55 protein-coding genes and 2 pseudogenes (2 of these 57 cut by a window edge) are annotated in these 57,671 nt (G+C 63.0%); 34 read left to right on the top strand and 23 right to left on the bottom strand.

What is annotated here, in order from left to right; translation table 11 throughout:
* A protein-coding gene (locus GLR48_RS23815) for a right-handed parallel beta-helix repeat-containing protein (protein ID WP_237066474.1) crosses the window boundary here: on the bottom strand, positions 1-102 show its start. 1,329 nt of this gene lie to the left of the window's left edge; only the first 102 of its 1,431 coding nucleotides appear in the window; it begins with the start codon at positions 100-102; the stop codon falls past the left edge of the window.
* 25 nt (positions 103-127) lie between these two features.
* Here GLR48_RS23815 and GLR48_RS23810 point away from each other — a divergent pair, with 25 nt between their 5' ends.
* Both GLR48_RS23810 and GLR48_RS23805 read left to right on the top strand, forming a co-directional pair.
* Positions 128-394 (top strand): spike base protein, RCAP_Rcc01079 family, encoded by a 267-nt coding sequence (locus GLR48_RS23810; RefSeq protein ID WP_237066472.1) that lies wholly within the window; start codon positions 128-130, stop codon positions 392-394.
* Positions 394-1,845 (top strand): hypothetical protein, encoded by a 1,452-nt coding sequence (locus tag GLR48_RS23805; protein WP_237066470.1) that lies wholly within the window; start codon positions 394-396, stop codon positions 1,843-1,845. The genes GLR48_RS23810 and GLR48_RS23805 overlap by 1 nt, the downstream gene beginning before the upstream one ends.
* 4 nt (positions 1,846-1,849) lie before the next feature.
* On the opposite strand, the gene GLR48_RS23800 is transcribed toward GLR48_RS23805, so the two are convergent.
* Positions 1,850-3,253, bottom strand: coding sequence for an oligosaccharide flippase family protein (locus GLR48_RS23800; protein ID WP_272911710.1), 1,404 nt, complete (start codon positions 3,251-3,253; stop codon positions 1,850-1,852).
* 182 nt (positions 3,254-3,435) lie between these two features.
* A complete protein-coding gene (locus GLR48_RS25875) occupies positions 3,436-3,972 on the bottom strand; it encodes a calcium-binding protein (RefSeq protein ID WP_272911709.1) in 537 nt (178 codons plus the stop codon).
* A gap of 705 nt (positions 3,973-4,677) precedes the next feature.
* Between GLR48_RS25875 and GLR48_RS23790 the strand changes: the two genes are divergently transcribed.
* A complete protein-coding gene (locus GLR48_RS23790) occupies positions 4,678-5,763 on the top strand; it encodes a Coenzyme F420 hydrogenase/dehydrogenase, beta subunit C-terminal domain (protein ID WP_237066466.1) in 1,086 nt (361 codons plus the stop codon).
* 18 nt (positions 5,764-5,781) lie between these two features.
* The gene (locus GLR48_RS23785; protein WP_237066464.1) at positions 5,782-6,963 is read left to right on the top strand and encodes a polysaccharide pyruvyl transferase family protein; all 1,182 of its coding nucleotides are present in this window, start codon (positions 5,782-5,784) and stop codon (positions 6,961-6,963) included.
* Positions 6,964-6,973: 10 nt separating this feature from the next.
* On the opposite strand, the gene GLR48_RS25870 is transcribed toward GLR48_RS23785, so the two are convergent.
* Positions 6,974-7,546 (bottom strand): acyltransferase, encoded by a 573-nt coding sequence (locus GLR48_RS25870; RefSeq protein WP_272911708.1) that lies wholly within the window; start codon positions 7,544-7,546, stop codon positions 6,974-6,976.
* A gap of 153 nt (positions 7,547-7,699) precedes the next feature.
* On the opposite strand from GLR48_RS25870, the gene GLR48_RS23775 reads away from it, so the two are divergent.
* The 3 genes from GLR48_RS23775 (at position 7,700) to GLR48_RS23765 (ending at position 9,730) form a co-directional block, all read left to right on the top strand.
* The gene (locus GLR48_RS23775) at positions 7,700-8,560 is read left to right on the top strand and encodes a glycosyltransferase family 2 protein (RefSeq protein WP_237066462.1); all 861 of its coding nucleotides are present in this window, start codon (positions 7,700-7,702) and stop codon (positions 8,558-8,560) included.
* A gap of 70 nt (positions 8,561-8,630) precedes the next feature.
* Positions 8,631-9,140, top strand: coding sequence for an acyltransferase (locus tag GLR48_RS23770; protein ID WP_237066460.1), 510 nt, complete (start codon positions 8,631-8,633; stop codon positions 9,138-9,140).
* 41 nt (positions 9,141-9,181) lie between these two features.
* A complete protein-coding gene (locus GLR48_RS23765; RefSeq protein WP_336886673.1) occupies positions 9,182-9,730 on the top strand; it encodes a VanZ family protein in 549 nt (182 codons plus the stop codon).
* Between the two features lie 109 nt (positions 9,731-9,839).
* Here GLR48_RS23765 and GLR48_RS23760 read toward each other — a convergent pair whose 3' ends face one another.
* The gene (locus tag GLR48_RS23760) at positions 9,840-10,448 is read right to left on the bottom strand and encodes a hypothetical protein (RefSeq protein ID WP_237066457.1); all 609 of its coding nucleotides are present in this window, start codon (positions 10,446-10,448) and stop codon (positions 9,840-9,842) included.
* A 336-nt stretch (positions 10,449-10,784) separates the two neighbouring features.
* On the opposite strand from GLR48_RS23760, the gene GLR48_RS23755 reads away from it, so the two are divergent.
* The 6 genes from GLR48_RS23755 (at position 10,785) to GLR48_RS23730 (ending at position 16,994) form a co-directional block, all read left to right on the top strand.
* Positions 10,785-11,741: an acyltransferase family protein gene (locus GLR48_RS23755; RefSeq protein WP_237066455.1), complete on the top strand. Its 957-nt coding sequence runs from the start codon at positions 10,785-10,787 to the stop codon at positions 11,739-11,741.
* 102 nt (positions 11,742-11,843) lie between these two features.
* Positions 11,844-13,421 (top strand): VPLPA-CTERM-specific exosortase XrtD, encoded by a 1,578-nt coding sequence (gene xrtD / locus GLR48_RS23750; protein ID WP_237066453.1) that lies wholly within the window; start codon positions 11,844-11,846, stop codon positions 13,419-13,421.
* Between the two features lie 150 nt (positions 13,422-13,571).
* Entirely contained in the window at positions 13,572-14,111 is a 540-nt protein-coding gene (locus tag GLR48_RS23745) for a rhomboid family intramembrane serine protease (protein ID WP_237066451.1), read from the top strand.
* 110 nt (positions 14,112-14,221) lie between these two features.
* Positions 14,222-14,431, top strand: a complete 210-nt coding sequence (locus GLR48_RS23740) for a hypothetical protein (RefSeq protein WP_237066449.1) — start codon at positions 14,222-14,224, stop codon at positions 14,429-14,431.
* A 273-nt stretch (positions 14,432-14,704) separates the two neighbouring features.
* Positions 14,705-15,682, top strand: a complete 978-nt coding sequence (locus GLR48_RS23735; RefSeq protein WP_237066446.1) for a ParA family protein — start codon at positions 14,705-14,707, stop codon at positions 15,680-15,682.
* 100 nt (positions 15,683-15,782) lie between these two features.
* Positions 15,783-16,994, top strand: coding sequence for a glycosyltransferase family 4 protein (locus GLR48_RS23730; protein ID WP_237066445.1), 1,212 nt, complete (start codon positions 15,783-15,785; stop codon positions 16,992-16,994).
* A gap of 6 nt (positions 16,995-17,000) precedes the next feature.
* Here GLR48_RS23730 and GLR48_RS23725 read toward each other — a convergent pair whose 3' ends face one another.
* The 5 genes from GLR48_RS23725 to GLR48_RS23705 all read right to left on the bottom strand — a co-directional run bounded on the left by GLR48_RS23725 (position 17,001) and on the right by GLR48_RS23705 (position 22,479).
* The gene (locus GLR48_RS23725) at positions 17,001-18,269 is read right to left on the bottom strand and encodes a hypothetical protein (protein WP_237066443.1); all 1,269 of its coding nucleotides are present in this window, start codon (positions 18,267-18,269) and stop codon (positions 17,001-17,003) included.
* 75 nt (positions 18,270-18,344) lie between these two features.
* Positions 18,345-19,016, bottom strand: a complete 672-nt coding sequence (locus tag GLR48_RS23720) for a polysaccharide biosynthesis/export family protein (protein ID WP_237066441.1) — start codon at positions 19,014-19,016, stop codon at positions 18,345-18,347.
* 163 nt (positions 19,017-19,179) lie between these two features.
* Positions 19,180-20,799 carry a tetratricopeptide repeat protein gene (locus GLR48_RS23715; protein ID WP_237066439.1) on the bottom strand — a complete coding sequence of 540 codons (1,620 nt, stop codon included), beginning with the start codon at positions 20,797-20,799 and terminating at the stop codon, positions 19,180-19,182.
* Between the two features lie 5 nt (positions 20,800-20,804).
* Positions 20,805-21,623, bottom strand: coding sequence for a tetratricopeptide repeat protein (locus GLR48_RS23710; RefSeq protein ID WP_237066437.1), 819 nt, complete (start codon positions 21,621-21,623; stop codon positions 20,805-20,807).
* Between the two features lie 166 nt (positions 21,624-21,789).
* The gene (locus GLR48_RS23705; protein ID WP_237066435.1) at positions 21,790-22,479 is read right to left on the bottom strand and encodes a sugar transferase; all 690 of its coding nucleotides are present in this window, start codon (positions 22,477-22,479) and stop codon (positions 21,790-21,792) included.
* A gap of 425 nt (positions 22,480-22,904) precedes the next feature.
* Between GLR48_RS23705 and GLR48_RS23700 the strand changes: the two genes are divergently transcribed.
* The 3 genes from GLR48_RS23700 (at position 22,905) to GLR48_RS23690 (ending at position 26,291) form a co-directional block, all read left to right on the top strand.
* Positions 22,905-23,786, top strand: a complete 882-nt coding sequence (locus GLR48_RS23700; RefSeq protein ID WP_237066433.1) for an ExeA family protein — start codon at positions 22,905-22,907, stop codon at positions 23,784-23,786.
* Between the two features lie 140 nt (positions 23,787-23,926).
* A complete protein-coding gene (locus GLR48_RS23695) occupies positions 23,927-25,390 on the top strand; it encodes a lipopolysaccharide biosynthesis protein (protein ID WP_237066516.1) in 1,464 nt (487 codons plus the stop codon).
* Positions 25,391-25,400: 10 nt separating this feature from the next.
* A complete protein-coding gene (locus tag GLR48_RS23690; RefSeq protein ID WP_237066431.1) occupies positions 25,401-26,291 on the top strand; it encodes a CpsD/CapB family tyrosine-protein kinase in 891 nt (296 codons plus the stop codon).
* Between the two features lie 212 nt (positions 26,292-26,503).
* On the opposite strand, the pseudogene tnpC reads toward GLR48_RS23690, so the two are convergent.
* The 3 genes and pseudogenes from tnpC to GLR48_RS23675 all read right to left on the bottom strand — a co-directional run.
* Positions 26,504-27,325: pseudogene (gene tnpC / locus GLR48_RS23685) on the bottom strand (IS66 family transposase); the annotation flags it as partial.
* Entirely contained in the window at positions 27,288-27,506 is a 219-nt protein-coding gene (locus GLR48_RS23680) for a hypothetical protein (RefSeq protein WP_237066429.1), read from the bottom strand. The pseudogene tnpC and the gene GLR48_RS23680, both read right to left, overlap by 38 nt.
* Complete coding sequence (locus GLR48_RS23675; RefSeq protein WP_237066427.1) at positions 27,496-27,783, bottom strand: helix-turn-helix transcriptional regulator; 288 nt, start codon at positions 27,781-27,783, stop codon at positions 27,496-27,498. The genes GLR48_RS23680 and GLR48_RS23675 overlap by 11 nt, the downstream gene beginning before the upstream one ends.
* A gap of 412 nt (positions 27,784-28,195) precedes the next feature.
* Between GLR48_RS23675 and GLR48_RS23670 the strand changes: the two genes are divergently transcribed.
* The 9 genes from GLR48_RS23670 (at position 28,196) to GLR48_RS23630 (ending at position 34,929) form a co-directional block, all read left to right on the top strand.
* Positions 28,196-28,357 (top strand): hypothetical protein, encoded by a 162-nt coding sequence (locus GLR48_RS23670; protein ID WP_237066425.1) that lies wholly within the window; start codon positions 28,196-28,198, stop codon positions 28,355-28,357.
* Between the two features lie 35 nt (positions 28,358-28,392).
* On the top strand, positions 28,393-29,373 hold the full coding sequence (locus GLR48_RS23665; protein WP_237066514.1) for a glycosyltransferase family 4 protein: 981 nt from the start codon (positions 28,393-28,395) through the stop codon (positions 29,371-29,373).
* Positions 29,370-30,755: an O-antigen polymerase gene (locus GLR48_RS23660; protein ID WP_237066423.1), complete on the top strand. Its 1,386-nt coding sequence runs from the start codon at positions 29,370-29,372 to the stop codon at positions 30,753-30,755. Before GLR48_RS23665 ends, GLR48_RS23660 begins: the two co-directional genes overlap by 4 nt.
* A 14-nt stretch (positions 30,756-30,769) precedes the next feature.
* Entirely contained in the window at positions 30,770-31,207 is a 438-nt protein-coding gene (locus GLR48_RS23655) for a YjbH domain-containing protein (RefSeq protein ID WP_237066421.1), read from the top strand.
* Positions 31,208-31,293: 86 nt separating this feature from the next.
* Positions 31,294-32,268 (top strand): KpsF/GutQ family sugar-phosphate isomerase, encoded by a 975-nt coding sequence (locus GLR48_RS23650; protein ID WP_237066419.1) that lies wholly within the window; start codon positions 31,294-31,296, stop codon positions 32,266-32,268.
* Between the two features lie 64 nt (positions 32,269-32,332).
* On the top strand, positions 32,333-33,154 hold the full coding sequence (kdsA, locus tag GLR48_RS23645; protein ID WP_237066417.1) for a 3-deoxy-8-phosphooctulonate synthase: 822 nt from the start codon (positions 32,333-32,335) through the stop codon (positions 33,152-33,154).
* A 97-nt stretch (positions 33,155-33,251) separates the two neighbouring features.
* Positions 33,252-33,452 (top strand): hypothetical protein, encoded by a 201-nt coding sequence (locus GLR48_RS23640; protein WP_237066415.1) that lies wholly within the window; start codon positions 33,252-33,254, stop codon positions 33,450-33,452.
* A complete protein-coding gene (locus GLR48_RS23635) occupies positions 33,453-33,953 on the top strand; it encodes a YjbF family lipoprotein (RefSeq protein WP_237066413.1) in 501 nt (166 codons plus the stop codon). It abuts the gene before it with no gap.
* Positions 33,954-34,260: 307 nt separating this feature from the next.
* A complete protein-coding gene (locus tag GLR48_RS23630) occupies positions 34,261-34,929 on the top strand; it encodes a sugar transferase (protein ID WP_237066411.1) in 669 nt (222 codons plus the stop codon).
* A 73-nt stretch (positions 34,930-35,002) separates the two neighbouring features.
* Here the strand turns inward: GLR48_RS23630 and GLR48_RS23625 are convergent, their stop codons facing one another.
* The 7 genes and pseudogenes from GLR48_RS23625 to GLR48_RS23595 form a co-directional block, all read right to left on the bottom strand.
* Positions 35,003-35,707, bottom strand: a complete 705-nt coding sequence (locus tag GLR48_RS23625) for a metallophosphoesterase (RefSeq protein WP_237066409.1) — start codon at positions 35,705-35,707, stop codon at positions 35,003-35,005.
* A 120-nt stretch (positions 35,708-35,827) separates the two neighbouring features.
* A pseudogene (locus tag GLR48_RS23620) lies at positions 35,828-36,049 on the bottom strand (dTDP-glucose 4,6-dehydratase); the annotation flags it as partial.
* Positions 36,050-36,221: 172 nt separating this feature from the next.
* Positions 36,222-37,091, bottom strand: a complete 870-nt coding sequence (gene rfbA / locus GLR48_RS23615) for a glucose-1-phosphate thymidylyltransferase RfbA (RefSeq protein WP_237066407.1) — start codon at positions 37,089-37,091, stop codon at positions 36,222-36,224.
* Positions 37,088-37,885, bottom strand: coding sequence for a dTDP-4-dehydrorhamnose reductase (gene rfbD, locus GLR48_RS23610; protein ID WP_237066405.1), 798 nt, complete (start codon positions 37,883-37,885; stop codon positions 37,088-37,090). Before rfbD ends, rfbA begins: the two co-directional genes overlap by 4 nt.
* A 73-nt stretch (positions 37,886-37,958) precedes the next feature.
* Positions 37,959-39,038: a dTDP-glucose 4,6-dehydratase gene (gene rfbB, locus GLR48_RS23605; protein ID WP_237066403.1), complete on the bottom strand. Its 1,080-nt coding sequence runs from the start codon at positions 39,036-39,038 to the stop codon at positions 37,959-37,961.
* On the bottom strand, positions 39,035-39,601 hold the full coding sequence (rfbC, locus tag GLR48_RS23600) for a dTDP-4-dehydrorhamnose 3,5-epimerase (protein WP_237066401.1): 567 nt from the start codon (positions 39,599-39,601) through the stop codon (positions 39,035-39,037). The genes rfbB and rfbC overlap by 4 nt, the downstream gene beginning before the upstream one ends.
* 130 nt (positions 39,602-39,731) lie before the next feature.
* Complete coding sequence (locus GLR48_RS23595; protein ID WP_237066399.1) at positions 39,732-40,832, bottom strand: hypothetical protein; 1,101 nt, start codon at positions 40,830-40,832, stop codon at positions 39,732-39,734.
* A gap of 136 nt (positions 40,833-40,968) precedes the next feature.
* On the opposite strand from GLR48_RS23595, the gene GLR48_RS23590 reads away from it, so the two are divergent.
* The 7 genes from GLR48_RS23590 (at position 40,969) to GLR48_RS23560 (ending at position 50,098) form a co-directional block, all read left to right on the top strand.
* A complete protein-coding gene (locus GLR48_RS23590) occupies positions 40,969-41,364 on the top strand; it encodes an adenylyltransferase/cytidyltransferase family protein (RefSeq protein ID WP_237066397.1) in 396 nt (131 codons plus the stop codon).
* A 7-nt stretch (positions 41,365-41,371) separates the two neighbouring features.
* On the top strand, positions 41,372-42,613 hold the full coding sequence (locus GLR48_RS23585) for a LicD family protein (protein ID WP_237066395.1): 1,242 nt from the start codon (positions 41,372-41,374) through the stop codon (positions 42,611-42,613).
* A 49-nt stretch (positions 42,614-42,662) separates the two neighbouring features.
* Positions 42,663-45,146 carry a CDP-glycerol glycerophosphotransferase family protein gene (locus tag GLR48_RS23580; RefSeq protein WP_237066394.1) on the top strand — a complete coding sequence of 828 codons (2,484 nt, stop codon included), beginning with the start codon at positions 42,663-42,665 and terminating at the stop codon, positions 45,144-45,146.
* Complete coding sequence (locus tag GLR48_RS23575) at positions 45,143-45,763, top strand: sulfotransferase family 2 domain-containing protein (RefSeq protein ID WP_237066391.1); 621 nt, start codon at positions 45,143-45,145, stop codon at positions 45,761-45,763. The genes GLR48_RS23580 and GLR48_RS23575 overlap by 4 nt, the downstream gene beginning before the upstream one ends.
* A 195-nt stretch (positions 45,764-45,958) precedes the next feature.
* Complete coding sequence (locus GLR48_RS23570) at positions 45,959-46,792, top strand: ABC transporter permease (RefSeq protein ID WP_237066389.1); 834 nt, start codon at positions 45,959-45,961, stop codon at positions 46,790-46,792.
* A gap of 8 nt (positions 46,793-46,800) precedes the next feature.
* Complete coding sequence (locus GLR48_RS23565; RefSeq protein ID WP_237066387.1) at positions 46,801-49,815, top strand: rhamnan synthesis F family protein; 3,015 nt, start codon at positions 46,801-46,803, stop codon at positions 49,813-49,815.
* On the top strand, positions 49,805-50,098 hold the full coding sequence (locus GLR48_RS23560; protein ID WP_237066386.1) for a hypothetical protein: 294 nt from the start codon (positions 49,805-49,807) through the stop codon (positions 50,096-50,098). Before GLR48_RS23565 ends, GLR48_RS23560 begins: the two co-directional genes overlap by 11 nt.
* Positions 50,099-50,112: 14 nt before the next feature.
* On the opposite strand, the gene GLR48_RS23555 is transcribed toward GLR48_RS23560, so the two are convergent.
* Entirely contained in the window at positions 50,113-50,817 is a 705-nt protein-coding gene (locus tag GLR48_RS23555) for an NAD-dependent epimerase/dehydratase family protein (RefSeq protein ID WP_237066510.1), read from the bottom strand.
* A gap of 475 nt (positions 50,818-51,292) precedes the next feature.
* Here GLR48_RS23555 and GLR48_RS23550 point away from each other — a divergent pair, with 475 nt between their 5' ends.
* Both GLR48_RS23550 and GLR48_RS23545 read left to right on the top strand, forming a co-directional pair.
* A complete protein-coding gene (locus tag GLR48_RS23550) occupies positions 51,293-52,486 on the top strand; it encodes a sugar transporter (RefSeq protein ID WP_237066384.1) in 1,194 nt (397 codons plus the stop codon).
* A 3-nt stretch (positions 52,487-52,489) separates the two neighbouring features.
* On the top strand, positions 52,490-53,158 hold the full coding sequence (locus GLR48_RS23545; protein ID WP_237066383.1) for an ABC transporter ATP-binding protein: 669 nt from the start codon (positions 52,490-52,492) through the stop codon (positions 53,156-53,158).
* 33 nt (positions 53,159-53,191) lie between these two features.
* On the opposite strand, the gene GLR48_RS23540 is transcribed toward GLR48_RS23545, so the two are convergent.
* Together GLR48_RS23540 and GLR48_RS23535 are read right to left on the bottom strand one after the other, a co-directional pair.
* Positions 53,192-54,124, bottom strand: coding sequence for a hypothetical protein (locus GLR48_RS23540; RefSeq protein ID WP_237066381.1), 933 nt, complete (start codon positions 54,122-54,124; stop codon positions 53,192-53,194).
* Positions 54,121-57,671, bottom strand: partial view of a glycosyltransferase gene (locus GLR48_RS23535; RefSeq protein ID WP_237066379.1) — the 3' portion only. Its footprint extends 439 nt past the window's final position; only the last 3,551 of its 3,990 coding nucleotides appear in the window; its start codon lies beyond the right edge, outside the window — the gene reads right to left on this strand; its stop codon occupies positions 54,121-54,123. Before GLR48_RS23535 ends, GLR48_RS23540 begins: the two co-directional genes overlap by 4 nt.

The following is a 57,671-nucleotide window of genomic DNA, read 5'->3' as shown; positions in this document are numbered from 1 at the left end:
GTGAACCGTCTGAACCCGAAGCAACGCAACGCCCGGTGTCGGGGTACTTGCAGCAACGCGGGACCGGGCTGTGTTAGGGTGTCGCCTTCCCGCGCCGCTCATGGTGCGTGTCAGCCGGAGATATCAGATGACTGCTGTCGATTCCTTTAAGACTCATGCCGCCGGCATGGAAAGCCCCGTGTCGCATGCCTTTGCCGTGTCCCCGAGCGATGCAAACGACCTGGTCAAAGTCACACGGGCCCTGCATCTGGGCGGTGCCGGCAACCTGCGCGTGATCATGGCTGACGGCACCACCGTGACCTTTACTGCAATGGCGGCCGGCTGGCATCCGGTGCGTGTACGGCGCGTGCTGGCGACGGGCACCACCGCGACCGCGATCGTAGGGTGCTGCTGATGATCGGCACAAGTCTGGGGCTGGGGATTCTGGGGCTACGGGTCGGGGGGCCGGCAATACCGCCGCCCCTGCCTGACCCGGTGGTACCCGTTCTGCCCATGGCTGCCGCGGCCCGCTGGCATCCCGGCTTCTCGCAGGTCGCCACACAGAGCGGCCGGGTGGTCAGTGCAAGCGATCTGCAAGGTTTGGCGCAGGTGGCGGCCAGCGGTGCCGGACTGGGTCCGCAGGCATTGACCGACGGACAGGGGCGCAAGTTCTGGCGCTTCGCCGGGGGGCAGTTTCTTGACGTGGCGGCGGGACTGGTCTGCGGGTCGCGCAACATGTCGGTCTTCATGGTGGCCCGCGTGCCGCGTCATCCCGCGTCCTACAACCGCTATCTGTCGATGGGCAGTCAGGCGCAGGGCACCCAGGTCAACACGCTGGGCGGTCCGCTGGAAACCCGTGTCGTCAGTCAAAGCGCTGGTCACGTGCAGGCCTTCGGCAAGCTGGCCTATACCGCGTCCGCAGGGGCCGAATGGCTGGTGCCCGGTGCGCAGAAGCAGGTCATCGGCATGACCTCGGGGGCGGGCGGGCAGCGCCTGTTCCTGAACGAACGCCATGTCGACGTGGCGGCCGCCTATGCCGCGACCGGCATCGCGGGCGCCGAGATCGGGCGTTACAGCTGGTCGCCGGGCGCTGCTGTCACATGGGGGGTGTTCGATCTGTATGAGATGATCGTCTACACGACCGCCCTGTCCAACGCGGACGCCCAGGCCGTGACCGAGGCGCTGATGGGCACCCACGGGATCGTGCCCGTGACCAGTCAGTTGGTTCTGGAAGGCGACAGTATCACCCAGGGCACCGGCGACGTGACCGAGGCGCTGTCATGCGCAGCGGTCCTGACAGAGCCCGGCACGACGCATGTGCCCGCAGGCTGGCGCGTCATCAACAAGGGAATGTCGGGCAACAAGGTGTCCGATCTCATGACGCGGCGCGATGCGGCGAACGGCTGGGCCACGCAGCGCCTGCCGGGGCAGAATGTCGTGGCCTTCGAGATCGGCCGCAACGACTGGGCCGCGAACATCACGGCACCGCAGCATTATGCAAACGTGGTGTCCTACCTCAACAAGGCCACGACGGGGGTGCTGCAACTGGGGTGGACGGTGCATTTGCAGGACGTGTCAATGTCGTTGCGACGGATCTTATCAGCCACGCCGGCGCACACCGGTTCATCGACGAGACGGCGGCCGGCAATACCGCTTACTACGCGGGTGACAGCACGCATCCCAACGTGCTGGGCGCGCGCATCCGCGTCACCGGCGGCGACACGCCGCAATACGGGGTCGCGGCGGGGTTGTAGCGCAGGTCTTGCAGTATCCTTGACTATCAAGACATCATTTAAAGATCTTGCCCTGCACGGCGCAGGAGACATGTCTCTAGATTCCGAAGATCTTATTTTAGAGCCGGTTTGAAAAGTTACCGACGGGCGACATACGATTTCAGATCAGACATGAAAAATATTGAGGCGGCAAAGGCAACAAAAACACTTGCCGCCACAATATAAGCGGATCCGAATTGATTATTGTGTATCAATATTGTCTGAACGCCTGCCAGTGCAAGCATAATAAAGCTCATGCCGACAGGTAATGTCAGGGGTTTCAGGGGCAGAGAAACACGCCAACCGGCCAAAGCGACGGCCATGAAAAATCCGATCGTTTCACCCGCAATGGCAATCCATATCACGGCCAGCACGCCACCGCCTTGCGCCACAACCCACCATGCGAGCGGCAAGGAACCGACACGTACCAGATTCGATACCATGGCATTCTCACTTTTGCCTTCCGCCAAGGCGACACACGATGGACCTCCCTTAAATACTCGTATCGCCTGCATGATCGAAAGCCAGGTCATGAGCGGAATGAGAGAAAGATACTTTTCACCCAAAAGTATCCTGACAAGAGAGTCTCCGAGCAGCATCGTGCCCACAACAAGGAAAAGGCCGAATGCGAAGTGGACCTCGTAGGTTACCATGGCCAAATGCATGAATCGTGCCTCGCCCTCGGGCGTGCTGCGATCAATGACCGACAGCTGCGGTAAGAAGAAGTTCTGCGCCGATTTCGCCATGACCAGCGTCGGCGTCAGGGTCAGTGTGAACCCCATCGAGAAGATCGCGAGCGTCTCCATGCCAAGCTCTCGGCCCACGATCAGCTTGTCGCCGTTGAAAACGCCAAACAGCAGGATGCCGTTCAGCAAAAGCGGCCAGCCAAAGCGCAGCGACTGGGTCATGACGGCGCGGTCCAGTACCAGCCGGTAAGGCCGCCGCGAGACCAGATGCGAGATCACGGCCGTCATTAGCGCCTGCACCACGATGGCATACAGCATAACCTTGTAATCACCATACCACGCCGCCAGCGGCCAGATGGCCAGCACCGACAGCAGCGCCGGCACCGCGCCGGTCAGGATGACGGGCCAGAACACCATGGACCGGTTCAGGCGATGCACGTCGAAATGGGTGAAGGCGTTCAGCACCGGTACCAGCGCCATGACGCGGTAGGCCCAGGCCGCCTGCGGCACGTTCAGGAAATCTGCAATCAGTCCGGCGCTGACGAACAGCACCACACCAGAGATCACGCCGCGCAGGACCTGAAAGCCTTGAAGGGCGGCTTGGAAATGCGAATCTTCGCCGTTCTTGGCCTGCACGATCTGCTGTTGCAGGCCAAGGGCCGAGGCCATCTCGACCACGGCCATGGCGATGGCGAAGGTCGACGCCACGCCGTAATCCGCCACTGGAATCATCCGGGCGATGATCAGGTTGCGCGCCAGCAGCAGCAAGGATGCGGCTGCATTGCCTGACAGGATTAGCAGGGCAGATCGGAACATGGATCGGAAGGCACCGTTATGCGGGATCGGACGATCCAAGATATACTGGTGTCATCTGCGCCGACATGGCCTGCGTCAAGACATGAGATGCATGATACGGGCGAAGTCGTTTGTCTGCAGTATAAACGAAAAAGGGATGCGCCTTGATTGGGCGCATCCCCTCATTGTTCCTCGATTCCGGCTCAGGCTACCATCATGTCGTCGCTTGGCATCGTACCGTCCGAAAACGACAGACCCTTTGTTGCCAGATAGTCTTCCCACTGGGCGTTGAGACCGCCCGACCAGGAATCGAGCAAGACGATTTTCTGGGTGGAATTGGTCGTGGCATTGTAGACTTCAATGACGATATCGGTCGAGTTGTCCCCGTTCCGCAGGTCGTAGCCGTTGAATTCGGCATCATCCACCATTGTGTGGCTGATCGACAGAACCTCAAACTCAGCAGAAGCAGAATCGAGGAAACTGAAAGTATCACCCTGACGGATGTCGAAATCCATCACGTAATCCGTTGCACCATCGCTGATGTGGCCAGCGCTCCATTGAAATTCGTCAGCGCCCAGACCGCCCATCAGAACGTCAGATCCTGCACCGCCGATGATCACGTCATCGCCGCGTCCGCCGTTCAGATAATCGTTGCCGCTCAAACCTTGCATCGTATCGTCGCCACGCGTTCCGGTGATGGAATCGTCCACGCCCTGCGCGGTACCAATGAAGTCTGCCATGTCCAAATCTCCTGTGTAAAAATCCAAAGGCCCAAACAAGAACCCGCAGAAAATCTTGCACGTCTCTCAAGGCCTGACGATAATATCGCCACAAAAAAGCCACATTTTTTTGTGGCGAAAGTTAACAAATGACTAAGGGCCCAGTTTTTTTTGACGCTGACAGCCTTGGCGTGATAAAATAGCAACAATCGTCTCAGTGGTTTTTCGCTCATCGATGGTGCAACGAAAACGATTTTTGCCAAGAAATTCAATCTAAGATTGTTTTTGCCCTTATTCCTTGGGTCTTATAGGCAAATGATTCGATGTTTGAGATCAGAATTATTCGGCGAACTATTGCCGATGGCGCGTCGTGATCTGTACTCCCGTGTATTATGGCGTCACCGGTGGAACCTATATCATGCCCGGTCCATCGTATTATTAAGCAGTAAGGCGCACTTTACTCCCCCGCCTATAGGTCCAAGAGCTTTTACGGGTGACGTCTCCCGGGAGGATGTTTAGGAAGTCCGCACGCCTCAAGGATCCGTTTTCCCGATGTCAGCAGTTCCACCGGCCACAGAGACGGACATACCGTCGGCCCCCAGTCTTTCGAAGGTCGCGCGTGGCAATCTTTGCGCCGGGTGTGGTGCCTGTGCTGCCCTGACATCCGGCAAGATCGAGATGGTCCCGATGGCCCCGGGATACCTCCGCCCCGCACAGAACGCTCCGTTGAGCCCCACGGAAGATGCGGCAATTGCATCGGTCTGTCCCGGCTTGGGCCAGACCGTCGCCACAGCGGGGCGGACTGACCACGTGCTCTGGGGGCCGTATGTCACCATGATGTCCGGATTTTCGACACATTCCGACCTGCGCCACGCCGGGGCATCGGGCGGAGCGCTCTCGGCAATCCTCCTTCACCTAATCGAAAGCAGCACTGTCGATGCGGTAGTCCAGATTGCGGCGGCAGGCGATCTGCCGATCGGCAATGCCACTGTCGTCAGCACCGAACACGACGGAATTCTTGCCGGCGCGGGATCGCGTTATGCACCGTCGGCGCCGCTGGCGGATCTCGCCGCGCAGCTGGCGGATCATGCAGCCACCGGGCGACGCTTTGCCCTCGTCGGAAAGCCGTGTGATGCGGCCGCGTTACGGGCTTTGTGTGATGGCGATCCCCTCTATGCCGCCGCCTTTCCGGTGATCCTGTCGTTCTTCTGCGCGGGCGTGCCGTCGTTGACCGGGGTCGAAAAGATCCTTGGGGCCTTGGGCACCGATCTGGACAGTACCGCAAGCTTTCGCTTCCGCGGCAACGGCTGGCCCGGACGCGCCACGGCTGTCGCCTACGACGGCACCGTAAGATCCATGAGTTATCACGACAGCTGGGGTAAGATCCTGTCCAAGCATGTGCAGCACCGTTGCAAGATTTGCGCGGACGGGACCGGCGTCGCGGCGGATATCGTCTGTGCGGACGCTTGGGAAAGCGACGCGGCGGGTTACCCGGTCTTCGCCGAAGCCGATGGTATCAGCCTTATCGTGGCCCGTACCGCATTTGGTGCCGATCTGATCTCTGGCGCACAGAGCGCCGGGCGGCTTGAAACGACGCCTTTCGATATCACCACACTGGCGGCGATCCAGCCCGGGCAACGCGAACGGCGCCGCGCCCTGCTGGCGCGCCTTACCGCCCTGCGTCTACTGGGACGGCCCGTGCCGCGCTACCGCGGCCTTCACGTTGCGGCCGCGGCCCGGCAGAACCCGCTGGCCCGCAACATCAAGAATTTCCTCGGGACCCTGCGGCGCGGCCTGCGTCGCGGGGCCTGATCATCACGCAGGATTTCCATGTCTCAGACACCCGTCAAGATCTGTCTCATTATGCATTCGACCCGGTCCGACAATTTGGGCGTCGGGGCGCTGACCGTGTCGGAAATCGAGATCATCCGCGGCATAGCGCGCGATCTGGACCGCCCGATCGCCATCACGGTGATGGACTGGCAGGATGCCCGCACGCCCTACGTCAGCGGCCCCGACGTGACCGTGATCGACCTGGACGGTGCAATGATGCGCAGCCCGAAGGGTTTCTTCGCCATCGCCCGCCGCGCCGATCTGGTGATCGACATCGGGGCCGGCGATAGCTTTGCCGACATCTACGGCACGGGCCGTTTGCGCCGCATGTTCCTGCTCAAGGCACTGACCCATCTGGCCGGCACCCCGCTGGTCATGGCACCGCAGACCATCGGGCCGTTCACCCGCAGGACCTCGCGTCTGGCGGCAAGGGTCACCATGCACCGCAGCGCCATCGTGGCCGCCCGCGATGCGATGTCTACGCAGGCCGCGCGCGATTTGGGCTGCGATACCGTGATCGAGGCGTCCGACGTGGCCCTGCGCCTGCCCTACACGCGTCCTGCCCCGCGTACGGGCGGCCCGGTCAAGGTAGGTATCAACGTATCCGGCCTGCTGGTGGGCGGCGGCTATACGGGGCAGAACGAATTCGGGCTGAAGATGGATTATCCCGGCCTGATCCGCGACCTGATCCAGCACTTCCAGTCGCATCCGGACGGCTGCGAGGTGCACCTCGTATCCCACGTCATCGTGCGGACGGGCCGCATGGCCGGCGAGGATGATTTCGGTGCCAGCACACGGCTGGTCGAGGAATTCCCCGGTACGGTCCTGGCCCCGGCCTTCGCCTCGCCATCCGAGGCGAAAAGCTACATCGCGGACCTCGATTTCTTCATGGGCGCTAGGATGCACGCCTGTATTGCGGCATTCTCGTCAGGGGTGCCCGTCATACCGATGGCCTACAGTCGCAAGTTTGCGGGGCTCTTCGGCACGATTGGCTATGACCGAACCGTCGATTGCACGACCCAGTCCGCCGATACGATCCGAGAGGCCATCATTGCCGGCTATGAAAATCGCCTGGCTATCAAGGCCGAGGCGGATGCCGCCTTGGTCCGGGGACTGACAAAGTTGCAAGTATACGAGGATGCACTGCGCTCGCTTATCACGAGGAAAGCTGAACACTGATTTGCCAGGCTCAGGTTTCGGGCGGCCAAGTGCGGCGGCCTATGACCTTGGCGGGGTTGCCGCCGACAATCGCGTTTGGTGCGACATTTTTGGTAACGACTGCACCGGCCGCAAGAATGGCTCCGTCACCGATGGTCACCCCCGGCAAAACGATAACGCCGTAGCCGAACCACACATCGCGCCCAACAACGATGTCGGCTTCGGTCATAGCCTGTTCCGTCACCGGGCTGCCGTCGTTGAACCGATAATTCGCAGCCGTCAGCATGACGTTTGGCGCAAACAGCGCGTCCGACCCGATTACGATACGGCCCCGCCCCGGCCCGGCCCACAGGCTGACATTGGCACCGATACGTGATCCGTCCCCAATTTCGATATTACGACCGTTCGCAAGACTGACGTTGGGCGCAATGATCACGCCCCGTCCACGCTTGACCTGCCGCAACTCTGTGACGTGGGTATGGCCGTAGTAGTTCATAATCCTGAACATATGGACCATGTTGCGCGGATCCAGGATCGCACCCAGCAGGCGCAGCACCCGCTGCGGCAGACCAAGCTTCTTTTTGTAGATCATGTCATCAGACATCGCAGGCCCATCCTTGTCGTGCGGCTGCCCATGCGTAGACGCCGCTTATAGGCCCGGCAAGGGCAGGATCCCCTGCACCACGCACACTATGGCTGTGGGACTGGTCACGATGTAAGAGACGATAAACGCCCCGATCCCAACCAGAGGCATTGTGTGCCACTCGCTGTCGTCATCATACCGCACTTCAACGATACCGACCGATTGGGCCGGTGCCTGTCCGCATTGTATCCGCAACTGACGCCGGACGTCCAAGCCATCGTCGTGGACAACGGTTCGGTGCAAAGGCTTGACGCGTTGCAGCAGACCTACCCCGATGTCGTGTTCGTCACCGAGTCCCGCAAGGGCGCAGCCATGGCTCGCAATCGCGGGGTGGCCGAGACGACGGCCCCTCGCCTTTTCTTTCTGGACTGCGACTGTGTCCCCGGCCCTGACTGGGTCACGACGGCGCTTGCGATCTGCGACCGCGCGGACATTATCGGGGGCACTATAACGGTGTTTGACGAAACCCCTGCCCCCCGATCGGGTGCGGAAGCATTCGAAACCGTCTTCGCCTTCGACAATCGCGCCTACATCGAAAAGAAGGGCTTTTCGGTGACCGCCAATCTGCTGACGACGCGCCGCGTCTTTGCAGCGACAGGCGATTTCAGGACCGGCCTGTCAGAGGATCTTGACTGGTGCCATCGTGCCCGCGCGCAAGGGTTTACACTGGTTCATGACGATGGACTGCGGGTCGCGCATCCGACACGGTCGGACTGGACGGCGTTGCGGCGAAAATGGCAACGCCTGACGGACGAGGCCTGGGGCCTGCAGAACAGCGGGCTAATGGGGCGCCTGCGCTGGCTTGCACGTGCTGCCATGATGCCCCTCTCGATCCTGGCGCACACCCCGCGCATTTTGCGCAGCCCCGCTCTTGCGAATGAGGGTGAGCGCAGATCGGCGTGGATGACCCTGGCACGGTTGCGATTGGCCCGATCTGGCTGGATGTTGCGGCAGGCTTTTCTAAATTTTAAATAGTAGTCGTAATGTCGCCTTATAATCTTCTCAAAATTATGTAAAAAGCATTAAAATACGAACGGGAGATAATATGTCATTTAAATATACAGGAAGATATCCTGATACATTCATGGAGGCTGTAGGAAACTATGGTTTCCTAGCGACATGTCGAACGCGCTTGCGCGACGTATTTCTTTTGATGAGAAGAATATATTTGGTGAAAGTGTGGAAAATGGATATCCATCCATATACTTTGATATCACTAAAGGCTACGCTTGATCGCACTTATCCTCAGGGCATACATATTGATGAGGGTAGCGCTGTATCTTTTGGAGCAGTTATTTTATCTCATGATCATACCGTAGGAAAACATACCGATACGCATATTGGTAAGTTTTGTCAAATAGGTGCGCGTAGCTTTATAATGCCAGGTGTCAGGGTTGGTGACCATTCGATAGTGGCAGCAGGGGCAATAGTTACGAAAGACGTTCCTGAAAGATCTATCGTGGCCGGCAATCCAGCGCGAGTCATTCGCTCAAATATTATGACGACAAATTGGGGTAAACTCGTGGATCGTGGAGATACGGATTCCAAAGAATAGAAATCGGATCAGAGGCTAAGATAATCTCAGTATTTTAATTGATGGATTGGTTTTTTCAATTTGCAGGCCTTGCGCTCATTTTTACGACTGCCGGGACTGGGATTTTATCTTTATTGATATGGTGCTTTAGGGGCATCACTATAGAATTAGTATTTCTTATCTTCACTATGCTGATATTTCTAATATTGACGCAGCATCCTTTGCCAGACCGCGCCGCGATGATCTGTCCGATCAAAGGCGCGCAACCGCAGCTGATCCCGTTCAATTTCCTGCAGACCTTCGTGCATCTGTATCGTAACGACGCCGCGATCCTGAAATGGATCACGAACCGGACCATCGCGGCGACGGTCATGAACGTTGTGCTTTGCGCGGCCATCGGGGCCGCTCTAGCCCCCTATGTCGTCACATGGCGCCGCATGATGATGTTTGGTATCGGCCTGACGCTGCTGGTCGAGCTGACACAACTGACCGGGGCATGGGGCCTTTATCCTTGTGCATGGCGCAAGTTCGATGTGGACGATCTGATGATGAACGCACTAGGCGTAGCCCTTGGCTGGCTCTGGATGCGCCGCAGGGGGTGGGTGATCTGATCCGATACTTAGGAACATCCCCACGATGCATCCCCGCCGCACGAACTGCGTGGTCACAAACGCAAAACGGCGGCCGAAGCCGCCGTCGTATTGCAGTGGTCGCTTTGGATCAGACCGTTGTGGACTTCCGACGCTTGGCTACGAAGGCCATCATCAGGATCGCCGACAGACCCAAGGGCAGGCTGGCAGGCACCGGAACCGGCGACAGCGTAAAGGTTGCATTCACCAATGCACCATTCGCCTTGCCCGGTGTGAACGTGCCTGCGGGGCCTGCATTGAACGTTGCATCATTCAGGCTGACACGCAGGGCGGTGCCGTCGCGAAGGTTGATGAAACCACCATTCGTAAAGTCGATGACACCATATGTCATGCCGCCAGCAGTCTGGGCATAAGTGGTGCCGCTGACCGACGTGGTACCCTGACCGAAGCTGAAGGCCAGCGTGAAAGGCTTCGCCATGGTGTCGTTGCCATCCAGCGCTTTTTGCAGCGTGCGGACGATGAACAGATCAGCCGTGAATGAATCGCCGACCGCATCAAGCCCGAAGCTGAGCGGGGCAGACATAAAGACTTGTGATCCGCTGTTCTTAACAACGGCCGCTTTTGCCTGAAGCCCGGGATTGGTCGCGTTGATCGCTGTAGTGAAGAACGACGACCCCATAAAGTTAACCGTCGCGGCACTCGCGCCACTGCCGAAGCATGACATTGCGGCGATGGCCATCAAAATCTTTTTCACGGCAGCTCTCCAAGGCGTTTATTAATATTCTGCAGATAACACATCACTACGAAGTGACAAGTGCAATCGCCACGATTTCCGGGCCTACGCATCAAGGATGTGAATTTCTGACCGCATTGCACAAGGATTGATCAGCACGCGACACGCCATGAGCAAAGATACCTCGCCACATGATGTCCGCCCCTTGTGAAGCAACCGGCATCCTGCGCTCGCGCCAGCATATTTGCTGTCACAGCGGGTCGGGTAACCATCAAAGAGGTCGTTAAGACTATTTTAATCAAAGCCGGTCAATTTTTGTCTCGTCTGGTGGGGACATGTACCATGGAACGAAACGGCACATTGGATCTTGCAAGGCTGGTGGCAGCCTTCGGGATCGTTGCGTTCCACGCAGGTGGCCCGGGTGCTGCAGTCGGCTATGCGGGGTTGCCTTTTTTCCTGATCCTGCTTGTGGCCTATGCACGCCCTGCGGCACACGTCATGGATTTCGGCAGATTCACAATCGTCCGCGCGCACCGGTTGCTGCAACCGTGGGTGATCTGGTCCGCCATTTATGGCACCCTGAAATTGCTGGAGGCTACCCTGACCGGCCGGCCCCTTTCGCAGGAATTCAACGCAGGGATGATCCTTACTGGACCTGCACTGCATCTGTGGTTCCTGCCGTTTGCGTTTCTGGTCAGTATTCTGCTTTATCCTGCTCTGCGCCTTGTGCGGCCGACCGCCATCGTCATCGCTTGCACGCTTCTTGTTGGGACGGGTCTGGCCATGTCAGGCCTGCAGCAGGACCGCTTGTTTCCGACACCCATCGCACAGTGGCTATTCGCAGGCCCTGCGGTCTGCCTTGGGGTTGCGCTGGGGTTTTATCAGGGGCGGACCGTGGTGCAGGCGATGATTTGGTCCATCTTTATGGGGATCGCGTTTGCCGCAGGCTGGACCGCAGGCGTTCCACAGCTGGCCATCGCAGGCGGTGTTTTCATCCTTTGCACTCTCTGCCCCACCCATTCGACGGCTTTTTCGCGATGGGCGTCCAACGTGGCCATGGGCGTTTATCTGGTCCATCCGCTGTGTCTGTCAGTTCTGGATCGCGTCACCCCGCTGAAAGAGGCCACGGTTGAGATGACGGTGGCGGCCTGCATCTGCGCGACACTTTTGGCCAGCCGTCCTGATAGGCTGATCTGGCTGGCGCTGCACAAGACCGAAAGCGCGTTATCGGGGACTCCCCGGATGCAAACTGGTAAACAGTTTGTTGATGGCCTGAAAAGCATCGATTCAAACCCATGAACTTGCTATGTGCAAAAAACGGCTGCAACAGCGGGCGTGATTTTATTTGTGCATAGAGTGACCTGATCGATGTCCGACAGCGTGCAACCTGCGAGCGGTTCAATGGCCGCGCGATTTACAGCAATAGATCCGTGGGGCTTTTTCTGGATCGTTGCGCTGATCGCGACCGCAGTGCCGATCTTCTGGCTGGGATTCCAGTCACTTGGTGCGGCCTGGATGACGCCGGAATACAGCCACGGTCCGCTGATTCCACTGATTTCTCTCTATCTTTTCCTGCGCGAGCTGCGGCATGCACCGCTTGCAGCGGCGGATGTGACCGCCAACCGAATTCCCGGTATTATCGTCATCGTGGCCGGGCTAGTCTTTGGCATCTTCGGCAATCTGGTGCAAATCCCGGATATCGTGACCTATGCTTTCATTGTCTGGGTCGGGGGGGTCGTGCTGACCGGCTTTGGCTGGGCTCGTGGCCGTACTCATCAGCTGCCGGTGCTGCATCTGGTCTTCATGCTGCCCCTGCCCCAGTTCGTCTACTGGAAACTGACGATCTTCCTGCAGCTGGTCTCGTCGGAACTGGGCGTGTGGTTCATTCAGATGGCGGGCATCCCCGTCTTTCTTGAAGGCAACGTCATCGACTTGGGCATCTACAAGCTGCAGGTGGCCGAGGCCTGTTCCGGCCTACGCTACCTGTTCCCGATCCTGTCATTCAGTTATCTGTTCGCGATCCTGTATCGCGGGCCGTTCTGGCACAAGGTCGTCATGTTCATGATGGCGGCGCCACTGACCGTCTTCATGAATTCCTTTCGGATTGGCATGATTGGTATCCTGGTCAACAGCTACGGCATCGGCCAGGCGGAAGGGTTTTTGCACTTCTTTGAAGGCTGGGTGATCTTCGGTGCCTGTATCGCAATCCTGTTCCTGACGGCCGTGCTGCTGCAGCGCCTGACACCCAGTCCGCTGGGCCTGCGCGATACTATCGACATGGATTTCGACGGGCTAGGCGCACAGGCAGGCCGTATTCTGCGGGTGGCCCCGTCACCTGGGGTCATTGTGGCAACCGGCCTAACCCTTGCGATCTCGGCTCTTTTCATCCTGACACCCGCTCCGGAACGGATCATGCCCGACCGCGACCGGTTTTCCGCGTTCCCACGTGATATTTTGGACTGGAATTCCTATACTATCCCGCTGGAGCCGGATGTGGAGCAGGTGCTAAAGGCATCGGATTACATCAACGCCGTATATACCAGTCCCAGCAATCCCAATACCTACATCAACTTCTTCGCGGCCTACTACGACAAGCAGACAGAAGGCTCCGGCATCCATTCGCCGGAAGTCTGCCTACCTGTCGGTGGGTGGGAGATCTTCTCGATCGCTCAGACACCGATCGCGATGCCGGATACGGTCTATGGCACATTCGACGTCAACCGCGCCGTCATCGAAAAGGGGCTCTCCCGCCAGCTTGTATATTACTGGTTCGAACAGAGGGGCACGCGGATGACCAACGACTACATGGCCAAGATCGATGTGGTCTATGACAGTCTGACCATCGGTCGGACGGATGGTGCGCTGGTGCGTTTCGTGACCCCGATTGCCGAGAGCGAAACAGAGGCTGATGCGGATGCGCGGATGCAGAAATTTATGGCGGACCTTCTGCCAAAGCTGCCACGCTTCATTCCGGAATAGACCCCTTGCCCGCTTTAGCGACCCCGGTCACAAAGTGACATGACGCAATCCGCTCCCCCCCCGACCCGACCATGGCTGCCATTTTCCATCACACTCTTGCTTACCTTGTGCATTGTGCCAGAGCTGGTGTTGCAATTGACGGATCACGGTATGCTGGGCCCCCACGACCTGCGCAGCACTGCATTCCGCTACGGGGCGTTCCAGTCGGATTTGATCAGCGGCGGCAAGGTGCTGTTTGAGGGACAATCCTTTACCATCTTCGTGACCTACATGTTCCTGCACACCGGGTTACAGCACCTGGTGGTGAACATGATCGGACTGGTCTGGCTCTGGCGACTGATCCTCGAGCAGCGTTCGGCAGGCGACGCAGCGCTGCTTTATCTGATGTCGGGCGTCGGGGCGGCGTTGGTATTCGCCCTGTTCGGACCGCAGCACACGGCGATGGTGGGTGCGTCCGGCGGCCTGTTCGGGCTGCTGGGGGTTTACGGCGTCGACAGTCGACTGTTCTGGTCGGACGTCAACCGGACCGGTTTGCTGCAGAAAGTGGGACGTCTGGTGCTGATTGCCGTAATTCTGGTGCTGTCCGATCTGGTCAGCCGAGTCGCCATCGGCACCAGCGTGGCGTGGCAGGCACATACGGGCGGATTTCTGACAGGAGCCTTTGCCGCACTGATCTGGCCCCGGCGTTAAATCAATTCCAATCTAATCCTCCCGGTTTCTGCCGGAAAGGTGACACAGTCCCGCCACAATTCAGACCTTAATCAACACAGAAAGGCCACGCATGACGGAAGGAACCTGACGTGATCATCCTATGCATTCTAGGTGGTATAGTTGGCGCATTCGCCGGTGTCCTGACGGGTCTGTGGTATGGTATCGACCTGCTGGGTCTGGTCAGCCTCTATCTTCTGTGCGGGACGGTCAGCTTTGTGATTACTCTGGCAATTGCCATCGTGTCGGGCACCGGAATGCCTGCGTCATCTCAAGACATAACGCGCGCTTCTGTCAAATAGCTGTCAGTCATGATCAGTAAAAAAGACGAGTAGCATCGGAGCGTAACATTATTCATTAGATAGCGTGGTAATAGCAGACCTTAAATTGTAAAAATTTTATAGCGACCATGTAGCTAGCGATAAGATACCATTTAGATAGTATTTATTTTTATATCGATTATAAATCGAATTTATTGTTGGCTGTTAGTTTACAAAATTTATGCGACGTGCCAAATATAGTTTACGGTCTGACAGCCGCCATATGATCGATATGAGCTTGCGAAAGAATAGGCCTTGTCCGTTATCACGTTTGCAAACTTTAAAGGTGGGGCTGGCAAAACGACTGCAGCCCTGTTGCTCGCCTCGGAACTAGCGTCTCGCAAGGCCGAGATTGTCATCATTGATGCTGACCCCGGGCGCTGGATTTCTCATTGGGGTGCACTGCCCGGCAAGCCAGACAACATTCGCATCATTACCAACGTAGTCGAGGACGATATTGTCCAGCATATCTACGCCGCCGCCAGCCAAACCCAGTTCGTTATCATAGATCTTGAAGCTACGGCTAGCACGATGACCGCAAACGCTATTGGCATGTCCGACCTTGTTGTCATACCGACGCAAGGCGGATCGATGGATACCAACGGGGCAGCCAAGACGGTCCGTCTGATCCACAATCAGAAACGTGTGGCGCAACGATCAATCGCACACGGTGTGCTGATGACTCGCACGAGCGCCGCCGTTGCATCCCGATCGTTTAAGAGCGTTCGCGCCCAAATGATCGAAGCTGGGATCACCCTGTTTTCCACACCCATCGTCGAACGTGCAGCATACCGCGACATTTTCGATTATGGCGGTTTGCTGCGCGATCTGCCGACCGCACAGGTGTCCAATCTGGAAAATGCCTGCAAGAACGCGCAGTCCTTCACCGCCGAAGTCCTGTCGCAACTCAAGGCAGGTCTGGAACAGCGGGGCAGCCATAAGGTGAAACGCAAGCGCGCTGCTTCGGGTTCTGTCGACGATCTGGCGGGCTTCAGGCCTCGCGATTGGCCGATCGGTGCGCCGGTGCGCAAACCACCAAAGGTGCAGGCCGCCGAGAACCCGGGATTTCGCAGCCGCCGCACGGGGCGCACTGCACAGCTTAATCTCAAGGCTCGACCCGATACGATTAAAGAGTTTTGCGATCTGGCCGATTCAAACGGCTGGGGATTGGGTGAAACGCTGGAATATGCAGTCTGCTTGTTGCAGCGTGACTATGGGAAAAAGATTGCCTAAATGCGCGGCGGGGCAGCAATTGCCCTGTCTTTGTCTCAGTTTCGTCTTGTCATCCTGCAATCCTTGGGATGACTAGACCTTTTAGCCTGTCTGGACCTCCATGACCGACCATGCCGACCGCCACATCCTGATCGTTGTCGAAAACCTGCCCGTACCACTCGACCGCCGCGTCTGGCTGGAGGCCACGACCCTGAAGCAGGCAGGCTACGACGTATCCGTGATCTGCCCAATGGGACGGGGCTGGAATACTCCTTATGAAGTGATCGACGGTGTCCATATCTACCGCCATACTGAACCGCCGGAAGCTCATTCTGGGGCCTTGGCATATGCCCGCGAATACAGCCACGCGATCAGGCACTGGTTTCGGCTGGCGCGGGTCGCATGGCAGCGACGCCCTTTCGATGTCATTCAGGGCTGCAACCCGCCGGACCTGATTTTCCTGCTGGCGCTGTGGTATCGCCTGTGGGGGGTGCATTACATGTTCGACCATCACGATGTCTGCCCGGAACTGTTCGAAGCAAAGTTCGGAAAGAAGGGTCTGCTCTACCGCGTCATGCTGATCTGGGAGCGGATGACCTTTGCCACGGCCTCTGTGTCGATGGCAACAAACGGCAGCTTCCGTGACATCGCGGTCCGGCGCGGCAAGATGGCGCCCGAAGACGTCTTTATCGTCCGGTCCGCCCCGCGGATCGAAAACTTCATTCCCGGTCCCGGCGACCCCAAGATGCGGCGCGGCGCGGCATCTGTCATGGGTTATGTGGGTGTGATCGGCCAGCAGGAAGGCATGGACCTGCTGGTGCTGGCCGCCGATCACCTGATCCGCAAACTGGGCAACACCGATGTGCATTTTCTGATCGTGGGCTTCGGTCCACAGTTGGAAGAGGTACAGCGCGACGTGGCGGCGCATGATCTGGACGCGTATTTCACCTTCACCGGCGCGCTTTACGGCGACGACCTGCTGGCCGCACTGAACGTGATCGACATCGGTGTGTCACCGGACCCCAAGAACGCGATGAACGACATCTCGACCATGAACAAGGTCATGGAATACATGACTCTTGAAAAGCCGCTGGTGCAGTTCGACCTGACCGAAGGCCGCGTCTCTGCTGGTAATGCGGGCCTTTATGCGCGCGCCAACGATCCTGTGGACTTTGCAGAAAAGATAGCGGCACTGATGGACGATCCCGACGGGCGGGCCCGCATGGGGGCAATGGGACGCGAGCGGGTGCTGAACGACCTGTCATGGTCCCACACGGAACCACAACTGCTGGCCGCCTATGACCGGATCTACCGCAAGATGGGACGCGGCTGACAACCGTCAGTAACGAGTCACAAAACTACGGCGCAGTTGCAGAAACACCGTGTTCGACCGGGCGGTCACGCCCGGGTCATCCTTGGCGTAACGATAGCTGTATCCGGCTGCAGCTGACCAGTCCGGAGTCAGTGACCGTGTATAGGTCGCCCCTAGCGTGGCATCCTGCGACTGACGCGTGGTCTGGGTGTCCTCGACCTGTGCCAGATTGAAGCCCACCTCCAGCCCGGACAGCGGCGTCAGACTGCGCGTGTAGGCCAGCGACAGCTGCGTTGTCAGTTGTTCGCTATCCTGTTCGTTCTGTACCGACACATCGCGCGACAGTTCGAAGTTCAGCGCACCATCCGGAAGGTCACGGCTCGCACCAATGGACCCGATCAACGCGGTGCTACCCCGATCAGACAGGCTGACCCCGATCTGACCTGAAACAGTCCCGCTCGGCAATGCGAGCGTGCGTCCGGCCGACACGCTGTAACGCTGCCCGGCGTTGCTGTCGGTCACCCCCAGTGTAGCACCGACTGTACCAAGCGGCCGGTCGATGGACAGACCCGTCGTCAGAGTCGTCGTGTCGCTCGTGTCGCGGGCACCATCCTCGTCGAAGATGCTATAGGATAGGCCCAATGTGAGATGCGCCGCCTTGGTCAGATCCAGCTCCGACGTCCCGCCAAGGGTCAGACGGCGGTTATCCTGCAATGCCGTGCCGTCCAGACCTGTGGCAGAGCCACCCGTGTAGGTCACCTTGTCGACCGCCGCAGACAAACCATAACTAATCCGGGAGGTCAGCCCCCATGTCAGGCCAGCCCGTGCCGACACGGCCCGGCGTATGGCAGTACCCGTCACGATTCCGGCAAGCCCGATATCATCTGCGACGACGGCCTCGTTACGCGACAGGTCGGTCTGACTGAATGTGGCCGACAGGTCCAATGTGCTGTCCGCACTGCTGCGGTTGTAGGCGGTAGATAAACGCGGCGCTGTTATGCCGGACGCGTCGGCACTGGTTCCAGCACGGGCCTCGCCACTGGCATTCACAGCAAAGGACGACGCAGGCGTTGCGGTCAACAGGCCAAATGAAAGACCCGCCACCGCATCCAGACTGCCCGATTTGTCCGCGTCGGCCCGCAGGCCCTTGTTGTCCGTCGCCTCAAGCCTGAAAGTCGTCCCGAAGGTCAGCTGGATACCACCGGTCTCATAGGATTGCGCGGCAAGAATGGCTGGCACGGCGACAGCCCCCATGACGAGACAGCAAAGAGGCTTCGGGTGGCGAAAAGACATCATGCGCTTGTCCTTAATCCCCGTCTTCCAGGGCTATCGCAGAAGGCAGCCGTGACGGGGACGAACCCGTCGCGGCGTTTATTCGAACAGGCGGCGCTGAGGGACGACGATGACATCGCCATCGGCCAAAGTCGACCGGCCCGATGCGACCAGACCCGCCTCGATCGCGGGATAGTCCAGGACATAGACCTGTTCGACACCACTGGAATCTGCACGGCGCAGTTGCACGCGCTTGTTAGCGGCAAACTTGGTGAAACCGCCCATGATCGCGAACATCTGCAGAACCGTGGTGCCGGGTGCGACGTCGATCTTGCCCAGCTTGTTGGCCTCCCCAACAATATAGACCGAGATGACCGGATCCTTGGCTTCGACTGGCGGGGTAACGGCGCGGGGTTCGCGTACGGCCAGTCGCTCGAGCGAAACGAAAACCGTCGGCGGGGCCGCAAAGCTGGGTGCGAGGCGCGCGATCAGATCGCTTTGGACCGCATCGACTGTGCGACCGGAGACACGCAAGGTGCCGGCCTGGGGAAAGCTGATGCGCCCGTCGGGGGCGATCAGGACACTGCGGTTAAGACTGGGGTCTTCAAGCACCTCGACACGCAAGCTGTCGCCTGCGCGCAAACCGTAAGCCTCTTGGGCTGCGACAGGCGCGGCTCCTGCAGTAATCGTCACGATAGTCAGACACAGACCGGCGACCACGGCCATCAGGCGATGGCGGACGGTCAAGGACGTCGTCGTCATATTGGGCATCTGGATTTCCTCCCGGAGTAGGGCAGCTTCTACGGCTGGTAATTTCGTTTAAGGCGGCGCCGGATAAACGCCAATGACAAAACAAACGAAGTCGCATCCCAGCCCGATAAGTCCAGCCACAGTGCCGGGCATGCAACATGTAAGCCACAGGGCTTCTGGCGAGTCAGGGACTCTTGGCCGCCGGCAGTGTCGCCAGAGTTTCCCGGGCGGTCTGGAACTGGGGTAGCGTGTTGCCGGCTGCCATGTCGAGACCGCGGGTCAGGGCCTCTCTGGCCTGTTCTGTCTGACCCTTGGCCGCGTAGGCCAGACCCAGATGAACCTGAACCAGAGGGTCATTAGGCAAACCGGTCGCAGCCGGCACCAGATAGGTCAGCGCCTCATCAAAATTGCCGCGCCGGTATGCGATCCAGCCATATGTATCGGCAAAGGCAGGCACGGTTGTATCGCGCAGGCGCCGTGCGATCGTCTCGGCGCGGGCCAGGCTTTCGTCATCGTCGCGATAGCTGCTGATCATGCTGGCCAAGTTGTTCGCGATTACGACGTTACTGCTGTTCTTGGCATACATGTCTTCATGCACGGCAATGGCGGCATCGATGTCGCCTGCCTTTTCCAGCATGGCGGCCTTCAGCAGCAGCAGCTGTGACGGATCGGTGACGGTGGCCAGGGCGGTGTTGATGACATCTGCCGCCGCATCGTCGCGCCCGTCGGCCATCAGCAGGCCGGCCAGGAATCGCGCAGGTAATTCGCTTTGCGGAAAAAGCTGCACGAGGTCGCTGTATTTCGCCTCCGCACCGGCGGTATCCCCTTCCAAGGACGCCAGGCTGGCATCCAGCATCTTCAGGTTGGCATCATCGGGCGAGGCCGTCATCAGACTGTCCAGATAATTGCGGGCCTCGGCAATCTTGCCGGACCGGATCCGGGTCTGCAAAATTAGGGCCACGGCGCGTGCGCCGCTCTGATCGGTCGAAACCGTCGTCGGGTCGACCTGGGTTTCCAGTATCGCAAGGCTGTCGTCTGTGCGGTTCTGTCCCTGCAGGATGGCCGCCTGCAACAGCGGGGCTGCGGTCTGGGCCGCGGGGACATCAATCTTGCGCAGATCGTCGATCGCCTTCTGGGCCAGCGCCCAGTCCCGGTTTTCGGTGTAAAGCTGCGCCAGGTTGATCAGCACATCGGCATTGCCCGGGGCCTGGCGGCGTGTGTCTTCCAGCACGGCAATCGCTGCCGTCGTCTGATCGCGTCCGGCCAAAAAGCTGGCATAGCGCAGGGATTCGGCCGGGGCCGCATTGGACACCTGCACCGCCGTCGCCAGACGCTCACCGGCCAGAGCCATATCCCCGTCGCGTTGATGGGCTTGCGCCATCAGCGTCAGGGTCTGGGAATCCTGCGGATTTTGGTTCAGCGCCGTGCGCAGTGCCACGATGGCCTCTCCAACCTTGTCGTCCGAAATCAACCAGCTGGCCTGCAGCTTGAGCGCCTCGACGTTGCTGGCATCCTCTGCAAGGATCTGTTTGACAAGCGTTTCCGCACCGGCCCGGTCGCCCGTCGCATCAAGCATCCGCGCCAGCATGATCTGAAGCTGACGGGTCTTTTCACCCGGCTCTGCATCCGTCAGCGCCGCACGCATCTGATCAATCCCGGACTGGGTCTGACCGGTGTCAAAATCCAGCGCCGCCAAAGTTCCTGCGTAAACCCGACCATTGAGCGTGCCTGCATTCGCGTCGCGCAGGGTCGTCAGTTCCGCGCGGGCGGCGTCAGGACCTTCGGTTGCGCGCAGGAAATCCACGACAGTCAGGTGATCATCAAGGTTTTCGCTGACAGCGGGTCCGGCCAGCGTGCGCAGATAAGCCGGGCCCCGGCGGTGTCGTTCTGGCTGACATACCAGCGGATCAGATTTTGCCCGACATCCTGATTGTCGGGAAACAGCTTCGCCATCAGTTCCAGCTGGGTGCCGACGGCGGACATATCATTGCCCTGAGTCAAAAGCTGGGCCTTGATCATGTGCAGATCAAGTGCCTTGGAATCTGACGCGAGGGCCCGGTCGACAGCCGCCAGCGCACCTTCGGTCTGGCCGCGTTTCATCAGATCATCCAGATCAATGCGGACCAGCCCGGCGCTGTCGGTGGTGACACCCGAGGCGCGCTGATCGGCCAGCGCGGTGCGCGCTTCTTGGGCCACGGTCCCGGCCGTAGTGGCATCGCTCTCGGTCACCGCCTTGCGGTAGCGCAGGGCGATGTCGATGGCCTGCGACCGGGGGTCGTCAGGGTCCAGCGCCATGGCTGCCTGGCCGTTGCGCTCCGCTTGATCCCAGTCGCCACGCGCAATGTCGATTTCTGCCAGTTGCTGACGCACGACCAGCGTATTGGGGTATTGTTCGATCAGGCGCAGATACTGGCCGTATGCCTGCTGCACATCACCCTGCTTCAGCAGCAGATCGGCATAGGTCTGCCGTGCTTGAAGGTGGAAACCATCGTAATCGAAGACGTTGCGAAACTCGAGCATGGCACGCTGCTCATCGCCGGCTTGTAGTAGAGCCAAGCCAGACTGATAATAATCCTCGGCTTTTTCTTCTTTGCTTTTGCAAGCAGTCAGTGTCAGCGCACTTGTCAAAATCAGGACGGCAAAGGCCGGGCGCGAAAACGTTCGGAAGGGCAATGAACTACCTGCTGGTCAACGGTGGTAGCCGCGTATGGAGGGTATCATCCACGGCAATACATATAGCCTACAGTTTCTGATGGCGGCATGACACCAAAATTCAGGTGATCTTCGTCAGCGTTCAGCAACCCGTGCCACGAAGCACCACACGCAGTGTCGCGAACAGGATCCGGAGATCTTCGACAAACGAAATTTTCTCACGGTAATCCGTATCGAACATGGCACGTTCCGCAAAGCTGGAAGTGTTGCGAGCTGAAATCTGCCAGCTGCCGCTGATGCCGGGACGCAAATCATAATAAGCGGTGCCGGGATAGAGGTTGGTTTGGTTAAGCATCATCGGGCGTGGCCCGATGAGGCTCATGTCACCACGCACGACATTCCACAGTTGTGGCAACTCATCCATGGAAGACCGGCGCAGGAAACGGCCAAATTCAGTAATGCGGGGATCGTTCCGCAGTTTTTGTGTGATGTGCCATTCTGCCCGTGCGACAGGATCCTGCGCCAAGTGCTGCTCCAGAAGCGCGTCTGCGTTATCCACCATCGTGCGCAGCTTCCAAATCTTATATGCACGCCCATTACGACCGACACGATCCTGCGTGTAGAACGGCTTGCCGCCCTTTCGTGCAACAACGACAGCCAGCAGGGCCACAACGATCAAGACAAAAGGCAGGGACAACAGAATGAGGGACACATCGAAAAAACGTTTACCAAAGCAGTTGTAGAAGCGCGCCGTCGGGTCAGGATTATTTTTTGAAGGTTGAGGGATAACCACATCACTTTTATGCCGCAAGTCCTGACAGTTCACGGTCATATAACCACCTCAAATATATCAAAAAACTGGCTCGGTCTATCCTGATGTCCAAGCAGTTCTGGCACAGGGCCAACATCTTTCGGTTTGTCAAAATACTTTTTGATACCGAGTCTTACACCCGAACAATCTGGACTGTCATTTAAGCAATTTTGTGACATCTCTAAAGAGCTTTTCTCTCAATGTACATTTTTTCGCTCGCGTAGACATCAATGGCCTGTAAAACGGGCGACTGTTTCGCATACAGCAGCGATCTAGGGCAGGCCGAACAGCATCAAGTGCGCTTTGTTAATGCTCACAAGGGTGGTCTTGTTCCTTCTCTACGTTGCAGCTACCGAAGACACGGCACCGGATTTCATCTAAACACGCCACGAACACGTCAGTTTTTCAAGTGAACGACCGATCGTCGATGATCCGTCAGGGATGACATGCAAAGCAGTTTGAACATCTACACCGCTTTTTTTGGTCTGACCGAGCGCCCTTTTTCGTTGGTTCCCGACCCGGACTTCCTGTTCTGGTCCGAGTCCCACAGCCGGACCTTCACGATGCTCGAATACGGCATCCTGACCCGCGCCCCCATCACCTTGATCACCGGCGAGGTCGGCGCCGGCAAGACCACGATCCTTCATCATCTGCTGCGTTCCATTGGCGATGATGTCCGCGTTGGTCTGATTGCCAATGCCAACGGCGGCCGCGGAGAATTGCTGCGCTGGGTCCTGCATGCGCTGGGGCAGCCGGCAGAGGCGACGGATACCTATGTCGATCTGTTCGGCCGGTTCCAGCAGTTCCTGATCGATGAATACGCCGCCGGCGGCCGTGTTATCCTGATCTTCGACGAGGCCCAGAATCTGTCACGGGAATCCCTGGAAGAGCTGCGCATGTTCACCAATATCAATGCCAACAAGGACGAATTGCTGCAACTTGTCCTTGTCGGGCAGCCGGAACTGCGCGACATGATCAACCGACCCGACCTTCAGCAGTTCGCACAACGGGTCTCTTCTGCCTTTCATCTGTCGGCCATGAACCAGGAAACGACGACCGCATATATCGCGCACCGCATGACGATAGCAGGGGCGCACAGGGAAGTATTCACCCCCGGGGCCTGTGTCGCGATCTATGAAAACACAGGTGGCGTGCCGCGCCTTGTCAACCAGCTCAGCGACCTCTGTCTTGTCTATGCCTTTACGGCAGAGGCCCGGCAGGTCAGTCGTCTGACGGTAGACGTCGTCATGGCGGATGGCGTATTTTTCTCGGGTCGCAAGACCGGCTCCCTCGTCCTGCGGTCCGACCAAAAAATTGGAACTGATTAAATATGGATTTTCGTTTTTACCTGTCGCTCTTCATGCGGCGCCTTCACTGGTTTTTGCTGTTTGTCATCATCGGGTCAGGCATCGGTCTGACACTGGCCAAGGTGCTGCCACCGGTCTTTGTCGCAAAGGCCCGGTTGCTGGTGGAATCCGAGCAAATCCCTGACAATCTGGCCGCCTCTACTGTACAGACCGAGCCAACGGAACAGCTTGAGATCGTCCAGCAACGAATCCTGACCCGTGCCACGCTGCTGGACATGGCCAATCGTTTCGATATTTACGCAAGCACCACTGGCGGAAGCGCGCAACGCATGGATGCAGACACGATCGTCGACGACATGCGCAAGCGCATCTCGATCGAGACGACCGGCGGTAACGTCCCCCGGGGTCCAGCGCGTGCCACGTTGGTCGCCGTCAGTTTTCAGGCAAGTCAGGCCAGTCTTGCAGCCGCCGTGACAAACGACCTCGTCACCCAGATCCTGCGTGAGGACATCTCGATGCGGACGGGATCGGCACGCCAGACTCTCGAGTTCTTCGAGCAGGAGGTCAGCCGTCTGGATACGGAACTCTCCACCCGAGGCAGCGCCATCCTGGCCTTTCAGGAAGCCAATCAGGAAGCCTTGCCCGACAGTCTGGATTTTCGCCGCAGTCAACAGACCGCCAACCAAGAGCGTTTGTTGCAATTGAACCGCGACGAGGCGTCCCTGCGCGACCGCCGCAACAGTCTCGTCGGTCTTCAGGAAGCGGCCGCTGCCTCCGGCGGCAGTGCGACGCCCGTGAGCGAGCAAACGCCGGAACAAAAGCGTTTGCAGGATCTACGTGATCAGTTGTCGGGACTTCTGGCGGTTTTGTCGCCCGAAAATCCTAAGATCCGCATCCTGCAGACACAGATCGATTCCCTCGCATCTGTCGTGGACGCACAGCAGGCAAGGGTCAGCGTGGCGCAGGACGGCAGCCCGCTCAGCAGTTACGATCTGCAACTGGCGGAAATCGACGCACAGATCGATTTTCTGGCAAGCCAGAAAGCGCAGGTGGAAAAATCTCTGGCGGATCTGAAAACCTCGATCGAAGCTACGCCCGGCAATGCCATCACACTGGATACGCTGCAGCGCGACTATGCCAACGTGCGCACGCAATACGATCAGGCCGTTGCCAACAAGGCCCGTGCCGAAACGGGCGACGTGATCGAAACGCTCGCAAAGGGGCAACGGATCTCTGTCATTGAACAAGCGGTGGTGCCGTCAGAGCCCGAGCAGCCGAACCGGCCACTCATCGCGGCGGCGGGCGTCGGCGGCGGCATTGTTCTGGGTATCGCAATGGTCATTCTGCTGGAGGTTCTGAACAAGGGCATCCGCAGACCGGGTGACCTGACGCAGGCGCTCGGGATCACGACGTTCGCGACGCTGCCTTATTTCCGCACGAGAGAGGAAATCTGGCGCCGCCGTGCTATTATCTATGGCGTACTGGGCACCTTGCTGGTCGGTATCCCCTTGGCGTTGTGGGCCGTGGATGTATACTACATGCCGCTTGATCTGCTGATCAGCCGGCTTGGCGCACGGATCGGTCTGGCCAGTCTTCTGTCCGCTACACCCCTCGCTTTAGTCTGAAGGAAAGCGCATGGAAAAAATCAGGTCAGCCATCGCCAAAGCCCGAGCAGAGCGCGACGCAGCCCAAGCCGGCATTGACACGCCGACACCTCCAAGGACCGGACCCGCATTCGTGATGGGACGTCCCGCAGAGTTAGACGTCGCAAGCCCCGAGGTGCCTCAAGCAGATGCCGGCTTCGATACGATCGCTGCCAACTGGGCCGCCCTGCCTGTTACTGACCTCGATGCGGACCAGATGCGACGCAACAGGATCGTGTCGTTCGTACGCAGTACTGAATCCACGGGCGTTGACATGATGCGGACTCGCATATTGCAGCAGATGCGCGACAATAATTGGCGCAGGGTGGCCATCACCTCTCCCACCTCCGCCTGCGGGAAATCGACAATCGCGCTGAATCTCGCCGTCAGCCTGTCACGGCAACCCGACATGCGCAGCCTGCTGCTGGAAATGGACCTGCGCCGCCCGTCGCTGGCCCGGATGTTGGGGATCACACCGCCCCTCGTGGACTTTTCAAACGTTCTGCGCGGCAAGGCAGACTTTGCCAAAAGCGCTGTGTGCTATGGCGGCAATGTGGCCGTGGGACTGAACGGCACCAAGGTCCGCGATGCGTCAGAGCTTCTGAGCAGCGCCCGCATCAGCAACGTCCTGTCGGAGATAGAGGCCACCTACGCACCCGACATCACGATCTTCGACATGCCGCCCATGTTGGCCGCCGACGACATGATGGCCTTTGCCACGCAAGTTGATTGCGTCCTGATCATTGCCGCCGCCGAAAAGACGACCACCAAGGAAATTGATCTGTGCGAGCAAGAGCTAGCGCGGCAGACTAACGTCATGGGCGTCGTGCTTAATGAATGCCGCTACATCGGGCCAGAAGCCAACTACGGCTACTACGGCTGACGCGGACTTTGGCGCATCGCGCTACACTTGGCGGCGACGCGTAACGATCAGCAGGCTTAGAACACCCGACACCAAGAGCCCTGCCGTCATCGGCAGCGGGACTGCGGCAGGTATAGACCCGTTAGGCCGTGTTGATGTGCCATCATTGACAAAAGTTCCGACGCCGGTCGTGCTACCGCCCATCTGTCGTAAGTATCCGGCGTAGGCGGCGGTCATGCCGCGATTTGGTGCTCCGATTGCTGCCAGTTCCAGGGCAGCAGGTCCGGCACGTGTGAGACCGTTGTGTTGGGGAGCCTGGCGAGGACGTCGGCGAGCCAAGCCTGTGGGTCTATATCGTTCATCTTGGCCGTGACGATCAGGGAATATATGAAGGCAGCGCGGTCGCCGCCGCGCTCGGAGCCGGCGAAGAGCCAGGATTTCCGTCCCAATGCGATACCGCGCAGTGCGCGCTCGGCCGCGTTGTTTGTCAGGCAGATGCGCCCATCCTCAAGGAACATCGTGAAGGCATCCCACCGGTCCTTCTTGAACATGTAGCTGATCGCCTTCGCGGCGGGATTGTGCTTCGACATGGTTCCCTGTTCGGCCCGCATCCAGTCGTACAATTCCTCGACCAAGGGGCGGACCAGCCGGTGCCGAGCGTCCAGCCGACTGGCGATGTCCAGACCGTTGATCTGGCGCTCGATGTCGAAGATGGCGTCGATCTTCGTCACGGCTTCCAGCGCGACAGGCGATATGTCGTGCGCGGGCTTCTTCTGGCGGGCATTCTGCTTGATGTCCGCGAGCTCGAAGAACTTGCGACGGGCATGGCTCCAGCACAGGGCGCTCAGCACGGGACCTGGATCACGATCACTGCGATAGAGGTCGTTGTAACCGCCATAGGCATCGGCCTGGAGAACACCCTGCCACCCGGCGAGATGCCGGTTGGGATGGGCCATTTCCCTGTTGCGCTAGAAGTGGAACAGCGCGGCTGGGGGCGCCCCGCCACCAAAGGGCCGGTCATCTCTGACATAGGTCCAGAGCCGTGCAGTCTGCGTCCCTCGTCCCGAACACCTCGCGGTGTGCTGCGTTGTAGGCGCTGCGATAGTCGGCGTTGAAGGGATGTGGCAGTGGCAGTCGCATCTCTTGCCCGTAACGGATCACGCGAAAATAGAAATACTCGCGTGCGCCGCGCTTCTTGCGCTGCACATACGCCTCGACGGGGAGCTTAGCTGCCACGGCTTGCCTTCAAGATTGGATCTTCGGAGGCGTCGGCACCACTAGAGCCTCTTTCGATGAAGGCTTCCACATCGGACCACTTCCAGCGCATCGAGCCGCCAATGCGGATCGGCTTCGGGATTTCGCCCCGGCGCGCCAGATCCCGCACGGTCGTTTCCGAAAAGTCGAGCAGCTGCGCGAGCCGTCTTGTGCCTACATACGCTACTAAGCGCGCATCGGCAGGCGTCTGCGCGGTCGTCGTCAGGGTTACGCCCTGCATCGGCTGGATCTTACTCATGAGGCTTATACTCCTTTTTGTCGGAACCGCAGTTAGCCTTGGTCGCCCGAGCTTGGCTCCGGATTGCATGCTGAGCTTCGCCATGGCCAAGGATGACCGGTTTTAGCTCAGCCGGCGCGTTGTTACACCCTAATCGCGTTTTCATGGATCTCAGGGGCTTTCTTGCCGCCCCGCTCGAAAATGTCCGCCGCGCCGTCCAGCAAAGCCTTCTTCCACTGGTGGATTATCGTCGGATGACCGCGATCACATGACCGTGGCGCGCACTGGGCAAAACCCGGCTCATGAGTGACGACGCCGGTCGTAGCGGTCCGGGTGGACCCGAAAGAGGGTGCCGTCGCTTTCCGAACGGGGTAACACCTGTCCGCAATGATGCGTGCGCGCCCCTTCTGGCCAGGCAAACGGGAGAACCGGAATGCCAAGAACCTATATAGTGGCCCATAATCGGGACCGGGATTTCTACCAGCTCGCGGCCTCGGTCGCCGAGGTCGATGCTCTCGCCTGCTTGGTGACGGATTACTACGTGGGGCACAACTCTTGGCGATCCCACGCCTCGCCCATCGCAGCACGCCGCTGATCCCGCCCGGCCTCGTGCACAGCCTGCCCTTGACGGTGGCTCTGCAGGCCCTGCGCGGCCCGCTCGATCAGATGGGCATCGATACGATCCACGCGGTCAACCGCCGTATCGGCCGCGCGGCCCGCACTGAGGCCCGGCACAGGCCGGGGGCGGATCTGCTACTCTATTCGACCTACGCCCGCGAAGCCTTCGAGGGCCCGCAGCTCGCGGACCGCGAGAAGACCCTGTTCACGTTCCACCCGCATCCGACGCTGATCGGAGAAATCCTCGCGCCTGACGTGGCGGACTGGGGCATCGGCCAGTCCGGCCTGCAGGAAGAGACTGGCGTCGCCCACCGCGTCGCGGTGCTGGATGCAGAACTGGCCGCGGCGGACCGCGTGCTCTGTGCCAGTGCCCTGACCCGGCGCTCCGTGGTGCGGGCCGGCGTGCCCGAGGACCGCGTGCACGTCACACCCTACGGTACCGCGAGGCCGATGCCCCCCTACCGCGAGATGCGCCCGGTCACTGGCCCTATGCGCTTTCTCTTCGTCGGGCAAGCGATACACCGCAAGGGTGTACACCACCTGCTGACCGCGTGGCGCAGCCACCGCCCCGAGGACGCCGTGCTGACCATGGTCTGCTCGCGCGCGCAGGACGGGTTGCTCGACGACCTGCCGCCGGGGGTGGAGGTCAAGTCGGGCCTGAGCAGCGCCCAGCTTTGGGAGGAATACTGCAAGGCCCATTGCTTTGTGCTGCCCTCGCTGGTTGAGGGTTTCGGCCTCGTCATAGTGGAAGCCCTGTCGGCCGGCTGCTACACGATCTTCTCGGAGAATACTGGCTTTGCCGATATCGGCCTGTCGGAGGACATCGGGATGCAATGCCGCGCCGGGAATACGGCATCGCTGGCACAGGCGCTGGACCGCGCGGCGGAGATGTTCGCCAAGGGCGCCATCGACCATAACGCGATCCGCGCCTCCAGCGCGCGCTTCTCGGCAGCCCGCTCCCGCGAAGCGGTGCGGGCGTGCCTGCCGCTATGACCTACGATTACGATATCGGGCACCACCTTCTGGCCTACGGCAACCTGATCATCAACACGGTGTTCCTGCTGCTCTTCGGCCGGTTCCACGGGTTCCGCATCCTCGAACCCGCGACCTGGTACCTGTTCTTCCACTACATCCTGTTCGCCTTCCGCCCGGTGGTGCTGTTCACCGTGGGCTACCACGGCAACTACAGCTACATGGCGATGCATCCCGATGTCGCGGACAGCGCGCTGACCTTCCTGATCACCAATGTTGCCCTGCTGGCCTTCCTGCTGGGATGCGTCCTGCCGGGACGTCCGACACTGCCCGCCATCAGCGAGAAGCCCAACACGCTGGAAGTGCAGACTTTCTTCATCGCGGCCCTGCTTTTCGCGCCGCTCTACCTTTATTCGATCTACTACGGGATCAGCAATCCGCTCACGGAAACCAACGCGACCTCCTCGGGCAACATCATGATCGACCCGGAGACCGGCAAGAAGATCTTCGTCACCGGCAGCGGCTACTTCTACGTCCTCAAGAACTGCTTCCCGGGGCTGGTCATCGCGCATATCGTCCTGTTCCGACCGAACATCTGGAACATGAGCGCGGTGATCGTATTCCTGACCTCCGCCATCCTCGAAGGGCGCGGGCGCTTTATCATCATCTACTTCCTGCTTGGGCTGATCATCTACTACTTCCAGCGGCCGAAGGTGTCGCAGACCACCAAGGTTGCCGTGCTGAGCTCCTTCACGGTGCTGGCGCTGGTGCTGATCTCGCTTGGTGGGCTGTACCGGCAGGTGGTGCGCTCGCTGGGAGACATCACTTGGAGCGATTTCGACGTAGTGGATTTCATCAACCGCACGCCGATGGGCGATTCACAGGAATTCGGGATGTTCGAATTCCTGTCCTACATCGCGAAATACTACCCTGACCATGATTACGGCTACAGCTTCTTCACCCAGTACCTCGAAGTCTTCACCAAGCCGATCCCCCGCGCGCTCTGGCCCGGCAAGCCCGTCGGCTCCCCGATCCAGCTGGTCGACCTCGACTATTTCGGAAACTTTCAGGGGCTGACCCAATCCATGGTCGGGGCCGGCTGGCTGAGTTTTGGGCTCTTGGGTGTGTTCCTGCTGGCCTTCGTCAGTGGTTTCATGATGCAGCGCTTCTTCCGCTTTGCCGCGCGCAACTGGCAGGACCCCAGCATCCGAAGCATCTACATCGTGGCACTGCCGATTGGCGTGCAGTGGTTTCGCGACGGCGCCCCCAGCATCGTGGAGTTCTACATCTTCGGCCTGTACCCGCTGCTGTTCTGGGCGATCCTGATCCACATAGTGCGCGCCGGCTATCTGCCGATGACCGGTCGGCCGGGCAACCCCTGGCCCCGCCACCACGCGGAGTAGATGAGGGACGCTCGATGCATGCATTGGGGGCTTTTGCGCAGGCATCTGGCGCCACCCTGTCCGTTTCGGCTGGTACCTTCGCGGACCTCGGCACCGGCGTCTACAACACGGAAACCGTCACCGGCCATGCCTCGGCCTATTACGACTTCGACGGTGGCTTTCTGGCGCAGTTCGACGTAGGCCGCTATCTTGCAGGCGACAACGGGGCCACGCTGACCCTGACACGCGATTTCAACAACGGCTTTCAGGTCGGCGCCTTCGCCACCCTGACGGATGTCAGCTTCGACGACTTCGGCGAAGGCGCTTTCGACAAGGGCATCTTCATCAACCTGCCGGTCAGCTGGCTGTCCGGCAAACCCAGCCGCGGCGACCGCAGCCTCGTGCTGCAACCGATCCTGCGCGACAGCGACGCGCAGGCGGTCAACGACAGCTGGGGGCGTTTCCTGCGGTAACACCCCCCGTGCCACCCGGTTTGCCTTGTCAAACGGACCCCGCATGTATTTATGACGCTGCAATGCCCCGGGCAAAGGAACATGCAGTGACCGCGACACCTTTGGCAGATGCCGATGCGACGATCGATCAGATCCGCCGCGTTCTGCGGATCGAGGCGGACGCCCTGAGCCAGATGATCGGCGACGTGGGTGCGCCCCACGTGCGCGCCGTCGACCTGCTGCAGCAGGTCACGGGTCGCATCGTCATCAGCGGTGTCGGCAAGTCCGGGCATATCGGGCGCAAGATCGCCGCCACCTTCGCCTCGACCGGCGCCCCCGCCCAATTCGTCCACCCGACCGAGGCCAGCCACGGCGATCTGGGCATGATTGCCAAGGGTGACGCCTGCATCGTGATCTCGAACTCCGGCGAGACGTCGGAACTGGCCGACCTGATCACCTATACCCGCCGCTTCGACATTCCCCTGATCGGCATCACCCGCCGGGTGGGCAGCGCGGTGGACCGCCAGTCCGACGTGACCCTGCTGCTGCCCGACGCCCCCGAGGCGTGTTTCATCGGCGTGGCGCCCACCACATCGACCACCGCGACGCTCGCGATAGGCGATGCGCTTGCCGTGGCGCTGATGCACCGGCGCGGCTTCAACCGCGAGGATTTCCAGGTCTTCCATCCGGGCGGCAAGCTCGGCGCGCAATTGCTCAAGGTCGAGGCCCTGATGCACAGCGGCGACAGCGTGCCGACGCTGACCCCCGACACCCCCATGGGCGACGCGCTGCTGGTGATGACCTCCAAGGGGTTCGGCATGGCCGGCGTGGTCGAGGACGGCGTGCTGACGGGTGTGATCACCGACGGCGATCTGCGGCGCAACCTCACCACCCTGATGGACCGCACCGCAGGCGAGGTCGCGACCCACGCCCCCAAGACCGTGCGCAGCGGCGCGCTGGTGTCAGAGGCGCTGCGGGTCATGAACGCCGCCAAGATCGGCGCCCTTTTCGTGGTGTCGGAGGCGGGCCATGTCGAAGGCATCCTGCACCTGCACGACTGCCTGCGCGCCGGCGTCGCCTGATCCCCCTACACACCGGGGCCATCCGCCCCCATCTGTCCTGTTCACGTCCAAGGAGTTACCGCCCATGACCAGCGTTCACGTCGGATCCGTCGCGATCGGCAACGACCTGCCCTTCGCCCTGCTGGCGGGGCCCTGCCAGCTCGAAAGCCTCGATCACGCCCGGATGCTGGCGGAAAACATCGCCCGCATCACCGGTGACCTGAACATTCCCTTCGTGTTCAAGGCCAGCTACGACAAGGCCAACCGCACATCGCTGACCGGCAAGCGCGGTCTGGGGATCGAGAAGGGGCTGGAGGTCCTGGCCCAGATCCGCGAGGAATTCGGCTGCCCGGTCGTCACCGACGTCCACGACATTCCCCAAGTGCAGCGCGCGGCAGAGGTCGTGGATATCCTGCAGATCCCCGCCTTCCTGTGCCGCCAGACCGACCTGCTGCTCGCCGCAGGCGAAACGGGGGTCGCGATCAACGTCAAGAAGGGCCAGTTCCTCGCCCCTTGGGACATGGTCAATGTGGCCGACAAGATCGCCAGCACCGGTAATACGAAAATCATGCTCTGCGAGCGCGGCACCAGTTTCGGCTACAACACGCTGGTCAGCGACTTCCGCGGCCTGCCGACGATGGCCGCGATGGGCTATCCGGTGGTGTTCGACGCGACCCATTCGGTCCAGCAGCCCGGCGGTCAGGGCGGCTCGACCGGGGGACAGCGCGAATTCGTCCCCGTGCTGGCCCGCGCCGCCGTCGCCGTCGGCACCGCAGCCCTCTTCATGGAGGTCCACGAGGACCCCGACAACGCCCCCTCCGACGGGCCGAACATGCTGCGCCTCGACGGACTGCAAGACGTCCTGCGCACCCTCAAGGCCTATGACCGGGTGACCAAGGACTATTGATCGGCGGGCGACGGGTGCCCATGACCGGACCTGCGCCCGGAGCGCACCGCCGCGCTGCGGGCTTTACAATCCGCGGCCCGGCGGCGACGGTCGGGCGATGAACACGACGCTGAGGACCTGTGCTGCCATGACCGGATATCTGTGCAACAGCGCCCCGCGGCGGGCCGGCCTGGTGGCCCTGCTGATCCTGTCCGCGGGCTGTGCTGCGATCCAGTCCAGCCCGCTGGGGCAACTGCCGGGCATTGCACCCAGGGCCGTCGACGCCCGCACCCTGCTGACGCCCGAGCTTCTGGCCTAGGTGAACCTGCCCTACCTTCTGGTCATCCGCGACAAGATCGACATCGGCACGACCTTTGCGGTGCAGGGTGAAAATCCCCCCGTGCGCACCTGGTTCGACGGCAACCTCACCAGCCTGTCGATCAATCGGCTGGGCCTGATCGTGCGTACCGCCGGGCTTGGACGCGACCTGATGACCGCCGACGTGGCCGGGACCGAAGCCGCCCTGCGCCGCGGTGGAGAGGCCACCACCACGCGCCGGGTCCACCGTCTTCTGGACGGCAACGACAAGGTCGTGGCCACCGCCTATGCCTGCCGGATCGAACCTATCGACCCGGTGACCATCACCCTGCCCACCGGCGCCTTCCAGACCTTCCTGATCGAGGAAACCTGTGCCGACGCCGCAGGCCGCGGGTTCCAGAACAGCTACTGGATCGACCTGAAGACCGGCAGCCTGCGCCAGTCGCGCCAGTGGATCAGCCCGGAGGTCGGGACCCTGACGCTGCAGGTCCTGCACGACTGACCGCCGCGCAGGCCTGCGCCAGAGGCCGCCACAGACCCATACGATTCGGCGCCGCACCGCAGCACGGCCTGCAACCCGGCCAACTGCAGTGAGGGCGGTCGGCCACGGCTGTCGAGGTCTATGTTAAGCTTGAAAACAAGAAGATGGTTCTGAATGCTGCGTAAAATTCAGGCACACGGCGTCGCGATCTTGCCGACAGTAATTTAACTTTTTGTTAAGGCCCTCGACAGACCCATCATAAAAATCCGACAGAGCACCGATATTGAAAGCTACAATTTGTTGCATGTTTGTGGGAAGTGACGATTTCATGGTAACGACATCGGATGTCATCGACGACCGCCACGTCGTTGCGCAGAACGATACGGGTCTGCAGGGCATCAACACCAAGCGCATCTTTGACATCCTGTTTGCCCTGACGCTGCTGCCGGTCATCGCACCGATTATCGTCGTCATTTGGGCGCTCGTGCGGCACGAAGGCGGCCCCGGCTTTTTCGGCCACGTCCGGATCGGTAGCAACGGCCGCGCATCCAAATGCTGGAAGATCCGCACCATGCTGCCGGACGCCCAGTCCCATCTGCAGGCCCATCTGGCCCAGAACCCCGAAGCCACCGACGAATGGGCGACGGACCACAAGCTGACCGACGATCCGCGCATCACCCGCCTTAGACGCCTGCTGCGCCGGACCTCGCTGGACGAGCTGCCGCAGATCTGGAACGTGCTGCGCGGCGACATGTCCTTCGTCGGCCCCTGCCCCATCGTGCGGTCGGAACTGCACAAATACGCCATGCACCGTGGCGGCTACCTGCGGATGAAGCCCGGAATCACCGGACTTTGGCAAGTCTCCGGCCGCAACGACATCAGCTATGACGATCGCGTCGCGATGGACATGAGCTATGCCAAGGCCCAGACCTTCTGGCTTGATCTGCGGATCATCGCACTGACTCTGGGCACCGTGCTGAACCGGACCGGCAAGTAGGCCGCGCGGGGCGCAACCCGGCCTTTCCCCATATTGGCCCTGTGACCCGCGTGCTGCGGGTCGCCTGCACCGGTCAGTTCTGTTCCAGCGTCACCGTGCCGTCCGGGCTGATCAGCGCGGCCGTCAGCCGCCGCGTCATATAGGCGCCTGTATCCACCGCGATCCGGCCCTGTGCATCGGCACCCGCCTCGGGCACGATCGTATGGCCATGCGCCACCCAGGCCCCATCCGTGCGCGGCAGGCTCAGGAAATCCGGATGCCCCCAGAGCAGCACCTCGTCGGATTGCGCGTTCAGCGGCATCTGCGGATCGGCCGCCGCATGGACGACCGTTAGCGTCCCGCTGGTCCACTGCAGCGGTCGGTCGCGCAGCCAGCGCAGCATTTCCTGCCCCATCGCCGTCCGCAACGCGTCGGCGGCCCGTTCCAGTTTCTCGCCCTGCGTCGTCTCGGTCACGCCGCCGATGCCAAAGCTCGCCAGCGTCTGCAGGCCGCCATAGCGCAGCCAGCGGTTGCCGCGGGTCAGCGGGTCATCGAGGAAGTCGAACATCATCCGCTCGTGGTTGCCCAGCAGGCAGACCGCGTCAAGATCCGGCAGACGCGCCAGCACCGCGCGGCTGTCGTCGCCACGATCGATGTAATCGCCCACCAGCACCAGATCAGCGGGGGTTTCGGCGCGCGCCGCGGCGATCCGGTCCAGCAACTGCCCCAGCAACCGGTCGCAGCCATGCACGTCGCCTATCACCCAGACCGGCCGGTCCGGGTCGGGCCGTGTCGTCACCGACGCGGGTGCTTGGGCTCGTACTCGTACGGAAGATCGACTGAACAAACGTGACAGCAGCGACATGGACGCTCCCTTAACTGCGGTGGCTTCAGGCCGTAGCGGCGATCTACTGCAACATCAAGGCGCCCCACTTCGCGTTGGCGTGAACCTCATCCGTTTCGCATGATGTGTATGATCCAAGTGGTGAGCGTCGAGAATGGAGCAGATGCTGCGCACAATGTTGATGTTGCGCATCTTGTTGTCGCCGCTGATGGCATAAGTCGATCCGGAAGTTAGCTGAGTCAGTACGGTGAGCAGGGCAGCGGTGTGGTCCTCGACATAGAGCCAGTCTCGGATGTTCCGCCCCGCGCTGTAGCGCCATCAGTTTGTCAGCAAGGTCGGCAACCCGTAGATCCCGACTGAAAGATGTGCCGTCGGAACGACGACGGTTTGGTTATCATCATCTGCATCTTCTGCAGTGAACCGCGCTGCTGTCGATCAAATCGCAATGCCTTGCGCCGCTTGGGAGTTATTACAATAGCCCGCGCAAATAGCTGCCGTAGTCGGTCTTCGCATAGCGATCCGCCAGTACCGTCAGCGCGTCTGCATTGATCCAGCCATGCTGGTATGCGATCTCTTCGGGGCAGCCGGTCTGCATGCCTTGGCGCGACTGCAGGGTTCGCACAAAGTTGCCCGCATCCAGCAGGCTTCCGTGGGTGCCGGTGTCGAGCCAGGCGTAGCCACGCCCCATGCGCTCGACCGTCAGGCTGCCGTCGGCCAGATAAGTTTCCAGCAGCGATGTGATCTCCAGCTCGCCGCGTTCTGACGGCGTGATGGCGCGCGCGCGCGCGGGTGCCGTATCATCAAGAAAGTAGAGTCCCGTGACGGCGTAGTGCGACGGGGGATCCTTCGGCTTTTCGACGATCTGCGTGACGGTGCCCTCTGCGTCCATGCCCACGACGCCGTAGCGCTCCGGGTCGGACACGCGGTAGCCGAAGACCGTACCGCCGCTGGTCTTGGCATCGGCACTCGCCAGCATTTCCGGCAGGCCGTGGCCGAAGAAGATATTGTCGCCCAGCACCATGGCAGAAGGCGCACCGTCCAGGAAATCCTCGCCCACCAGATAGGCCTGCGCCAGACCGTCGGGGCTTGGCTGCACCAGCCAGGTGATCTGCACCCCCCATTGCGACCCGTCGCCCAGCAGGTGCTGGAACTGCGCCTGGTCGGCGGGGGTGGTGATGATCCCGATCTCGCGGATGCCGGCCAGCATCAGTACCGACAGGGGATAGTAGATCATCGGCTTGTCGTAGATCGGCATCAGCTGCTTGCTGAGACCTTGGGTGATCGGCCAGAGCCGCGAGCCGGTGCCCCCGGCGAGGATCAGTCCCTTACGCTGGGTCATGGCTGTGTCTCCTCGATGATGCCGGCCTCGATGATGCGCGTCAGGGCGGCCTGCCAGTCGGGGCGCGGGATGCCGAAGGCGGCGTGCAGGCTGCTGCAGTCCAGCCGGGAATTGGCGGGGCGCGCGGCCGGGGTGGGATAATCCGCGGTGGTGATGTCGGTAACGGTCGTGCTGCGGCCTGCGCTGGCCATGATCGCGCGGGCGAAGTCCGCCCAGCTGACATCAGGCGCCCCGCTGAGGTGATGCACCCCGCCCTGCCCCGTCCCGTCCACCAGCGCCTGCGCGATGGTCAGGCAGGCCTCGGCGATCGCATCCGCCGGTGTCGGCCCACCGACCTGGTCGGCCACGACGGAGAGGCTGTCGCGTGTTTCTGACAGGCGCAGCATGGTGGTGACGAAGTTCTTGCCCGCGCCGTCGAACACCCAGGCCGTGCGCAGCACGACGGCGCGAGCGCCGCTGTCCAGCACGGCGCGTTCTCCCGCCAGCTTGGTGCGGCCATAGGCGCCCAGCGGACTGGTCGGGGCATCGGGTGTCCAGGCAGGGCCGGACGATCCGTCGAAGACGTAATCGGTCGAGATGTGGACGAAGGGCAGGCCCCGCGCGGCACAGGCCCGCGCCATGGCGCCGGGGCTGCCTGCGTTGATCACATGGGCCGCGTCCTCCTGCGTCTCGGCCGCGTCGACGGCGGTCCAGGCGGCGGCATTGATGACGGCATCGGCGTCGGTGTCCATGATCGCCGCGGCACAGGCGGCGGGGTCCGACAGGTCGGCCTGTGTGCGGTTCAGGGTCTGCACAATCAGGCCGCGTGCGGGCCCACCATGGCCAGCGCGCGGGCGACCTGACCGGTCTCACCAAAGACGAGGACCTTCACGAGGCGGCCGTATGCGGGGCAGCCTGGGCCGTTGCGGTGGTATCCGTGCCCAGCCGCACGCCGACGCCGGCGCGCTGCTGCAACGGCTGCCACCAGTCGGCGTTGTCCAGATACCAGTCCACGGTGCGCGCCAGCCCCTCCTGCAGCTCAAGCGAAGGCTGCCAGTTCAGCTCGGCCCGGATGCGCGCGGGGTCGATGGCATAGCGCGCATCGTGGCCCGGGCGGTCGGTGACATGGGTGATCAGATCCGCATGGGGTGCATGATCCGGGCGGCGATCGTCGAGGATGGCACAGATGCTGCGCACGATGTCGATGTTGCGCGCCTCGTTCTCGCCACCGATGGCATAGGTCGCGCCGGGGGCGGCCTGCGTCAGCACGGTGAGTAGCGCATCGGCATGATCCTCGACATAAAGCCAGTCGCGGATGTTCAGCCCCGCGCCGTAGATCGGCAGAGGCTTGCCGGCGAGGGCATTGAGGATCGTCACCGGGATCAGCTTTTCCGGAAACTGCCGGGGTCCGTAGTTGTTGGAGCAATTCGTCAGCAGGATCGGCAAACCGTAGGTCTCGCCCCAGGCGCTCACCAGATGGTCCGACCCCGCCTTGCTGGCGGAATAGGGCGAGCGCGGGTCATAGCGGGTGTCCTCGTCGAACATGCCGGTCTCGCCCAGTGACCCAAAAACCTCGTCGGTCGAGATGTGGTGGAAGCGGAAGCTGGCGGGCCTGGCCCGCGCCACCCAGTAGGCGCGCGCAGCCTCCAGCATGGGGAAGGTGCCGAGCACGTTGGTCTCGACGAAGGCTGCGGGGCCGTCGATGGACCGGTCGACATGGCTCTCGGCCGCCAGATGCATCACTGCGTCCGGCTGGTGGTCGGCAAAGACCGCATCCAGTGCCGCGCGGTCGCGGATGTCGACCTGCGCGAAGGCGTAAGATCGATGATCCGCCACCGCATCGAGGCTCGCCGTGGCCGCCGCATAGGTCAGGCAATCGACGTTGATGACCTGATGTCCGTCACGGATCGCCTGCAGCACGACCGCCGATCCGATGAAGCCGGTGCCGCCGGTGACGAGGATCTTCATGGGCGGGCCTCATAGGTAAAGGGGGTATCCAGATCGGCAAAGGACCCGGCGGCGGCGTCCTTGTCCGACAGGACCGCCTGATCCGCAGGAATGCCCCAGTCGATGCCAAGGTCTGGGTCGTCGAAGCGCACGGCCCCTTCGCAGGCGGGCGCATAGGTGTCGGAGCATTTGTAGGCCACCAGACAGTCGGGCACCCGCGTGACGAAGCCATGCAGGAACCCCGCCGGGATCAGCAATTGCATAGTGTTGTCAGCCGACAACGTGACGCCGGTCCACTGGCCGTAGGTCGGCGAGCCCGCGCGGATATCGACGGCGACATCGAAGATCTCGCCCACCAGCACCCGCACCAGCTTGGCCTGCGCCTGCGGCGGCGCTTGGAAATGCAGCCCCCTTACGGTGCCGGCCTCCCGGCTCCAGCTCTGGTTGTCCTGCACAAAAACCGTGTCGATCCCCACACCCGCCAGCGTGTCCCGGTTGTACGTCTCCTGAAACGACCCGCGACTGTCGGCAAAGCGGCGAGGGGTCAGAGTCACCACCCCGTCCAGATCTGTCGTTTCCATCATCCGTCGTCTGCTTTCTTGGCGTTGCGCCACCCATAGGCCAAGGTGTCTACCGAATCCATCCTTCGGCGTCCGGCGGGGCCTATTTCATCGCCGAAACGGATCGTTGTTCCGGGCGGTGGCCTGCACCGCCTCAAATCCCTGTCCCGTTCAGCCAGGCCAAGGCGGCGGCTTGAGGCCTGTGCCCCGTCAGGACCGCCCGCGCCTGCGTGGCCGCATCGCCAGCCACCTCGGCCAGAGGAACCGCAAGGGTGTCGGGCATGGCCTCGAAATCGTCAAAAAAACCGGCCCGCCCCACCAGCCCGCCCAAGTAGGTCTGCATCGGTGCGAACCGCGCGGTCATCTCGGCCCGGACGGCGGATCCGAAGAGCTCAATCTCGGCATTGGGCGGCAGGGTCATGCGCTGGCGATGCGCCAGCAGGGCCCTCTGCATCGACCGGGCCACCGGTGCCGGCAACTCGCGGTTGGCACGCAGGATCAGATCGTAAAGCGCATAGGGAATGGACGGATTGACCGGACCGCCGGCAGGCACGAACCGGGCGGTGTCGATCCCGAAGGTCCGCGTGAAATGCGGCTCCGATCCTCCCGCGGCCATGACGGCGTCGTAGGAATGCACAAACAGCTTGCCGCGTGGCACCGCATCGGCCCAGGGACGCACGGCCCGTTCGAAATCGAAATGTGCCGTGCGGTAGAGATCTGCAGCACCACCCTCTGATAGGAGCCTTGGCCTGCGCCCGAACTTCAGCATCTGACTGAACCAAGCGGCCAGGTGCAGGTCGGGACGGCGCAGGGTCATGTAGAGAGAGACATCCGCGATCCCCAGCGCCTCCAGCATCCGCCCCACCAGCGCAGGCTGGCGGGTGCCGTATTGCGAGAACACCTCCGAGCACAGCAGCAGGGTCCGCGCCCCGGTCCGGGCCAGGTCGTCACGGATCGACTGGAACATCTGCGCCGCGGTCGGCAACGGCTGGTAGCGGTCGGGGATGAAGTTGCCCGCCAGCGCCTCGGTCTGCATGACGTAGCCGATGTGGTTGTGCGGCGACTTGACCTTGAAGGTCAGCCCCGCGTCCGGATCGCCCCCTGCCAGAAGAGCGCGCGCATAGGCCTGTCCCTGCGGCTCCACGAAGGGATAGAGGATGCCGTCCTCCAGAAGGACACCGGCGTTGCGCGTGAACATCTCCTGAAGCGCGCTGGACCCGGTCTTGTGATGCCCGAGATAGATGATGCATTTCATGAGAAGTCCTTTCCGCGTCGCCGCCCCGGGTCCGCTTTCAAGCTGCGCGGGGCCTCCGTCGCCGCACCCCGTGCAGCTTGAAACCCGGCCGGGGCGCGTGCTAACCGGTCGCATGCGGGAACGGGGCGGGCAAGACGTGAAGAAGGTCATCACCTACGGCACATTCGATACGTTGCACTACGGGCATATCCTGCTCCTTCAGCGCGCGCGCGCGCTTGGCGACCATCTGACCGTGGCGCTGTCCAGCGACGCCTTTAATCAGATCAAGGGCAAGGCCTCGCATTTCGACTACGCGCAGCGCCACGCCATGCTCGAGGCGATCCGCTACGTCGACGCGATCATCCCAGAGGATCACTGGGACCAGAAGCGCGGCGACGTGACGACCCACGGGATCCATGTCTTCACCATGGGCGACGACTGGGCCGGCAAGTTCGACTTCCTGTCGGACCTGTGCGAGGTGACCTATCTGCCCCGCACGCCCAGCATCTCCTCGACCGCGATCAAGCTGATCCACAGCGCCCCGGCCCGGTAGGCCAAAGGTGGACACACGCCGCTTTCGCACCCTGCGCGCGCTGCGCGGCCCGCACGGGCCATTGTCCCGCATCGCCATGGCCGGTCTCGCGGGCCTGGCCGTGGCGGCGCTGACCGGCCGCGCCGCCCTCGCCCGCGAGGTGGCGGGACTGTTCCGACGGGATCGCTGGGTGACCGGTAGCCACCGGCTCAACTGGTATCTGCGCCACAATGCAATCGGCCGCGTGGCGGGGCTGCAGGCACCGCTGTTCGATCCGGTGACCGGGATGCCCCCCACCGCCGTCGATGCGCTGCAGGACTGGCTGGCCAAGGGCCACGATCCGCGTCACCGCCTCGCGCGGCTGAACGTGCTGGCGCACCGGATCGCCACCGCGCCCGACACAGCCACCCAGGCGGCAGCGATCGCGGCCTTCGAGGATATCGCCACCGCCCTGGTGCACGATATGCCGGTCGCCGACCCAAAGGCCGCCGCCGCCCCCGCCGGCCCCGCCCCGGCTTTCGGCCTGTCAGAGGCCCGCGCAGCCCTGATCGCGCTGCGCCAGATCGCGATGCCGTGGTATGTCATCTCGGGCACGTTTCTCGGCGCGGTGCGCGAGGGCACCTTCCTGGCCCACGACTACGACATCGACATCGGGATCCACGCCGAGGATTTCGGTGACGCGGCCTTTCGTGCGCAGATCGCGGCGACGAAGGACCTGGTGCTGGTGAACACCAGCCCCCACCGCGACCTTGCCCTGCAACCGGACGGGCTGTGGCGCGACACGCCGCGGCCCGCACTCTACCGGCTGCTGCACGCCAGCGGGATCGGCATCGACGTCTTCGTGCATCATCGGGATGGTGACCTGCGCTGGCACGGATCGGCCAAGCACCGCTGGGACAATCACGACTTCGCCCTGGCCGACTACACCATCGCAGACCTGCCGGTGCGCGGCCCTGCCGACGCGGACCGCTACCTGACCGAGAACTACGGCGACTGGCGCACCCCTGTGACCCGGTTCAATTGTTCTACCGGCACCCCCAACGTGCGGTTCCCGTTCAATCCCGCGGCCCTGGTCGAGCATCTGCGCATTGCCCTACGCCCCCACCCGGCACGCGAGGCGCAGATCGCCCGTCTGATCCTGTGGCAGGAAGGCCATCTGCACCAGCGTGGCGCAGAGGGCACCAGGCTGGCCGTCGTGCCGCAGGGCGCGGGGCGCAGGCGGCGGATCGGGATTGCCCTGCGCCCACCGACCCCGGTAGGTAGGCGCTGATCGACTGGACCGCCGTTCGTGTCCAACCCGCAGAAAGGTCCGCAACCCCGTGCCACGACTTCCCGACAGGATCACGCACTCCCTTGTCAGGCTGCACCTGAGACTGCGCCGGTTCGACCTCTACCGGTCGGGCTACGAGAGGGCGAAATCCCGCGTGATGCAGCTTCTGAACCGCAACACGCGGGCCGAACGGCTATTCTGCACCCATTACATCGACACGCCCCTCGATCCCTTGGTGATCCTTTACGAAAGCTTCCATGCCTCGAGCGTCGCCTGCAGTCCCGCTGCGATCTGCGAGGCGGCGCGACGCGATCCGCGCTGCGCGGGATTCACCCACGTCTGGGTCGTCGATGTCCCCGCGGCGGTGCCCGCGCATCTGCGCGGGCAGGCCGACGTGCGCATCATCACCCGGGCCAGCGACGATTATCCCCGTCTTCTGGCCAGCGCCAAATACCTAGTCAACAACTCCACCTTTCCGCCTTGGTATCTGCGCCGCGACGGCCAGGTCTATCTCAATACCTGGCACGGCATCCCGCTGAAGACGATGTTCCGCGACGAGAAAGGCGCCCCTGCGCGCTATGCCAACAGCCAGCGCAACTTCCTGCAGGCCAGCCACATCGTGCTGGCGGGCGACTACGCCACGGACCACCTGCTGGGACCGGCGGGCATCGCGCCGCTGGGGCGGCGCAAGACCTACCACATCGGCACGCCACGCATCGACCGCACGCTGGCCCTGCGCGCCGCCCGAAGCGCCGACCCGGCGCATCGCCACATCCTTTTCGCCCCCACCTGGAAAGGCGTCGTGGGCGAGCCGGAAACTCAGATCCCCGAGATCGCAGCCGTGATCGCGGCCCTGTCCCAGGACGGCGGGCCGCCGGTCACGCTGCACGTGAAGGCGCACAACTTCAACCGGGACGATCTGTCCGCCCTGCCCGCCGGCACCGGCGGGATCACCACCCGCCCGGTGCCGCCCGACGCCGACATCAACGCGGTCATGGCCGACATGGACGTGGTCGTCACCGATTACTCCAGCCTGCTGTTCGACGCGCTGGCCGCCGACATCCCCACCGTCCTCTTCGTACCGGACCTCGAGACCTACCGCGCCACGCGCGGGCTCTACATTGCGCTCGACACCCTGCCCGCGACCCTGTGCCGGACGCCAGAGGATCTGCGCCGCGCCTGCGCCGCGCCGCGCGCACCTTCAGCCTTTCCCGCCGACATCGTCGCCGCGGCCCGCGCCGCCTATGTCGCGCAGGAGGACGGCCAGGCCAGCGCGCGTGCGTTGGACCTGATCCTGCGCGCCGGCGGGCATGACGCAGGCCCGCTTCCCGCACCGGTCAGCACCAGCGACAAGCCGGTGCTCGCCTTCATGATGGGCGGCTTCCTGCGCAACGGGATCACCACCTCGGCGCTCAACCTGCTGTCGCACATCGACACGGACCGCCACGACGTCATGGTGCTGACCGACGGGGCCGCCCTGCACCCGGAGGCCTGGGACCTGCTGAACCAAGTGCCTGATCCTATCATGGTCATCCACCGGACCGGGCGCGAATGCTACACCTCCGCCGAACGGGCGGCCAAATCGGCCTTTTATGACGACAACCGGCTGAAAGACCCCGCCCGGATCGCGCTGATGGAACGCGCGATGGCCCGCGAGGCGCGCCGGATCATCGGCCCTGTCGCGCTGGAGGCCGCCATCGAGTTCTCCGGCTACCGCCGGATGTGGGCCTGGATCATGGCGATGGCCGATGCGCGCCGCCACATCATCTATCAGCATAACGACATGGTTTCGGAACGGGACCTGCGCTTCTCGCTGCTGGAAGGCGTGTTCTTCACCTATCGCTACTTCGACCGCATCGTCGCGGTCTCGGACGAGACCCGCGACCTGAACGCCGCAAACCTCTCGGCCTACTACGGCACGGCGACACCGGTGACCGTGCGCAACATGATCGACCTTGCGCGCATCGCCGAAGGCCGCAGCGCCGACCTGCCGGAACGGCCTCCGGCCCAGACTGACACGACCGCGTTCATCACCATCGGCCGCTGCTCGGCCGAGAAAAACCATGCCATGCTGCTGGACGCCTTTGCCATCGTCTACGCCCGTCATCCGCAGGCCCGCCTGACGATCCTCGGCGAAGGCCCACTGCTGGAGGAGACCCGCGACCGCCGCGACGCGTTGGGCCTCGCGGAGGTGGTGCGGATGCCAGGCTTTTCCGATCACGCCCTGGCCTGGCTCGACCGGTCCGACTGCTTCGTGCTGCCCTCGCGCTACGAAGGCCAGCCGATGGTCATCCTCGAGGCGTTGGCCCTGGACAAGCCGGTCATCGTCACGGACATCCCCGGATCGCGCGGGGCCCTGCGCGGCGGCTACGGCTTCATCGCCGGCGGTATCGAGGCCGAGGCCTTCGCCGAAGCGATGCTGGACTTCATCGCGGGCCGGATCCGTTTCAAGTCATTCGATCCTGCAGCCTACAACACGGCAGCGCTGGCCGAATTCAATGCGCTGCTTCCCACCAGGAAGGACATCCCATGACCTTGCTCAGTGCCAATGGGAAACTGTTCTATTTTGCCCATATCCCCAAGACCGGTGGCAGCAGCGTCGAGACGGCGATGCGCAAGGCGGGGGCGCGGCGGGCGCTGCATTTCCACAAGCGGCTGGATTTCGTCCGCTGCAACCTGCAGCACATGCATGCGGAACTCTTTGACACTTTCGTGCCCCCAAAGTTCTACGACAAGGGGTTTTGCGTGATCCGCCATCCGATCGCCCGCCTGGTAAGCGAGTATCGCTGGCGCCAGACCCTCGACCAGGCGAGCCTGCCTTTCGATCCCTGGGTGCGCCGCCAGATCGCGGCTTATGCCCAGAATCCCTATGTGCTGGACAATCACATGCGCCCCCAGCACGAATTCATCGGCAAGAAGATCAAGGTGTTCCGCTTCGAGGACGGTATCGACGTCATTCTGGGCCGATTGTCGGTCATGACCGGCCTTACCCTCAACCCCGAGACCCACGTCCGACAGCCCGGCGTCAGGGAACCGCTGACCTGGTCGCCGGAGACCCGCGCGCTGGCATTGCGCTTCTACGACGCCGACTTCGCCCCGCTGGGCTACGACTACGACACCGAGATTTCGTTCCTCAGTCTGGACCGCTGATGCGGCACCGGCGGGCCGCATTTGGACCTCGCTGACGGGACGCCTGCGGAATATAGTCGCATCAAAGGATGATCCGGCCCGCGCGGGGCCGGCCGAGACACGAGAAGGATCGCGGATGCAGCACAAATCGTTCCCGACAGTCCCGGTGGCGGATCCCGCGCCCGGAGCGGTGCCCTGCCGGCGGGCCACGGTGCCATGACCGCGACCGCAGCCCGGACCCCCGACCCGGCGGAGCCGACTCCCCTGCCAGGGCCGCCCCTGCAGCCGCGCTTCGTCGCGGTCCGCTCCATCGTGGCACTCATGCTGCGCGAGATGGCGAGTACCTACGGCAATTCGCCCGGCGGCTACCTTTGGGCGATCCTGCAGCCGGTGGGTATGCTGGTCCTGCTGTCGGTGGCCTTCTCGCTGCTGGTGCGCGCGCCGGCGCTGGGGACGAGCTTCATCCTGTTCTATGCCACCGGCTTTTTACCCTTCGACATGTACGGCGATATCGCGGGCAAGATCGCGGGAGCGCTGAACTACTCCCGCGCGCTGCTGTCCTATCCGCGGGTCTCGTGGATCGACCCGATCCTGGCCCGGCTGCTTTTGAACTTCCTGACGCTTCTGATGGTGTTCTGCATCGTGATCACGGGCATCATGCTGACCGATGACACGCATACCACCATCCACATGGTGCCGGTGATCCAGGGCCTCGTGATGTCGGCCCTGCTGGGGCTCGGGGTCGGGTTGTGCAACGGCGTGCTGGGCGGGCTGTTCCCGGTCTGGTCGATGATCTGGTCGATCCTGTCGCGCCCGCTGTTCCTGGCCTCCGGGATCTTCTTCACCTACGAAAGCCTGCCGCGGTTCGTCCAGGACATCCTGTGGTGGAACCCACTGATCCATGTCACGGGCCTGGTCCGCCGAGGCTTCTATTCCACCTACGACGGCACCTACATCTCGATGACCTACGGCTACGGTGTGGCGCTGGTCCTGATCCTGCTGGGCCTAATCTTCATGCGGGCTCACTACAAGCGCGTGCTCGAACGGTGACGGACCGCGTGACACCGCTGCCTGAAGCGATCGCGCAGGCGGGCCTGTTAGATGCGCGCTGGTATGCGGCCGGGCATCCGGACGTCGCGCTGACCGGTCTCGACCCGGAGGCGCATTTCGCCCGCTTCGGCCTGCCGCTGGGACGCTGGCCCTGCCCCGACCTGCCGGCGCGCCTGGCCGGCCTTGATGGCGCCCTGCGCGCGCGGGTGGCAAAGGCCTACGGCCTCGACACCCCTGCCGCAACCCTGCGGGACGGGTCGAAGCAGGGGTCGCAACAGGGACCGGCTGGTTTCGACACGGCCTTTTACCTGCAGGCCAATCCGCACATCGACCACCGCAACTGGCGCCCCTGCGACCACTTCATGCAGGTCGGCTGGAAGGATGGCCGCCGTCCCAACCCCGATTTCGACGTGGTCTGGTACGAACAGACCCACGGCCACACCTATGATGCCGCGACCGTCAACCCGCTGGTCCACTACCGCGAGACGGGTGCCGCCCTCGGTCTTGCCACGATGCCGCCGCGCCCTGTCCGCCTGGATCCCGCAACCGCGCGGCCTCTGCCGGAAGCGCCGCGCCGGGCCTGCCTCTTCGCCGGATGGGACCCCGACGGCCGGATCGACGCCACGGTGCTGCGCTACCTGACGAACCTCGCACGCCATGCGGATGTCTTCTACCTGGCCGACTGCGACATGACTCCGGCGGAACTGGCCAAACTCGACGGCATAGCGCAAGGAGCCTGGGCGCGGCGTCACGGGGCCTACGACATGGGCTCCTACAGCCTGCTCGCGCGCGATCTGGTCGGTTGGGACCGGCTCTCCACTTATGATGAGGTGCTGCTGGTCAACGACAGCTGCTACCTGGTGCAGCCCCTGGACGCGACCCTGGCCATGATGCGGGACCGACCCTGCGCCTGGTGGGGGATGCAGGCGACCAAGGGCATGGCCGGCGCGCGGGCGCTGCAACCCTTTCCGGCGTCCGAGCGCCTGCCCATTGCCGAGATCCGCGGCGGCCTGATCGACCACTTCGAGGACGATCCGACCTACGATTTCCACATCGGCAGCTACTTCCTTGCCCTGCGCAGCGACATCGTCGCCGATCCGCGCTTCCGCCGGGTGCTGGACGCCGTGCGCCCGGTCCGCAACAAGCGTGTGATCGTGCGCCGTTACGAGGTCGGGCTGACCCGCTTCCTGATCGGGCTGGGCTATGCCTTTGACACCGCCGTGGACCACGTAACGCGGGACCACCCGGTCTACAGTGCCGTGGCCTTTGATTTGCTCGACGCGGGCTTTCCCCTGCTCAAGCGCTTCCTGATGGCCGCAAACCCCTTCGGGATCACGGCGACCGCCTATTGGGAGGCACAGTTGCCGCGGCTGGGCAGTGTTACGCCGGTGGCCGAGATCGCGGCGCATCTGGCGCGGGTCGTCCCGCCCGAGACGCTGGTCCTGAACCGCCAGATCATGGAACCCGGCTCAGCCCCCCCGCCACCGCTGTCGGACGCGGACTTCACCGCGCTCGATGCCGAAACGCCAACCTACGATCACTACTGGGCCTTCGTCGCCGCCGCGGGCGACGGGCGTCTGCCTGACGACGCTGCGCGGGTTCTGGCGGCGGTGGCCGACGATCCGCAGCGCGTCAAGGTGATCCTGACCCGCGGACGGGCGATACCGCAGGACGGCCACGCCATCGTCAGCCAGCCGCTTCAGTCGCTGGCCGGCCAGCAGATGCTGGCGCGCTGCCGGACCGTCTTCGTGAGGGGGGCCAACGGGGCGGATCTGGGCTGGCCTCTCGATTCGGGTCGTCACGACGTCATCGCGCAGGTGCCACGACCTGATGCGCCGTCCAGGCCGGACCCGCGCGCTATTCTGACCCAGGTCGCCGGGCGCGCGACGGGCTCCGCCCTGCTGGCGGGATACGCAAGACCGGACACCAAGACGCCGCGGTCGGTGGCCTTCCTCTACGATCCGCGCGCCATGGCGCGCAACCGCACGCGACTCTTCGCGCGGCTGGATGGCCTGCAGCAGTGCGGCTGGACCTGCGTCGCGATGGACATCGACCATGTCGCCCGCGACGTGCTGACCCGGGTCGAGGCGGTCTGCTTCATCGGTCTGTCGGCACCACTGGACCGCCCGCCTGCCCAAGCGGCCGCGGCGGCCCTGCACCGGCGCGACCTGATCGAGGCGGTGCGCGGCACCGGTGGCCTCGTGGTCTGCGACATCGACAGCCCGGTGGCCGCCTGGCCGGTCTTCGCCGGCAGCCCGCAGGTGCAGGACGCCCCGCTCAAAGCCAATGCGCGGGCCTGGCACAGCGCCCAAACAGCGGAGCTGCTGGACCTGGCCGATGCGGTGACGGTCGCCACGCCGGACCTCGCGCAGATCATGGCGGGGCTGCTGCACCCTTCGCAGTCCATCCACGTCCTGCCGGGCAGCCTTCCCGCGGGTGCCATGGCGGCCCGGCCACGGCCAGCGCGACCGGGGCTCCACCTGTGCTGCGCCGCCGGCACCGCCCTCGCGGCGCGCGACCTTGCGGGCTGCCTGCCGGGCCTGCGCGCGGCGCTGGCGGATCACCCGGACGCCGTCCTGCATCTGGTCTGTGCAGAGGAGGCGGCGGCGATCGATCTGCCGGAGGGCCAGGTGCGCTGGCACAGGGCGATGCCCGAACGCATGCGCCAGACGTTCCTGGCCGGCATGGACCTCAACCTCATGCCGCTCGAGGCGACGGCCTTCAACGCGGCCTGCCCCGCGACACCCGTCCTGGAGGCGGCCTGCCAAGGCGTTCCGACACTGGGCAGCAACCTGCCCGCCCTGCGCGTCATGATCGACGACGGCGTGACGGGGTATCTGGTTCCCGACCCGCAGGACTGGGCCGACCGTCTGCGAGACCTCTTGCAAGATCCGGCGGCGCTGCGCCGGACCGGCGCGGCCGCGCGGCAAGCCGTCGTCGCAGCCCATGATCCGGCCCCGGGGGCGGCGCAGTTGTCCGACATCCTGGACGCCCTTTTGAAGGAGACCCGCAATGTCGGATGACACCGCGCGCCCTCGGACAACGCAGACGGGTCAGACCGCGCAGATCGAACGGCTGCGCGCGGATCTGGCCCGGCACCACGCGGAACTGGCGACACTGCAGCGCATGGTCCTCGAGATCGAGTCCGATCTGGCGGCCGCGCAGGTCCGCGAACAGAAGGCAACACGCGCCAGGATCCTGGCCGAGCGCCGGCTGGACGAGATCAGGACCAGCCTGCCATGGCGTCTCGCCTCTCCCCTGCGCGCGCTGCGGCGACGCCTACGGCCGCAGTCTCCATCCCGGTGATCCTGTCCCAGCGATCAGTTGCGCGGGATCGACCACCAGGCCGCCGTGCGGCGTAGCCCCTCGTCCAGCCCGATCGCCGGGGCCCAGCCCAGTTCGCGCCGCGCAAGACCGATCTCGAGCCTGTTGCGCTGCACGTCGACCGTCCGGCCGGGCGCATAGAGGATCTCGATCGGCCGGCCCGTGGCGGTCTGCACCGCGTCAAGCGTGTCACGCAGGCTCAGACTGGTGCCGGACCCGATGTTGAACACATTCTCGGCGCCGCGATACTCGGCGGCGGCGACGAATGCCTGCGCCACGTCCGCGACATGCAGGAAGTCGCGTTCCGCAGTGCCGTCACCCCAGATCGTCATCGGCGTTCCGGCGACGGTATGCTGCATGGCCGCGGCGATGATGCCCTGACCCCGCGCGGCGCGCTGGCCCTCGCCGTAGGGGTTCGATATCCGCAGCGACACGGTACGCATCGGGCGCAGGTCCGACAGCAGGCGCAGGTAATGCTCGATGGACAGTTTCGACACGCCGTAGGCATTGATCGGTCGGGTCGGATCGCCTTCCGACAGGCCGATCCCCGGTGCGGGGGAATGGCCATAGACGGTGCCCCCCGACGAGGCGAAGACGAAGGTCTTCACCCCGACGCTGCTGCAGGTCTCGGCGGCGGCGATCGACACCAGGACATGCGACCCGATCTCGGCCGACAGATTCGCCTGCGACGATCCGGGCAGGCTGGAGTTGGCCAGGAAGATGACGGTGTCGCAGCCGCTCGCGGTCGCGGCGACCAGCGACGGACCCGACGGTCCATTCCACGTCGTCCCGGTCGGCCGGCATCATGTCGAGCACATGGACCTGCGCGTCAGCGGCAAGAAAGGCCGCAACGACCTTGCGGCCGATGAAACCGCCGCCGACGACGACAAGAACCCTTTGAAACGTATCAGACATCGCGCGTCCTGCGTCAGTTATGTCTGTTGCATATCAAACCTCGCGGACATATGCACCACATCGCGATGAAATGGCGGATCGCCGCGTGTCGCGCGCCGCCGGGCGGCAGCGCCTTCGGAACAACGTCATGCGGCCCGTGTCCGCGCATCGACGTCCGGGGGACGCTGCGGTGCGGGCCGGATGTCCTGCCGCGCGATGCGCATGGCACCATTGCAAGCGGCACGATAGACAAGGGCAGCCACGGCACGGGAAGAGACCGCAATGACCGACACCACCACCGACGACAACCGCACGTTCCAGCGCCGCGCCCCGCACGAAGCCACCCCCTTTGCCGGACCCACGCGCGGGCGGCGGCGCCACAGGGTGCTGGCCGTCAGCTTTGTCATGATGGTCCTCTTGCCGATCCTGGCCTCGGGCTTCTACCTCTACACCCGCGCAGCCGATCAGTATGCCTCCACGCTGGGGTTCACCGTCCGCTCCGAGAACGGGGCCAGCGCAAGCGACATCCTGGGCGGCCTGAGCGCGAGCCTGGGCGGCGGCGGCAGTTCCAGCGACGCGACCATCCTCTACGAGTTCATCCGCTCGCAGGAAATCGTGCGCAAGGTGGGTGCCAGACTCGACCTGGAACGGATGTATAGCCGCCACGCCGAGACCGATCCGCTGCTGAGCTATCACACCGACGGCACGATCGAGGATCTGACCGAGTACTGGCAGCGCATGGTCCGGGTCTCCTACGACAATATCACGGGCCTGACGGAGCTGACGGTGCTGGCCTTCGACCCCGCCGACGCGCGGCAGATCGCCGAAGAAATCTACTCCGAGAGCTCGCGCATGATCAACGCGCTGTCGGATGTCGCCCGAGACGACTCAACCCGCTACGCCCAGCAGGATCTGGACCTTGCGCTCGAACGGCTCAAGGCGGCGCGAGAGGCGCTGACCGCGTTTCGGCTGGCCAACCAGATCGTCGACCCCAACGCGGACATCCAGACCCAGATGGGCCTGCTCAGCACCCTGCAGACCCAGCAGGCCAACGCGCTTATCGAGTTCGAGCAGCTGCGGGAGACGGCCAGCAGCACTGATCCGCGCCTCGATCAGGCCCGCCGCAGACTCGAGGTCATCGAGTCGCTGATCGCCACCGAGCGGCAGAAGTTCGGCAAGGGCGGCGGCGGCGAGGACGGCGTGGAATACGCCCAGACCATCTCGGATTTCGAACGGCTCACGGTGGAACGCGAATATGCGGAAACCGCCTATGCGGCGGCGCTGCACGCCCTGGATGCGGCCCGTGCCGCGGCCAACCGGCAAAGCCTCTATCTGGCGGCCTACATCACACCCACCCTGGCCGAGAAGTCGGAATACCCCCAGCGCGGCCTGATCCTGGGCCTGATCGCGTTGTTCAGTCTGCTGATCTGGTCCATCGCCTGCCTAGTCTACTATGCCCTGCGGGACCGGAGATAGCGGATGATCCGGTTCCGGAACGTCACCAAGACATTCGCGACGCCAGAGGGACGCAAGATCATCCTCCACGATGTCTCGACAACCTTTCCGTCCGGCAAGGCGGTGGGCCTGCTGGGGCGTAACGGTGCTGGCAAGTCCACGCTGATGGATATGATCGGCGGCACCGCCAGGCCCGACAGCGGCACGATCGAGACGACGGGAACCGTGTCATGGCCCGTCGGCTTCGCCGGCAGCTTCAACCGGCAGATGACTGGCGCGCAGAACACCAAGTTCGTGGCCCGCATCTACGGTGTCGATACCGAGGAACTGCTGGACTTCGTCAGGAATTTCGCAGAGCTCGGCGGCCATTTCCATGCGCCGGTGCGCAACTATTCATCGGGTATGAAATCCCGGCTGGCCTTCGGGATCTCGATCGGGATCCCGTTCGACACCTATCTGGTGGACGAGGTGACGGCCGTCGGCGACGCGGCCTTCAAGCGCAAGAGCCGCATCGCCTTCATCAACCGCATGAAGGGCGCAGGAGCGGTCTTCGTCACCCATTCCACGGCCCAACTGCGCAAGTTCTGCACCGCGGGCGCGGTGCTCGAGAACGGCAGACTGACCTACTACGATGACGTCGAAGAGGCGATCGCTCAGCATCATGAGAACATGGGAACCGACGAGGACGAGTAATCCCCGCCCTGTCATCGCCGTCCTGTCCCATCGTCAGACCGTAGGCCCGCCGGGCCTGTCGAGGTCCACACCGTAGTGGTCACGGACAGCCGCGTTGACGGCGGCATATTCCCCGATCAGGGCCGCACGTTCCTCCTCCGACAGGATCGTGTAGCTGCCCGACATGTCCTCGCCCACCGCGATCATCGCGTTCAGATCGCGAAGGAAGGCGGCACCCGCGTCGGGGCCGCCCGTCATGAAGGCCGCCTTCCACTGGTGCAGCACGTCGTTCCGGATCGACTGGTTGGCCTCTTGGCGTGGCCGGTGCATCAGGCCGGGATCAAGTCCGATGGCATCACAGAAATCACTGCAGACGTCCGATCCGCGCATCGCGGCGCGGTCGAAATGCCTGACGTGGATCCGGGCCGGGGTCAGCTGGGTCTCCACCCGGTGCAGCAGGTCGGCGTAGTCCAGGATGCCGCGATATCCCGACCGTCGGACGAAATGATCGAGGTCCGGCGTCGTGAGGAACCCCTCGGACATCAGCGACTGGTCGCCACGCTGCACCAGAATCTTGTTCTGCTGGTTGTAGAGCGATTCGACATACCTGTCCTGCCGGCGCAAATAGACGACGACCTCGACCTCGAAGCCGTCGAGCGCGGCCTTCAGCGAGGTGAAATCCCGCTGGCGGCTGAATTCCTCGGCCGACAGGATCGGCGTGCGGCCGCCGCGTCTGAGGTCGTGCCAGAACACGGCCGCCTCGGCGGCGGTCATGATCTCGAAGACGCTGTTGAAATCCGCGTAGGTGCCGGCGATGCAGTTGTGCCGGAATGGCGAGGTCCAGACCCCGCTTCTGGGCTGACGCGGCGAAGGTAGCGCTGGATAGACCATGCCCTGTTCGGCCAGCGCCTCCGCCGAACTGGCCAGCATCACCTGGACGCTGCTCGTGCCTGTCTTCTGCAGGCCGATGTGCAGAATCAGCTTCATGCGACCTCCCTCGACGCTCGGCCGGCGGCGTCGGGGATGCGGGCATAGGGTCCGGCGTAGCGATCGACCATCTTCGCGATGGTGAAATCCGCCGCGAAGCGTGCGCGGCTGGCAGCCGCCATCGCGGCGCGCGTCTCGGGCCGCGTGATCAAGCTCATCACCGCCGCGTGCAGGGCCTCCTCGTCCAGCCCCTCGCCCTTCAGCGGCACCAGCAGGCCTGCCGCGGCCTCGCCCGTGCCGATCATGTCGGGAATCTCTCCCGTGCGGGTGGCGACCAGGGGCAGGCCCACGGCCATCATCTCGAGCAGGATGAGCGGCATCGATTCACCCACGAAGTAGCTGGGCAGCAGGCCCACGTCGGCCAGCCGCAGATAATCCTGCAGATGCGTGACCTGCCCCGTCAGGTGGACATGGGTCGGCGCCTCGGCACGGGTTTCGTCGGCCAGCGGCCCTTCGCCGATCAGCATCAGATCGACCGCGTGACCTTCGGCATTGAGCCGCGCGGTCAGGCGCACTGCCTCGCGCCAGCCCTTGGACGCGATCGCCCGCGAGGCCAGACACAGAACCATGGCCTCCGGCCGCAATCCCAGACTCTCGCGGGTCAGGTCCAGCGTGGCGGGGGATACGGCGATGCCGTTGGCGATCTTGGTCAATCCCGGTGGTCGGCCGTAGGTGTCGAAGATCTGCAGGTTCTTGTCGGCGGTATGGACCCAGGTTGCCCGGTCGATCATCCGCCGCATCCGGGTGTCGAAAGTCCTGTCGATCTTCGGATTGGCGATGAAGGTCTCGTGGCAGCCATGCATGCTGATGACCCAGGGCATGTCCGCCGGCAGATGGTCGCGCTGCATGTCCACCCAGCGGTCGGCCCACCAGATCCCCGAATGTACGAGGTCGAGATCGAAGCGCCGGATCAGCGTGCCCAGGTCGGCACCCTCCGCATCGGCCCTCAGCAGCACCACCTCCGGCGCGATCTTGGCCAGCATCGCGGGATGCGGCGGCTGGTGCGCGACATCCAGCAGCACGACCCGCCCGCCGCGGCGCGCCCATTCGTTGGCAACAGAGATCGCGAAGACCTGTCCACCCCCCGGCGACAGGTCCGGTGCCACCATCAGCAGCGAGGGGATCGCCTTCTCACCCGGTGGCACGACTGGCAGGGCGGCGGGGTCCGGCACCCGAAAGCGAGCGATATCATCAGCCAGAAAGGCCGCAATCCGGTCGCGCGCGACCGCGTCCTGGCGGAAGGTGCGCCCCAGATAGCGCCGCACGGTCGCCAGCTCGTCGAAATAGCGCATCGAGCCTTCGAGCGCATGAGTCACGGTCTTGTCGTGGCGACGGTGGTCATTCATCACCGCAGCGGCAAAGCCGACCAGCCCACCCCGCATCGCCCGCACGTAGAAATACCAGTCGCCGCAAAGCCGCATCTGCGTCAGCTCCGACACGAAGGCATCCTCGGGGCGGAAGTTGCGGAACATCACCGCGCTGGCATTGGGCAGGGAATTGGCGATGCCCAGCCCGGCGTTGGCCTCCTCGTGGTCGGTGGCCGTGTAGTCATGGTCCCAGCGTCCCGCGTTGATCCGGTCGAGGTAGAGCGCGCGGTAGTCGCCGATCACGCGCCCGTCCGAGGTGATCGGCCGGGACGCGCAATAAGCCAGCCGGACGTTGCGGTCGTCGAACCGGGGCAGCAGCGTCTCCAGCAGATGCGGCGTGCAGCGGTCATCCGCTTCGGCCATCCAGATCAGGTCGGCCCGCGCCAGATCCATTCCGCGCAACCATTGCCGGAAGGGCGATCCGGAGTTCTGCGCGTTCACGACGAGCCGGGTGCCAGGCCGGGCGGCGGCGAAGGCCTCGAGCAGCGGGACCGACGCATCGGGAGAGGCGTCGTCCAGAAGGATGACCTCGAAATCCTGGAAGGTCTGGGCCGCGATCGAAGACAGTCGCTCGGGTAGATAATCCACGTAATTGTAGTTCGGCACGACGACGCTGACTTCGGGCGCAAGGCCCATGGCCTCGCGCAGGTGATGCAGCAGCAGCGGGCCCACGACGTCCATCGTGTGACGACGTGCGACCTGCGCCTGGCCCACCGCGCCGTCGGCCTGCCGCCGCGCGGGATCGGCGGCATAAAGTGCCACCGCATCGGCCATCGCCGTGGCGTCCATGTGGGGCACGGCGATGCCGCTGCCCTCGGCGACGAAGCCTTCGATGCCCCCCGCCTCGCGGAAACAGACGATCGGCTGGCCTGCCTGCGCGGCATAGAGCGCGACCAGCGGGAACGGATCCTCCTGCGAGGACAGCATGAACACGTCGCCCGCGGCGATCTTGCCGGGCACATCCGGCTCGTAGCCGGTGAAGCGGATCCGGTCCTGCAGCCCCGCGGCGGCGATGCGGGCTTCGCAGTCCGCGAGGTCCGGGCCGCCGCCCAGCCAGACAAAATGCGCGTCGATGCCGCGGGACAGCACCTGCTGCGCCGCCGCGATGAAGACCTCGGGGGACTTGCGCCAGTGGACGACGCCGCAGCCCATGACGACCAGTGCATCCGTGGCCAACCCCAGATCGCGGCGGGCGGCGGCGCGCCGGGCGGCGAAATCCGTCCGCTCCGGCAGGGCCTCGATGAAGCTGACCGCTTCTGCCAGCCGGTCGGCGTCGAAACCGTCGTCCGCCTGCAGGACCCGCATCACCCCGGGCCCGCCCGCAATCACCCGCGCCGCCCGCTTGCGGATCAGGTCGAACTGGGCAGGGAACATCTCCAGCACCTGCGGCAGCTCGTGGATGAAGGCCACGGCGGGCAGATCGGGGTCGGCATGGTCCAGCACACCGCCGCTGGCGACGGAATTGATGAAAAGTCCCCGGACATCCTCGCCCAGAAAGCGGCGCAGGGCATCGGTGCGGTCCGCCGCGGGCAGATCGCCCAGCACCAGAAGCGGCGCGACCTCGGCGAAACCTGCGCGCAGGTTCCCGCCCTTCATCGCGACGATCCGCACATCGAACCGGGTGCGGTCGCGCAGCCATTGCGTGAACTGGCGCAGGACATGCGGCGCACCGCCGACACCGGTCTCGTGCACCACCATCCCGATCACGCCGCGTCTGCCGGATACCGACAGCCGCCGCTCCCGCAGCAGGCTTTCGCGGACTTGGGTATAGAGAGGGGCCGCATCGGCGGCGGGGGCATCCGGCGCAGGCTTCGGGACGGCGCCGTCCGGCGCAGGATTCAAGGCCGCGCCGTCCGGCGCGGGGCGAAGCCCTTCGCGCCAGCCCTCCGACAGGTAGTGCGACAGCGGTTCCCGCACTGGCGCAACCGCGTCGAGATAGGTCCTCTGATACCAGTCCGCATCGAACAGGCGGTGCGGACGACGGCCTTCGCGCCAGCCTGCGGTGATGTAGTGCAGCCAGGGGTTCAGCCCTGCCACATCGAGGTCGGGGTAGCGCGTCCGGTAGTCGGCCATATCGAACAGCGGATGTGGCAGATGGCCCGCCGTCCATCCGAAGGTCAGAAAATGACTCAGCGGTTCCGTACCGCTTCTCGCGATCTCGGGATAGGCCGCAAGATACC

It is taken from the genome of Loktanella sp. M215, from assembly GCF_021735925.1.
GTDB lineage: Bacteria > Pseudomonadota > Alphaproteobacteria > Rhodobacterales > Rhodobacteraceae > Loktanella.
The sequence above is the reverse complement of the archived record's forward strand: the minus strand, read 5'-3'. Positions and strand labels throughout refer to the sequence as shown.

Coding starts and splice junctions, on each gene's coding strand:
- GLR48_RS23810 (WP_237066472.1), top strand. CDS start 128: ATGACTGCTGTCGATTCCTTTAAGACTCATGCCGCCGGCATGGAAAGC.
- GLR48_RS23805 (WP_237066470.1), top strand. CDS start 394: ATGATCGGCACAAGTCTGGGGCTGGGGATTCTGGGGCTACGGGTCGGG.
- GLR48_RS23800 (WP_272911710.1), bottom strand. CDS start 3,253: ATGTTCCGATCTGCCCTGCTAATCCTGTCAGGCAATGCAGCCGCATCC.
- GLR48_RS25875 (WP_272911709.1), bottom strand. CDS start 3,972: ATGGCAGACTTCATTGGTACCGCGCAGGGCGTGGACGATTCCATCACC.
- GLR48_RS23785 (WP_237066464.1), top strand. CDS start 5,782: ATGTCTCAGACACCCGTCAAGATCTGTCTCATTATGCATTCGACCCGG.
- GLR48_RS25870 (WP_272911708.1), bottom strand. CDS start 7,546: ATGTCTGATGACATGATCTACAAAAAGAAGCTTGGTCTGCCGCAGCGG.
- GLR48_RS23770 (WP_237066460.1), top strand. CDS start 8,631: ATGTCATTTAAATATACAGGAAGATATCCTGATACATTCATGGAGGCT.
- GLR48_RS23765 (WP_336886673.1), top strand. CDS start 9,182: ATGGATTGGTTTTTTCAATTTGCAGGCCTTGCGCTCATTTTTACGACT.
- GLR48_RS23760 (WP_237066457.1), bottom strand. CDS start 10,448: ATGGCCATCGCCGCAATGTCATGCTTCGGCAGTGGCGCGAGTGCCGCG.
- GLR48_RS23755 (WP_237066455.1), top strand. CDS start 10,785: ATGGAACGAAACGGCACATTGGATCTTGCAAGGCTGGTGGCAGCCTTC.
- xrtD (WP_237066453.1), top strand. CDS start 11,844: ATGGCCGCGCGATTTACAGCAATAGATCCGTGGGGCTTTTTCTGGATC.
- GLR48_RS23745 (WP_237066451.1), top strand. CDS start 13,572: ATGCTGGGCCCCCACGACCTGCGCAGCACTGCATTCCGCTACGGGGCG.
- GLR48_RS23730 (WP_237066445.1), top strand. CDS start 15,783: ATGACCGACCATGCCGACCGCCACATCCTGATCGTTGTCGAAAACCTG.
- GLR48_RS23725 (WP_237066443.1), bottom strand. CDS start 18,269: ATGATGTCTTTTCGCCACCCGAAGCCTCTTTGCTGTCTCGTCATGGGG.
- GLR48_RS23720 (WP_237066441.1), bottom strand. CDS start 19,016: ATGCCCAATATGACGACGACGTCCTTGACCGTCCGCCATCGCCTGATG.
- GLR48_RS23705 (WP_237066435.1), bottom strand. CDS start 22,479: ATGACCGTGAACTGTCAGGACTTGCGGCATAAAAGTGATGTGGTTATC.
- GLR48_RS23700 (WP_237066433.1), top strand. CDS start 22,905: ATGCAAAGCAGTTTGAACATCTACACCGCTTTTTTTGGTCTGACCGAG.
- GLR48_RS23690 (WP_237066431.1), top strand. CDS start 25,401: ATGGAAAAAATCAGGTCAGCCATCGCCAAAGCCCGAGCAGAGCGCGAC.
- GLR48_RS23675 (WP_237066427.1), bottom strand. CDS start 27,783: ATGAGTAAGATCCAGCCGATGCAGGGCGTAACCCTGACGACGACCGCG.
- GLR48_RS23670 (WP_237066425.1), top strand. CDS start 28,196: ATGCCAAGAACCTATATAGTGGCCCATAATCGGGACCGGGATTTCTAC.
- GLR48_RS23660 (WP_237066423.1), top strand. CDS start 29,370: ATGACCTACGATTACGATATCGGGCACCACCTTCTGGCCTACGGCAAC.
- GLR48_RS23655 (WP_237066421.1), top strand. CDS start 30,770: ATGCATGCATTGGGGGCTTTTGCGCAGGCATCTGGCGCCACCCTGTCC.
- kdsA (WP_237066417.1), top strand. CDS start 32,333: ATGACCAGCGTTCACGTCGGATCCGTCGCGATCGGCAACGACCTGCCC.
- GLR48_RS23640 (WP_237066415.1), top strand. CDS start 33,252: ATGAACACGACGCTGAGGACCTGTGCTGCCATGACCGGATATCTGTGC.
- GLR48_RS23630 (WP_237066411.1), top strand. CDS start 34,261: ATGGTAACGACATCGGATGTCATCGACGACCGCCACGTCGTTGCGCAG.
- rfbA (WP_237066407.1), bottom strand. CDS start 37,091: ATGACCCAGCGTAAGGGACTGATCCTCGCCGGGGGCACCGGCTCGCGG.
- rfbB (WP_237066403.1), bottom strand. CDS start 39,038: ATGAAGATCCTCGTCACCGGCGGCACCGGCTTCATCGGATCGGCGGTC.
- rfbC (WP_237066401.1), bottom strand. CDS start 39,601: ATGATGGAAACGACAGATCTGGACGGGGTGGTGACTCTGACCCCTCGC.
- GLR48_RS23595 (WP_237066399.1), bottom strand. CDS start 40,832: ATGAAATGCATCATCTATCTCGGGCATCACAAGACCGGGTCCAGCGCG.
- GLR48_RS23575 (WP_237066391.1), top strand. CDS start 45,143: ATGACCTTGCTCAGTGCCAATGGGAAACTGTTCTATTTTGCCCATATC.
- GLR48_RS23570 (WP_237066389.1), top strand. CDS start 45,959: ATGACCGCGACCGCAGCCCGGACCCCCGACCCGGCGGAGCCGACTCCC.
- GLR48_RS23560 (WP_237066386.1), top strand. CDS start 49,805: ATGTCGGATGACACCGCGCGCCCTCGGACAACGCAGACGGGTCAGACC.
- GLR48_RS23550 (WP_237066384.1), top strand. CDS start 51,293: ATGACCGACACCACCACCGACGACAACCGCACGTTCCAGCGCCGCGCC.
- GLR48_RS23545 (WP_237066383.1), top strand. CDS start 52,490: ATGATCCGGTTCCGGAACGTCACCAAGACATTCGCGACGCCAGAGGGA.
- GLR48_RS23540 (WP_237066381.1), bottom strand. CDS start 54,124: ATGAAGCTGATTCTGCACATCGGCCTGCAGAAGACAGGCACGAGCAGC.